The 57,671-nt window shown below is 34.5% G+C and carries 51 protein-coding genes (2 of these 51 cut by a window edge); 19 read left to right on the forward strand and 32 right to left on the reverse strand.

The features are described from left to right. On the reverse strand, positions 1–1,331 hold the 5' portion of the coding sequence (locus A9D35_RS09970) for an aminotransferase-like domain-containing protein (protein ID WP_066222390.1). 181 nt of this gene lie to the left of the window's left edge; only the first 1,331 of its 1,512 coding nucleotides appear in the window; its start codon is at positions 1,329–1,331; its stop codon lies beyond the left edge, outside the window. A 69-nt stretch (positions 1,332–1,400) separates the two neighbouring features. Between A9D35_RS09970 and A9D35_RS09975 the strand changes: the two genes are divergently transcribed. The 4 genes from A9D35_RS09975 to A9D35_RS09990 all read left to right on the forward strand — a co-directional run bounded on the left by A9D35_RS09975 (position 1,401) and on the right by A9D35_RS09990 (position 5,863). Then, the gene (locus A9D35_RS09975) at positions 1,401–3,221 is read left to right on the forward strand and encodes a TonB-dependent receptor plug domain-containing protein (protein ID WP_066222395.1); all 1,821 of its coding nucleotides are present in this window, start codon (positions 1,401–1,403) and stop codon (positions 3,219–3,221) included. Between the two features lie 41 nt (positions 3,222–3,262). Beyond that, a complete protein-coding gene (gene bioB, locus A9D35_RS09980; protein WP_066222398.1) occupies positions 3,263–4,351 on the forward strand; it encodes a biotin synthase BioB in 1,089 nt (362 codons plus the stop codon). A gap of 111 nt (positions 4,352–4,462) precedes the next feature. Beyond that, on the forward strand, positions 4,463–5,326 hold the full coding sequence (locus A9D35_RS09985; protein ID WP_066222401.1) for a cupin-like domain-containing protein: 864 nt from the start codon (positions 4,463–4,465) through the stop codon (positions 5,324–5,326). Positions 5,327–5,371: 45 nt separating this feature from the next. Beyond that, entirely contained in the window at positions 5,372–5,863 is a 492-nt protein-coding gene (locus tag A9D35_RS09990; protein WP_066222405.1) for a DUF6646 family protein, read from the forward strand. A gap of 159 nt (positions 5,864–6,022) precedes the next feature. On the opposite strand, the gene A9D35_RS09995 is transcribed toward A9D35_RS09990, so the two are convergent. Then, complete coding sequence (locus A9D35_RS09995; RefSeq protein WP_066225995.1) at positions 6,023–6,496, reverse strand: regulatory protein RecX; 474 nt, start codon at positions 6,494–6,496, stop codon at positions 6,023–6,025. Positions 6,497–6,593: 97 nt separating this feature from the next. Between A9D35_RS09995 and A9D35_RS10000 the strand changes: the two genes are divergently transcribed. Next, complete coding sequence (locus A9D35_RS10000) at positions 6,594–10,595, forward strand: RemA C-terminal-like gliding motility protein (RefSeq protein WP_066222408.1); 4,002 nt, start codon at positions 6,594–6,596, stop codon at positions 10,593–10,595. A 13-nt stretch (positions 10,596–10,608) separates the two neighbouring features. Here A9D35_RS10000 and A9D35_RS10005 read toward each other — a convergent pair whose 3' ends face one another. The 9 genes from A9D35_RS10005 to A9D35_RS10045 all read right to left on the reverse strand — a co-directional run bounded on the left by A9D35_RS10005 (position 10,609) and on the right by A9D35_RS10045 (position 23,666). Beyond that, positions 10,609–13,020 (reverse strand): TonB-dependent receptor, encoded by a 2,412-nt coding sequence (locus tag A9D35_RS10005; RefSeq protein ID WP_066222410.1) that lies wholly within the window; start codon positions 13,018–13,020, stop codon positions 10,609–10,611. A gap of 20 nt (positions 13,021–13,040) precedes the next feature. Beyond that, entirely contained in the window at positions 13,041–13,760 is a 720-nt protein-coding gene (gene recO, locus A9D35_RS10010; protein WP_066222415.1) for a DNA repair protein RecO, read from the reverse strand. Continuing rightward, entirely contained in the window at positions 13,760–16,090 is a 2,331-nt protein-coding gene (gene porZ, locus A9D35_RS10015) for a type IX secretion system anionic LPS delivery protein PorZ (RefSeq protein ID WP_066222417.1), read from the reverse strand. The genes recO and porZ overlap by 1 nt, the downstream gene beginning before the upstream one ends. A 134-nt stretch (positions 16,091–16,224) precedes the next feature. Further along, on the reverse strand, positions 16,225–18,693 hold the full coding sequence (locus A9D35_RS10020) for a TonB-dependent receptor (protein ID WP_066222419.1): 2,469 nt from the start codon (positions 18,691–18,693) through the stop codon (positions 16,225–16,227). A 120-nt stretch (positions 18,694–18,813) separates the two neighbouring features. After that, entirely contained in the window at positions 18,814–19,155 is a 342-nt protein-coding gene (gene arsC / locus A9D35_RS10025; protein ID WP_066222422.1) for an arsenate reductase (glutaredoxin), read from the reverse strand. 11 nt (positions 19,156–19,166) lie between these two features. Next, positions 19,167–20,277, reverse strand: a protein-coding gene (gene prfB, locus A9D35_RS10030; RefSeq protein ID WP_141675510.1) for a peptide chain release factor 2 whose coding sequence is annotated in 2 segments (ribosomal slippage) — positions 19,167–20,213 and positions 20,215–20,277 — 1,110 coding nt in all. Because the reading frame shifts where the segments join, the coding sequence is not laid out codon by codon here. A gap of 60 nt (positions 20,278–20,337) precedes the next feature. Further along, positions 20,338–21,186 (reverse strand): transglutaminase-like domain-containing protein, encoded by an 849-nt coding sequence (locus A9D35_RS10035; protein WP_066222428.1) that lies wholly within the window; start codon positions 21,184–21,186, stop codon positions 20,338–20,340. A gap of 58 nt (positions 21,187–21,244) precedes the next feature. Further along, complete coding sequence (locus A9D35_RS10040; RefSeq protein ID WP_066222431.1) at positions 21,245–22,192, reverse strand: alpha-E domain-containing protein; 948 nt, start codon at positions 22,190–22,192, stop codon at positions 21,245–21,247. 7 nt (positions 22,193–22,199) lie between these two features. Next, on the reverse strand, positions 22,200–23,666 hold the full coding sequence (locus A9D35_RS10045) for a circularly permuted type 2 ATP-grasp protein (RefSeq protein ID WP_066222434.1): 1,467 nt from the start codon (positions 23,664–23,666) through the stop codon (positions 22,200–22,202). A 215-nt stretch (positions 23,667–23,881) separates the two neighbouring features. On the opposite strand from A9D35_RS10045, the gene A9D35_RS10050 reads away from it, so the two are divergent. After that, entirely contained in the window at positions 23,882–24,907 is a 1,026-nt protein-coding gene (locus A9D35_RS10050) for a threonine aldolase family protein (RefSeq protein WP_066222437.1), read from the forward strand. A 71-nt stretch (positions 24,908–24,978) separates the two neighbouring features. On the opposite strand, the gene gdhA is transcribed toward A9D35_RS10050, so the two are convergent. Beyond that, on the reverse strand, positions 24,979–26,322 hold the full coding sequence (gene gdhA / locus A9D35_RS10055) for an NADP-specific glutamate dehydrogenase (RefSeq protein ID WP_066222439.1): 1,344 nt from the start codon (positions 26,320–26,322) through the stop codon (positions 24,979–24,981). A gap of 223 nt (positions 26,323–26,545) precedes the next feature. On the opposite strand from gdhA, the gene A9D35_RS10060 reads away from it, so the two are divergent. Continuing rightward, on the forward strand, positions 26,546–27,289 hold the full coding sequence (locus A9D35_RS10060) for a THC0290_0291 family protein (RefSeq protein ID WP_066222442.1): 744 nt from the start codon (positions 26,546–26,548) through the stop codon (positions 27,287–27,289). Between the two features lie 108 nt (positions 27,290–27,397). Next, positions 27,398–28,120, forward strand: a complete 723-nt coding sequence (locus tag A9D35_RS10065) for a DUF3298 and DUF4163 domain-containing protein (protein ID WP_066222448.1) — start codon at positions 27,398–27,400, stop codon at positions 28,118–28,120. Here A9D35_RS10065 and A9D35_RS10070 read toward each other — a convergent pair. Continuing rightward, the gene (locus A9D35_RS10070) at positions 28,100–28,564 is read right to left on the reverse strand and encodes a DinB family protein (RefSeq protein WP_066222451.1); all 465 of its coding nucleotides are present in this window, start codon (positions 28,562–28,564) and stop codon (positions 28,100–28,102) included. The genes A9D35_RS10065 and A9D35_RS10070 overlap by 21 nt on opposite strands. Before the next feature lie 73 nt (positions 28,565–28,637). Between A9D35_RS10070 and A9D35_RS10075 the strand changes: the two genes are divergently transcribed. Both A9D35_RS10075 and A9D35_RS10080 read left to right on the forward strand, forming a co-directional pair. Then, the gene (locus A9D35_RS10075; RefSeq protein ID WP_066226000.1) at positions 28,638–28,991 is read left to right on the forward strand and encodes an arsenate reductase family protein; all 354 of its coding nucleotides are present in this window, start codon (positions 28,638–28,640) and stop codon (positions 28,989–28,991) included. Continuing rightward, positions 28,984–29,880, forward strand: coding sequence for a DMT family transporter (locus A9D35_RS10080; RefSeq protein WP_066222454.1), 897 nt, complete (start codon positions 28,984–28,986; stop codon positions 29,878–29,880). Before A9D35_RS10075 ends, A9D35_RS10080 begins: the two co-directional genes overlap by 8 nt. On the opposite strand, the gene A9D35_RS10085 is transcribed toward A9D35_RS10080, so the two are convergent. Continuing rightward, on the reverse strand, positions 29,877–30,356 hold the full coding sequence (locus A9D35_RS10085) for an acyl-CoA thioesterase (protein WP_066226003.1): 480 nt from the start codon (positions 30,354–30,356) through the stop codon (positions 29,877–29,879). The genes A9D35_RS10080 and A9D35_RS10085 overlap by 4 nt on opposite strands. 115 nt (positions 30,357–30,471) lie before the next feature. Here A9D35_RS10085 and A9D35_RS10090 point away from each other — a divergent pair, with 115 nt between their 5' ends. The 3 genes from A9D35_RS10090 to nadD are packed head-to-tail and all read left to right on the forward strand — an operon-like array spanning position 30,472 to position 32,491. After that, entirely contained in the window at positions 30,472–31,329 is an 858-nt protein-coding gene (locus A9D35_RS10090; RefSeq protein ID WP_066222457.1) for a YicC/YloC family endoribonuclease, read from the forward strand. Between the two features lies 1 nt (position 31,330). Continuing rightward, positions 31,331–31,906: a guanylate kinase gene (gene gmk / locus A9D35_RS10095; protein ID WP_066222459.1), complete on the forward strand. Its 576-nt coding sequence runs from the start codon at positions 31,331–31,333 to the stop codon at positions 31,904–31,906. Positions 31,907–31,912: 6 nt separating this feature from the next. Beyond that, a complete protein-coding gene (gene nadD / locus A9D35_RS10100; protein WP_066222462.1) occupies positions 31,913–32,491 on the forward strand; it encodes a nicotinate (nicotinamide) nucleotide adenylyltransferase in 579 nt (192 codons plus the stop codon). Positions 32,492–32,638: 147 nt separating this feature from the next. Here nadD and lysM read toward each other — a convergent pair whose 3' ends face one another. After that, positions 32,639–33,136 carry a peptidoglycan-binding protein LysM gene (gene lysM, locus A9D35_RS10105; protein ID WP_066222465.1) on the reverse strand — a complete coding sequence of 166 codons (498 nt, stop codon included), beginning with the start codon at positions 33,134–33,136 and terminating at the stop codon, positions 32,639–32,641. Positions 33,137–33,688: 552 nt separating this feature from the next. On the opposite strand from lysM, the gene A9D35_RS10110 reads away from it, so the two are divergent. The 3 genes from A9D35_RS10110 (at position 33,689) to A9D35_RS10120 (ending at position 36,417) form a co-directional block, all read left to right on the forward strand. Continuing rightward, complete coding sequence (locus tag A9D35_RS10110) at positions 33,689–34,993, forward strand: voltage-gated chloride channel family protein (protein WP_066222468.1); 1,305 nt, start codon at positions 33,689–33,691, stop codon at positions 34,991–34,993. Beyond that, positions 34,990–35,331, forward strand: coding sequence for a hypothetical protein (locus A9D35_RS10115; protein ID WP_066222471.1), 342 nt, complete (start codon positions 34,990–34,992; stop codon positions 35,329–35,331). Before A9D35_RS10110 ends, A9D35_RS10115 begins: the two co-directional genes overlap by 4 nt. Before the next feature lie 84 nt (positions 35,332–35,415). Then, the gene (locus tag A9D35_RS10120) at positions 35,416–36,417 is read left to right on the forward strand and encodes an NAD(P)H-dependent glycerol-3-phosphate dehydrogenase (RefSeq protein ID WP_066222473.1); all 1,002 of its coding nucleotides are present in this window, start codon (positions 35,416–35,418) and stop codon (positions 36,415–36,417) included. A gap of 11 nt (positions 36,418–36,428) precedes the next feature. Here the strand turns inward: A9D35_RS10120 and A9D35_RS10125 are convergent, their stop codons facing one another. Genes A9D35_RS10125 through A9D35_RS10135 form a run of 3 tightly spaced genes read right to left on the reverse strand, consistent with a single transcriptional unit; the run spans position 36,429 to position 38,242 of the window. Then, positions 36,429–36,824, reverse strand: coding sequence for a hypothetical protein (locus A9D35_RS10125; RefSeq protein WP_066222476.1), 396 nt, complete (start codon positions 36,822–36,824; stop codon positions 36,429–36,431). 4 nt (positions 36,825–36,828) lie between these two features. Continuing rightward, positions 36,829–37,848: a phenylalanine--tRNA ligase subunit alpha gene (gene pheS / locus A9D35_RS10130; protein ID WP_066222479.1), complete on the reverse strand. Its 1,020-nt coding sequence runs from the start codon at positions 37,846–37,848 to the stop codon at positions 36,829–36,831. 37 nt (positions 37,849–37,885) lie between these two features. After that, positions 37,886–38,242: a hypothetical protein gene (locus A9D35_RS10135; RefSeq protein WP_066222485.1), complete on the reverse strand. Its 357-nt coding sequence runs from the start codon at positions 38,240–38,242 to the stop codon at positions 37,886–37,888. A 127-nt stretch (positions 38,243–38,369) separates the two neighbouring features. On the opposite strand from A9D35_RS10135, the gene A9D35_RS10140 reads away from it, so the two are divergent. Next, positions 38,370–38,888 carry a CvpA family protein gene (locus tag A9D35_RS10140; protein WP_066222488.1) on the forward strand — a complete coding sequence of 173 codons (519 nt, stop codon included), beginning with the start codon at positions 38,370–38,372 and terminating at the stop codon, positions 38,886–38,888. On the opposite strand, the gene A9D35_RS10145 is transcribed toward A9D35_RS10140, so the two are convergent. The 4 genes from A9D35_RS10145 to A9D35_RS10160 are packed head-to-tail and all read right to left on the reverse strand — an operon-like array spanning position 38,885 to position 44,018. Further along, the gene (locus A9D35_RS10145) at positions 38,885–41,089 is read right to left on the reverse strand and encodes a PepSY domain-containing protein (protein WP_066222491.1); all 2,205 of its coding nucleotides are present in this window, start codon (positions 41,087–41,089) and stop codon (positions 38,885–38,887) included. The genes A9D35_RS10140 and A9D35_RS10145 overlap by 4 nt on opposite strands. A gap of 11 nt (positions 41,090–41,100) precedes the next feature. Then, on the reverse strand, positions 41,101–41,595 hold the full coding sequence (locus A9D35_RS10150) for a DUF2271 domain-containing protein (RefSeq protein WP_066222493.1): 495 nt from the start codon (positions 41,593–41,595) through the stop codon (positions 41,101–41,103). A gap of 3 nt (positions 41,596–41,598) precedes the next feature. Beyond that, the gene (locus tag A9D35_RS10155; RefSeq protein ID WP_066222495.1) at positions 41,599–43,104 is read right to left on the reverse strand and encodes an ankyrin repeat domain-containing protein; all 1,506 of its coding nucleotides are present in this window, start codon (positions 43,102–43,104) and stop codon (positions 41,599–41,601) included. 2 nt (positions 43,105–43,106) lie between these two features. Beyond that, positions 43,107–44,018: a DUF6607 family protein gene (locus A9D35_RS10160; RefSeq protein ID WP_066222500.1), complete on the reverse strand. Its 912-nt coding sequence runs from the start codon at positions 44,016–44,018 to the stop codon at positions 43,107–43,109. A 97-nt stretch (positions 44,019–44,115) separates the two neighbouring features. Between A9D35_RS10160 and A9D35_RS10165 the strand changes: the two genes are divergently transcribed. Both A9D35_RS10165 and A9D35_RS10170 read left to right on the forward strand, forming a co-directional pair. Further along, positions 44,116–46,200: a TonB-dependent receptor plug domain-containing protein gene (locus A9D35_RS10165; protein WP_066222501.1), complete on the forward strand. Its 2,085-nt coding sequence runs from the start codon at positions 44,116–44,118 to the stop codon at positions 46,198–46,200. Between the two features lie 18 nt (positions 46,201–46,218). After that, the gene (locus A9D35_RS10170; protein ID WP_066222504.1) at positions 46,219–46,848 is read left to right on the forward strand and encodes an HmuY family protein; all 630 of its coding nucleotides are present in this window, start codon (positions 46,219–46,221) and stop codon (positions 46,846–46,848) included. A gap of 78 nt (positions 46,849–46,926) precedes the next feature. Here the strand turns inward: A9D35_RS10170 and A9D35_RS10175 are convergent, their stop codons facing one another. The 10 genes from A9D35_RS10175 to A9D35_RS10220 form a co-directional block, all read right to left on the reverse strand. Continuing rightward, complete coding sequence (locus tag A9D35_RS10175; RefSeq protein WP_066222507.1) at positions 46,927–47,562, reverse strand: carbonic anhydrase family protein; 636 nt, start codon at positions 47,560–47,562, stop codon at positions 46,927–46,929. 21 nt (positions 47,563–47,583) lie between these two features. After that, positions 47,584–49,437 carry a SulP family inorganic anion transporter gene (locus A9D35_RS10180; RefSeq protein ID WP_066222511.1) on the reverse strand — a complete coding sequence of 618 codons (1,854 nt, stop codon included), beginning with the start codon at positions 49,435–49,437 and terminating at the stop codon, positions 47,584–47,586. Between the two features lie 156 nt (positions 49,438–49,593). Continuing rightward, positions 49,594–49,890 carry a hypothetical protein gene (locus tag A9D35_RS10185; protein WP_141675511.1) on the reverse strand — a complete coding sequence of 99 codons (297 nt, stop codon included), beginning with the start codon at positions 49,888–49,890 and terminating at the stop codon, positions 49,594–49,596. 44 nt (positions 49,891–49,934) lie between these two features. Next, entirely contained in the window at positions 49,935–50,684 is a 750-nt protein-coding gene (locus tag A9D35_RS10190; RefSeq protein ID WP_066222517.1) for a tetratricopeptide repeat protein, read from the reverse strand. Position 50,685: 1 nt separating this feature from the next. Further along, the gene (locus A9D35_RS10195; RefSeq protein ID WP_066226006.1) at positions 50,686–52,458 is read right to left on the reverse strand and encodes a BatD family protein; all 1,773 of its coding nucleotides are present in this window, start codon (positions 52,456–52,458) and stop codon (positions 50,686–50,688) included. A 24-nt stretch (positions 52,459–52,482) separates the two neighbouring features. Further along, the gene (locus A9D35_RS10200) at positions 52,483–53,412 is read right to left on the reverse strand and encodes a tetratricopeptide repeat protein (protein ID WP_235817887.1); all 930 of its coding nucleotides are present in this window, start codon (positions 53,410–53,412) and stop codon (positions 52,483–52,485) included. Further along, positions 53,409–54,446 carry a vWA domain-containing protein gene (locus tag A9D35_RS10205; protein ID WP_066222519.1) on the reverse strand — a complete coding sequence of 346 codons (1,038 nt, stop codon included), beginning with the start codon at positions 54,444–54,446 and terminating at the stop codon, positions 53,409–53,411. Before A9D35_RS10205 ends, A9D35_RS10200 begins: the two co-directional genes overlap by 4 nt. A gap of 3 nt (positions 54,447–54,449) precedes the next feature. After that, positions 54,450–55,454 carry a vWA domain-containing protein gene (locus tag A9D35_RS10210; RefSeq protein WP_066222522.1) on the reverse strand — a complete coding sequence of 335 codons (1,005 nt, stop codon included), beginning with the start codon at positions 55,452–55,454 and terminating at the stop codon, positions 54,450–54,452. Beyond that, on the reverse strand, positions 55,454–57,133 hold the full coding sequence (locus A9D35_RS10215) for a hypothetical protein (protein WP_066222525.1): 1,680 nt from the start codon (positions 57,131–57,133) through the stop codon (positions 55,454–55,456). Before A9D35_RS10215 ends, A9D35_RS10210 begins: the two co-directional genes overlap by 1 nt. A gap of 16 nt (positions 57,134–57,149) precedes the next feature. Beyond that, positions 57,150–57,671 carry the 3' portion of a DUF58 domain-containing protein gene (locus A9D35_RS10220; protein WP_066222532.1) on the reverse strand. 342 nt of this gene lie beyond the right edge of the window, so only the last 522 of its 864 coding nucleotides appear in the window; its start codon lies beyond the right edge, outside the window — the gene reads right to left on this strand; its stop codon occupies positions 57,150–57,152.

Here is a 57,671-nt window from a genome sequence, read left to right on the forward strand (position 1 = left end):
AACTTCACCAACGAAATTTCCGATGTAAATTGTAGCCATATTGCCAATCCTCCAGAAGGCATTTCCCATTCTAATAGATCTCCAAAAAACAATGTTAGATAATTACACAAACAATCTCGGCGTTGTTTATAAATTAAAATATTCTTTTTTATAAGCCGATGTATTTCACCCTCGTAAATTAATTCTGAAAGCATTTGTTCCTGAATTAAATCGCCTTGCTGATCTAACAATTGCAAGTAATTTTTGGCCTCGGAAATTAAATTTTCGGGAGCAATTACAAACCCTGTTTGAAAACTAGGAAACAACGATTGACCTAATTTTCCCAGATAAATAACATGCCCATTCGCATCGGAACTCGCCATGGGTAACATCGCCGAGCCCTCGTATTGAAAATCGTAATCAAAATCATCTTCAATAATCGCAAACCCATAGGCCTTGGCTAATTGTAGTAGTTTTAATCGACGGTTAGCACTTAAGGTTTTAGTGGTAGGATAATCTCTTTGGGCGCAAACATATACACACCTAATGCTGCGTTTTACAAAATGTGTTTTTATATAATCGACATCTAAACCTTCGTAGTCTACGGGAACCGTTTTAATGTTCGCCCCTACTTGCTGAAAAATCATATTTGCCGAATAATTACTAAACCGACCAACCAAAACCACATCCTTTTGTTTTAAAAGCAATTGCGACACGATATACAAACTCATTTCTGTACTTCGCGTACTCAGAATATTATTTGGTTTTATATGAAATCCGCGGGTGGCATTTAAATAATTACACAGCTGGGTTTCGAACATAGAATACGAAACCTCGTCGGTACGATTCCATTTTTTTAGTAGAGGCTTACGCTTCATTGCCGCACTATACCATCTAGAAAATTGATGTGTAGGATGTAAACGCAAATCGGGTTTCCCTTCGTTAATCGCATATTTTGCCTTGGTAACCTGCCCAGTGGAAGCCAAATGCAACGATTCCTGAAATGAAAATCCCGTAGTTTTAGAATAATTATTCGCCTGATTTAAAGGGTGTGTTGTGGCCTTAATTTTAGCAGTAGCTTGCTGCGGAAGCAAAACAAATGTTCCTTTATTTGGCACTATTTCTACCCAGCCTTGAGAGGCTAATTCGTCGTAAATAGCCACAGCCGTGTTACGGTGTATTTTTAAAGATTGACTTAAAACACGCGTTCCCGGTAAGGTGGTGCCATGCAAAATATAGCCCCGTTGTATTAAATTTATAATTTGCTGCGACACTTGAATATACACGGGCTTTGAATCCGATTTATCGAAAACAATCAATTTTTTGAAAAGGGTATTAACCGGACTATTCATGGTTTTAAAACTGGACTAGTGTAATAGTCCGTAAAGTTACGACTTTTGCATCGTTTTTAAATAACAACTATGAAATCGACTAAACTCATTACCCTATTAAGTATTTTAACCACGGCCATCGGATTTGCCCAAGACCCAGTTGCCGAAGAACAATTAGACGAAATTATTGTTACATCTAGTAGAATTGAACTCCCTTTCTCAAAAAATTCCCGATCTATAAATATTATAACTTCCGAAGATATTCAGGCTTCTGCAGCAACTAATGTAGCCGATTTATTGCAGCAAGTTGCTGGTGTAGACATTCGTAGACGTGGAACAGCCGGAATGCAAGCCGATTTATACATTCGTGGTGGTAGTTTCGATCAAACATTACTCCTTATAGACGGAATTAAGGTCGACGATGCACAAACCGGTCACCATACCATGAATATGGCCTTACCCATAGAAGTTATCGAACGTATTGAAATTATTTCTGGACCTGCAGCTCGTGTATTTGGTCAGAATGCCTTTACGGGAGCCGTAAATATTGTTACTAAAAAGAGTACAGAAAACTTGTTGACTTTAGATACGCAAGTAGGCTCGTTTAACACATTAAATGCTGCGGTTACTGGAGGTGTAAATTTAGACAACTCATCGCACGTGGTGCACATGTCTAAAAACACATCGGGAGGATATAGACATAATACAGATTACGATAATCAGAATTACTTCATAAAAAGTACCTTTAATAAAAACAAACTCCCTATAAATTTTTTAGCAGCGCTTTCTGAACGTGATTTTGGTGCCAATGGGTTTTACTCTACCCCTTCTGCAACCGAACAATACGAAGAAACCCAAACAAGCTTAATTGGTATTTCAACAAAAATTAAGAACAACGATTGGATAATAAAACCTCAGTTATACTGGAGACGTAATCAAGATATGTATTTATACGATCGTAACAACCCAACAGGATATAGAAACCTACACATTACCAATAAAATTGGAGCCGAAGTTAATGCCTCTTACACTTCTAATTTAGGAATTACAGGCTTTGGAGTAGATGTGGCACAAGTATTTTTGGCAAGTAATAATTTAGGAGATAGAGACCGCTTAATGACAACTTTGTTTTTAGAACATCAATTTAAATTTTTCAACGACAAATTAGATGTTACTCCAGGAATTGCAGTAACTTATTATTCCGACTTTAAGTTTCATGCCTTCCCAGGAATGGATCTAGGTTACGAATTAAGCGACAACTTTAAAATTTATGGAAATGTAGGTTACACTTACAGAATACCTACTTATACCGATCTGTATTATAGCGACCCAACAACACTAGGAAACCCGGATTTGGATCCTGAAGAAGCCATTGCCGAAGAAATTGGATTAAAATTTAACAAAGCAAATTTTACAGCATCGGTTGCCTTTTTCAATAGAGATTCTAGAGATTTGATTGATTATGTTAAAGATAACGAAGAAGACCTTTGGCAAGCTACTAATATAGCAGAAGTTAATACTAAGGGTATAGATGTTTACGCCAATTACGGATTTACAATTGGAGCTTATATGCAAAGCCTTAATGCATCTTATACGTATATAGATGATGAAGTTAAAGATTTAGATGTAAATTATTCAAAATACGCCATTAACTCATTAAAGCATCATTTTGTAACCCGTTTTACCTCTCAATTTTTTCAAAATTTATCGCAATCTATTATTTATAAATACGCAGAGCGCACCTCTGGCGAAACCTATTCTGTAGTAGATGCTAGTTTGAATTATAATTTTAAAGCCTTTGAATTTTCTGTAATTGCAAATAACATTTTCAATACAGAATATACCGAAACCAACTTAGTACCTATGCCAAAAGGAAACTTAATTTTCGGATTAAAATACATGTTTAAATAAAATTTACACGCCTAAAAACCGATTACCAAAACCACTTGACCATGAGTAGCATTAGACATAATTGGACCACAGAAGAAATTATAAATATTTATAACAAACCTTTTATGGAGCTACTCTATGAAGCTGCCACGGTACATCGTCTACATCATGACCCGAATACGGTTCAGGTTTCAACTTTATTGTCTATTAAAACTGGAGGATGCTCAGAAGATTGTGGGTATTGTCCGCAGGCCGCCCGTTACCATACCAATATAGAAGGTAACGATTTAATGACCGTACAACAAGTTAAAGCGCAGGCCCTACGTGCTAAATCTACCGGAAGCTCGAGAGTGTGTATGGGTGCTGCATGGCGAAATGTGAAAGATGGCGAAGAATTCGATCAAGTGCTAGAAATGGTGAGAACCATAAATAAACTGGATATGGAAGTGTGCTGTACCTTAGGTATGGTTACCGAAAATCAGGCCAAACGTCTTGCCGAAGCAGGTTTATACGCGTATAACCACAATTTAGATTCTTCTGAAGAATATTACAAAGAAGTAATTTCTACCCGAGGTTATCAAGACCGGTTAGATACTATAGATAACGTTCGAAAAACCAATGTTACAGTATGTTCTGGAGGTATAATTGGCATGGGCGAAACCATAGTAGACAGAGCAGATATGTTAGTGGCATTATCAACTTTAAGTCCGCAACCAGAGTCTACCCCCATAAATGCTTTAGTTGCTGTTGAAGGCACACCTTTAGAAAATGAAAAACCCGTAGAGATTTGGGACATGATTAGAATGGTTGCTACCACGCGAATAGTAATGCCCGAAACTCAAGTGCGATTAAGTGCTGGAAGAACCCAAATGTCTCGCGAAGGTCAAGCCATGTGTTTTTTCGCCGGTGCTAACTCTATTTTCGCTGGAGATAAATTACTAACAACTCCAAATCCTGATGTAAACGAAGACCTTAAAATGTTTGAATTACTCGGATTAAACCCACAAAAACCATTCACAAAAAAAGTCCAACCCCAAACTACCGAGGCTCAAGACTCTCAATTTCAATCCTTAGGAGAAAAGCCAAAATGGACACGTCCAGAACATAAAATTGAACGAAATGAAGCCGCAAAATTGAAATCTAAAAAATAAAAATTGATATATTTCTAAGCTATATTTTGAAAAAATTATAGCCGATTTACTACTTTTTAAATATCATATTCATTACAATTTATTAACTTGCAGTTTTAATTATTTTAACTTTTGAAATTAAATCTTCAAGACATTCCTCGAGTAAAAACCATTACTAAAGAGGCGTTTATAGAGCAGTATTTTAAACCACAAAAACCTGTGGTAATAGAGCATTTTATAGACGACTGGCCAGCGTATTCTAAGTGGAATTTAGACTATATGAAAGAGATTGCAGGAGACAAAACTGTTCCGCTTTACGACGACCGCCCGGTAGACTATAAAGATGGTTTTAATGAGCCGCATGCCAAAATGAAAATGAGCGATTACGTCAATTTGCTTAAACGCGAACCGACAAAATTCAGAATTTTCCTTTGGAATATTTTAAAAGAAGTCCCTCAATTACAAAAGGATTTTAGTTATCCAGATTTTGGCTTACGCTTAATGAAAGGCTTACCCATGCTATTCTTTGGAGGGAAAGATTCGTATACCTTTATGCATTACGATATCGATTTGGCAAATATTTTTCACTTTCATTTTGAAGGTAAAAAAGAAATTATTTTGTTCGATCAAGATCAAAACAAATACTTGTACCAAGTGCCACACGCTTTAATTACAAGGGAAGATATCGATTTTCATAATCCAGATTTAGACAAGTGGCCTGCCTTAAAAAAAGCAAAAGGTTATAAAACCGAATTAAATCATGGTGAGGTCTTGTATATGCCCGAAGGGTATTGGCATTATATGCGCTACATTACTCCTGGTTTTTCAATGAGTCTGAGAGCAATTGCTAGGCATCCTAAAAACTTAAGTAAAGCCATCTACAATGTCTTTATCATGAGAAATTACGACAATCTTATGCGCCGTTTAAAAGGACAGCGTTGGATTGATTGGAAGAACGAACAAGCCGTTATTAGAACTACAAAATATAATTCTTAAGGTTTAACTATTAAAGTTATATTTGTCCCAAAAATTAAAAAACCTATGAAAAATATATTAGTCATCGCGTTGTTATGCGTCGTTTCTTTTGCCAATGCTCAAGCTTTTGATGGTAAAGGAGATATGAAATTTCAAATCGGGCCAAGTTTTCAAAATAATGGAACTGGTATAAATGGAACCTACGATTTTGGTGTTGGCGATAATATTTCGTTCGGAATTGCTTCAACCTATGTACTAGGTGTAAACGATGATATTGACGCTAATTTTAACGATCGTTTCGATATTAAAGCCCGTTTCAACGCTAACCTTTCTAATGTTATTGGCATTGGTAGCCAATTTGATTTATATCCAGGCTTAAGTTTTAGTTTAAGGAATTTTGGAGGTCATGTAGGAGCAAGATATTTCTTTACTGACGGATTTGGAATTTATACAGAAGCAGGGTTTCCAATTGCAAAATACGATACCGGACATTTAACGCCTGCCGAAAAATTAAACAATCAGTTTGTGTTTAATTTTGGAGCCTCTTTTAATTTATAAAAGTTAACTGTATTCCTTAAAAAAGGCTATCTAAATAGTTAAATTGTCGTCAACCTGAATAAGGATTCAGGCTCTTACATATTTAGTTATAAATATGATGAGTTTCTGAAATAAATTCAGAATGACGAGTTTTTATGCTTTTTGGATAGCCTCATTTATTTATGAAATTAAGGCATTCACTTTCTCGTAAACCAAGGGCGATTCCCAACCACGATACAATAAATAGTCGGCTAATTTCTTCTTCTTTTTATACGGATTAGATTCTTTAATCAACTCACATTTACGTTCAGCCAAAGCATCAAATGTGCCATAATAATCTAAATCATCCAGTTCTTTAAGTCCCGTTTGTATATTAAACTTACTGATTTGCCTGCGTTTCAATTCGGCCGTTAATCGGTTTCTTCCCCAATTCTTATATTTAAATTTTCCTCGTACATAAGCCTTTGCAAAACGTTCTTCATTTAAAAAATCGTGTTGTAACAAATGCACAATAACCACATCAATAGCATCAGGAATCATATGCATACTTTTCAGCTTGTCTAGCACTTCTTTATGGCAACGTTCTTGGTATACGCAATACCGTTCTAATGCGCGTTTCGCCTCTTCTACCGTAAAAGTTTTATGCTGATTCACGTATAATTTTAAATATTTGTTTTTAAACACTTGATTTTCAGTGTTTTTTATTTTAACTTTAATGTTCTCCCCGAGATTTATAAATTAATTTACACCGATGAAATTAAAATATACTATTGCAATAGTATTATTTTTATCCGTAATTACTTTAAATTTCTCCCAATGTTTATCGGATAATTTTGATACCAACTATGGAAATTGGACAGATTCAGGGACTTACCGAACTCCTTTGCCTGCCACAAGCGGAAATGGTGTAGGTTTTAATGATTTACACGATTATATTGTAACCAAAAGTGCACTTACCAATCCTAAAAGCATAAAATTTCAATTAGCAAAATCGGTCGCTACAACTACTAGATCTCTAAGCATTCAATACAGTACAACAGGTTCTGGTTCATGGAATGATGTTGAAACCATAACAGCTGAAACAACTAGTACAACACACCAAGAATTCAACATTAATTTAAACTTAACGGGCCTTTATTTTATTCGGATAATTATGTCTCATCGTGAAGGCGGCTCTTTTTATTTAGATGATGTAAGTATTTCGTGTGAAAACATAAATGCCCCAGAATTACAGATTTTGGATGCATTAAATAACCCTCAAAATTGTGGTTTTACTAGTAGTTTTGAAGACACGTATATCGGTGAAACCAAACAAATAACACTAACATTAAAGAATACAGGCGATGTCGATTTGGAAATTTCTGAAATCACAACCACAAACAACTTTACAACAACTGAAATACCGGTACCCGTAACCATTCTTCCTAATGAAAATCTACAACTCACCATTATATTCCATCCCGATGTTACAGGACCAATAAATGGGAGTCTGAACATTATAAACACCGATACGAATGAAGGGAATTGCAACATTATTTTATTAGGAACCGGTATTGAATCTGGCCCAGAAATAGATATAGAGCGTAACACAGAAGCCTCCATTCCATCGGGAGCAGAAGCCAACATAGGTTACAACACCATTTTTGCATCAACACAAGTTGGAGAAACTGCGAATAGCAAATCCTATTATATTCATAACGAAGGGAATTTAGATTTAACCATTTATGACGTTACATCTTCAAACGCTTCAGAATTTAAGATCCTTTCGAATCCTGAATTCAGTACCATTTCAAGTGAAACTAAAATACCCTTTCAAATAGAATTCACCCCTTCAACATCTGGCATACGCACTTCGATAATCAACATAGGGAACAATGACAGTAACGAAAACCCCTATACGTTCGAGGTTCAAGGTACAGGAATTTGCTCGTCCTCAACACTTATGGCACTCCCTTCAAGTGGCCCAGTAGGAACCGTTGTAACTATTACCGACTCTGATTTTGGCACAGAAACTACGGCAAACCTCAACGGGGTTTCTGCTTTAGTTACACCTATTTCGGAAACAGAAATAGAAGTTACTATTCCAGAAAACGCGACATCTGGAAATCTCACTATTACAAACGATTTAGGATGTAGTAGCGAGACTAACTTTAACCTGATTACAACCACATTACGTGACTGCGATGGTGCCCCAGAATATACGCCTACAGATTTGTTTATTAGTGAAATTACCGATCATCCTACTGGTTCGCATTCTTATATAGAAATTTTTAACGGCACAGGAACGGCTGTAAATTTAGCGGATTACACTATCGAGATACATTATAATGCCACAACCATTCGGTCAATTCCGCTAGAACATGTTGTTTTAAAAAATAGGGACGTTTATGTTATTGCTTTTGGTGCTAAAGCTACGGAATACCCCAATTCAACATACGGTTTCGATCAACTAAGTACTTATTTTGGTATAAATGGAAACGACCATATTCGACTTTATAAAAATGAGAATTGGATTGATGTTTGGGGAACTACAACGGGTGAGCCGTTTACCATGACTCCAAAAGGATATACGTACAGACGAAAAAACAACCTAGCTAACCTACCAGGTACTACCTGGGATACAAACGATTGGAATGTTTTTAGTACCGAAGACTATACCGATATTGGACACTATGATTTCGTTACAGGAAGTGCCCCAACTATAAGCGCACAGCCTAGTAATACTACTGCCAATTGTAGTTTAAGCGTCTTACTTAACACCACTGCACAAGAAGGATTTAGCGGACAAAAGTCGTTAACCTACCAATGGCTTTACAACCAACCTGGAGATGATATGTGGCACTTGGTTAGCAACGACGACAATCACGATGGTGCACAAACTTCTACCCTACACATTCTAAACACGGTTAATGTTAATGGGAATCAGTATTTCTGTCGTGTTCAGGAGGATTCTGAATTATGTTTTACAGCGACTCACAGTACTAAAATTGCATTAGACAAAAGTGTTTGGAATGGTTCTGCTTGGGAAGATAATCGCGAACCAACTCTTAGTTCATTCACCATACTTAATAACAATTTCACTACCGCTTTACACGGAAATATTACGACTTGCGGTTTGTATATTCCGATAGATAACACCTTAACAATAGATGCAAATACTTTTGTAAAAGTTGACCGAAATTTAATAGTAGAAGGTAATGTAATTGTAAAAAACCAAGGCTCCTTTGTGCAAGTTGAAGATACACCAAACACTAATTCTGGAACTATTACTGTTGAAAAAGAAACTGCCATTTTAAAAGATTGGCTAGAGTACACCTATTGGAGTACTCCCGTTTCCAACGCTAGCTTTGAAGATGTGTTTGCCCATTCTAAACGATTATATTGGTTTAAAGCTGCAAATTTTGTAGATATTTATAAAGAAGAAAACAACAATAATGCTCAAGAATTAGGACAAGATGATGTAGATGACGATGCGAACGATTGGCAAGCCATTAGTGAATTAGAAAGCATTAAAAGAACAGATAAATTACAAGCCGGCGTAGGGTATGCTGCTACACATTCGAGTACTAATTTTACTTCAGGACTTACTTATACCTATAGCTTTACAGGCGATTTTAATAACGGAACAATTTTAACACCTATTGAACGTAATGATGTCTCGACACTAGATAGCAATTGGAATTTAATAGGCAATCCGTATCCCTCTGCCATAGATGTAGATGCTTTTTTTGATGCCAATGTACATGTTAAAAATCCTGCAGGCCCCTTAGAAGGTGTAATTTATTTATGGTCTCATGATACGCCCCCTTCTAAAGATTTTAACGGTAACCATCTTTATAATTTTAGCCCGTCCGATTATGCTATAATTAACGGTTCGGGATCTATAGCCGCACAACAAGGCACAGGGACTAAACCCGATAATTACATACCCTCTTGTCAAGGATTCTTTGTGAAATTTTCAGATGATTTTCCTAATGCTTACGCCAATGTGGAGTTTAATAATAGTATGCGTGTAACCGATAAAAACACGCAATTTTTTAGAGCTTCAAATACTAATAAAATTTGGCTGAATTTAACATCGAACAATGGTGTTTTTAGTCAGACTTTAATAAGTTATACCTCTGGAGCTACAGACGATTATGATGGCAGTTATTTCGATTTAGAAACTCATATTTCAAAAGATATTTCTGCAAAATTATATTCTACATTACATCAATCTGACAAAAAATTAGTGATTCAGGGGAAAGCATCACAAAGTATTTCAATTGATGAAGACATCAATTTAGGATTTTATACATCGATTAAAGTCCCTACCATATTCACTATAGCAATAGACGATTTTGAAGGCTCTTTTTTAACTGAAAACCCACTCTTTTTAGAAGATCGGCTTTTAAATACATTTCACGACTTAAAAGAATCTGGATATAAATTTACTTCAGAAACTGGAGTATTTAATAATCGGTTTTATATTTCATTTAAAGCTCCTGCTTTGCATACTGACGATTTAGAACATCATTCTAAATTAAGTATCATTCAACACGATGAGAATCAATGGCTTTTTAAATTAGATTCAAATCAATTACAGATGGAGTCTATCAAAATTCACAATACTTTAGGTCAAGAAATGCATCAAATTAAAACAAACGAAAATCGTGTAACTTGTAATTTACCTAACTTAAAATCTGGTATGTATTTGCTTAGTGCCTATTGCACGAACGGCACTATTTTGAATAGAAAGTTTATTGCAGACTAAATAAAACACATGCTTAAATACTATATCTCACAGCCAGAATTAAATTTCTTCCTGCACCAGAAATCCCTGAAGAATAAGGTCTGTAACGTTGGTCTGTAATATTTTCTAAACTTGCGGTAAATGTAAAGGCCGGTGAGAATTGATATTGTGTACGCAAATTTAATGTGTACCAAGAAGGCGTGTACGGATTTCCGTTTTCATCTTTAGCATACATATAATCCTTACTTTGCTCTGATGGTGCCAAATCATCATAAGACATTTCATCATTATACATAGCATAAGCATCGATAGAAAATTTATTGCTTTCCCAAATAATATGGGTGTTTCCAAAATCGGGAGCAGCATGTCTTAAAGGCAATTTTTCATCATCTTCCATTTCAAACCCACTAATAATATTGTATTGAGAAGTAAGTTTTAAAGCTTCAGAAAAATGAATTTGGACTCCAACTTCGAATCCATAAATTCGGGCTTCTGCAGCATTCTGAATGGCTTGAACACGACTTTCTTCCCCATTATAATCTATCATACTATCGCCATTCAATTCAAAATCTCTTCGCACCAAGGCATCTTCTAAATACGTATAATAAGTAGCCGCATCTAGCACAACTTTATTGTCGAAATTTAAACGCACCCCAAGATCTCCTGTATATGCATATTCGGGTTTAATATCGTTATTAGGAACAACAACAGCACCAGGTTCTGAATCGAAAACCTTACCTAAATCATCTATATTTGGCGCTCTAAAAGCGGTTGAAAAATTTAATTTCCACTGAATAATTTCTGCAGGATTCCAACTAATTCCAGCTGTCCCTGTAAGTGCTCCGGTATTAACTTCTGAAGTTTCGAATGGAAGATTTAAAAAAACATTATTCTCTTGAAAATTTGCATGGGCTAACACATAATTATACCGTAAACCGGTTTGTAAAACAAAATACTTACTCGGTTTATACTTTAAGCTTGTATAGGCCGACATAGAAGCCCAATCTGATCCGTTTGGATACCTAGAAATTGCCGCTATAGTAGTGTTGTCCTCGATATTTTCTTGCTCCCCGTAAGAATGAATTTTATTATAAACGTACTCTAAACCATAAAACAACTGACTCTTTAAACTGAGTTGTTTTTCAAAATCGATATTCGCAGAAATAGCATCTACATGTTCCTCTGTAGAATTTCTAATCGGAGATTGATAATCGCGATCTACACGACTTTCTTGAAAATTTTGATATGCAATATTTGCTTGAAATTTATCGAAAAAAGCTGAATGACTACTTAATTTAGTGATTTGAAAATTAGACATAAACCAACGTTGCGGACCATAATACCACTCGGCAGAACGTAAATCGTCTCCTTTATAACGCAATAATCTATCGTATCTAGAGTAGTCTGTAGTTGTTGAATAATACAACCCTAAATTAAAATTTAAGTTATTTTTAGGCTCAAAACGTACCTTTTGCATAAGGTTTATTTGGCTGTATCCTGTTGGAACTTGAACTTTAGGGTTTGGATTTTGAACAATTTTATCTTCCCCATTTTCGGTGACTACATATTCTGGTCTTAAATAGTCGTCTGGACCGTGGCTTCCCATTCTTAAATCATCAAAATCGGTATAACTGACACTACTTAAAAAAGCCCACTTTTCTAATCCGATATTAAAATCTATATGTCCCGTTTTTTCTGTATTTGCAGAGGCAAATCGTAAGGTAGAATTCGCACTAAACTCTGTATCTTCGCTATACGACAATTGGGGCTTTTTAGTATAAAAACTCATAACCCCACCTATAGCATCGCTACCATAAACTACAGAACCAGCCCCTAAAATGACTTCGGTATTTTGAATACTAAACGGATCTATAGATATTACATTTTGCACATTTCCGTCCCTAAAAATAGCATTGTTCATACGCACACCGTCTACAGTAAGTAACAACCTGTTGGTAGACAACCCACGAATCATAGGGCTTCCGCCTCCTAATTGACTTTTTTGAATATATACATTCCCAGTATCTTCTAGAAGGTCGGCACTAGTTTGAGGGTTATCAAACGCTATAGCTTCAGAAGTTATCGACACTATTTTTTGGGGAATATCACGTTTAATCTGCTCAAATTTTGATGCCGAAATTACGACCTCATCCAACCCTTCAGTATTGGGTTCTAACAGAATAATTAGAGACGTGTTTAATTTTGATTTTTCTATTACGAAATCTTGAAATCCTAAATGCTTAAAAAAAATGGTTTCGTTGGTTTGAAAATTTTGAAGAGACACCATACCCTCAAAATCTGAAATTTCACTTTTAGTTTTGTCCGCATTAAATACCGCAACACCAGGTATAGGTGTATTAGTATTACTATTTAAAATGGTAATATTTTGAGCCTGAATTGTTACACAGAAAAATAAAAGAAGTACTGTAAGTAGTTTTATATGCATACACAACATTTAAGTGCCGTTTAACTAAACACCTGACTAAAAACGGCTAAGGATCTTGGTTTTTTAAAATGCCCGAGATGGAGTTCGTAATATAAAAGCAACATCTCTAAAAAGGATTGTCGCTGTTTAGAACTCATTTTCATCTCTGATAAATCATCAAATAGTATGCCTAAAGAAAGTTTTAAAAACTTTAAATTATCACCAGTAATAGAATATATGCTTTTCGATTGTGTTTCGAATTGTCCAGAGCTTAAATTGAAGTAATTAAAATGGCTGTTTGAGGTATCTGGAGAAAACCCTAAATACTTGGTTAATTGCGCTAAAAACACCAAATGGAAGTTGGATGACTCTGTTGTTTCATCCAAAATATTTAAACTGTTTTCAATATACTCGAACAACTCTGTATTGGCTTCTTCTTCCTTTAAAACCATAGCTAAAACATCGGCCAAAAACATAACTATAGAACTCTTAAGTACCTCGGTATGTAAGGTTCTATAAAGCACATTAATTTTAACATCTTTAAGCGTTTGTAAGGTTCTGTTTTGTTTTATATCGGCATCAATCTGGATTTGAGATAACAATTGGAAATATGCTGCTTTTGTATGCCCTTTTTTACTCTTTAAAACACCACGAAGCAAAAAACTTATTAGCCCAACTTCTTTGGTGTAACAACTTACTATAAGGTCATTATCGCGATACTTTATTTTAGATAATACAATAGCTTGTGTAGAGAGAAACATTATCTAATAATCATTAATTTTAGCACTTTAGTTTCAAAAGTTCTAGTGTCGGACAGCATGATGAGATACACCCCCGAACGCACCACCCGATTGGCTAAATTTTTACCATTCCAAAAGGCGGTTCCGCCATCAATTTCTAGATTATACCCCTTATACCTTGTGTTATTATTAGATTGTGCCTCGGCAACCAAATTCCCTTCAACATCGGTAATTTTAATATTTACATTTTCGGTAATACCTTTAATTTTCACCATATCTTCGGTAATATTAAATGTAGGTCGTACCGGATTTGGGTAAACAAACGCCTTATCGTAATTATCTTCTGGTTGAGAACTCCCCGATTTAAAAGCAACCAAGCCTTTATCTGTCGCTATAAAAACCTTTCCGTTCGTGCTATCAATACTAACATCAATAATATTATTCGAAGGTAACGGCGAATTATCTATAGTAAAATGGTAAATTGTTTCTTGCCCATCAGACGAAAAATAGAATATACCAGAGCCTATGGTTCCTATCCATTTATTATTAGAACCATCAACTTCGATACTCGTTATATATTCTTGGTATAATAATTCTTTAGGAATCCCATCATCTAAAATCACAATCTCACTGACCTGAGCATTAGTGTCTGTAAACGCACTTGAAGGGTTATACAGCACCCTAAGTCCGTTATAAGTTCCAATCCAAATTTGATTACTTCTGTCTATTGCAATAGAATTTACTGCAGAAGATGGCATATTCTGACTCTCCTCGCTAAAACTAATTATTTTTGAAGTCCCTGCCTTATAGTCGTAACCCACTAATCCAGTTTGATAGCCTCCAGTCCAAACCACTCCAGAATTATCTATTGCAATGTCCGAAAATCCCCATTCGCCTCGTAACCCATCGGTATATAAGCCTTCAAAGCTATAAGATTTCCACTGATTTGATTTTGGGTCGTAAGATTTAAGCGGGCTTAAAACACGGCCAGTTAAGGACCATAACAAGCCTTCATCATCGAATGTGGACGCGCTTACACGAATACTTGTGGTATTTTCTATTGGTTCTAGGCCACTATTATCTTCATTATATAAAACTGTTGGCACATCGTCATTGACCTCTAAAATTCCGTTTTGAAATGAACTTATAAAAACCTGATTTATCTTATTAGGATTAATACTTATCACATTTAAATTTGTTGCATTTAGCACGCTATCCTTAGGAATATTATGCCATTCTCCATTTTTTAGATGACTGATTCCGCTACTTTTTAATGGTGAAGGATTATACGTCTGGGTATAATCGCCATAGGTTACCCACAAATTATTATACGCAGCCTGAACCGAGAATGCCGAATTCATTAAGGGACCGTCTGGTAGAATAGGTTCAAAAAAAGAGGTATTGGTTATAGGCGCTTTTAAAACACCAAAGCTATCTGAGCCAATAAAAAAGTCGTCGATAGTTGTTATAGACGATGTATAATTTGTATTATAGGCATCATTAGCAAAAACTTCAGAAATTAATCTAAAATCACTTGAATATAAATACACATGATTTGCAGTGGTTACAATAAGCTCGTTATTTGACGATTTTACATCAACAGGTACTTCCTGAAAAGTTTTTAATGATGTTAAATTATTCTCTACTCTAAAGATTGTTCCATTAGTATTTAGGGCATAAACAGAATTCCCCACCGCTTGTACTGCTAAAAAATTTCCGGCAGATATTTTAGTCCATTGTTTGTAATCTATTAAATTACTATTATTAATTTCGGCACGCTTAAGTCCTGTTGCGTTCTCGCATGCAGCAAAAATAAAACCGTTAGAAACTGTTGTTTGGGTAACTATAGTTTGTACTCCCGAATCTCCTATGAAATACGTATCTCCAAACTCTAATCGATTTAAATCGTAAACCGATACGCCGTAATTTGTTGAAATATAAAGGACACCTTCATATTCATTTATATGATTAATTCGCTTACTATTTGGCGGAATTGTAGGTTTTTCAACAATATCGACAACTCTTATTACTTTAGATTCTTCTTCTAAAATAATTTCCATTAAACCATTTTCATAACCAATAACCAAATCTCCAAACTCGACACTATAATAGATAGTAGAAATAGCCTCTCCCGCAAGTCCGTGAATTGTAGAAAGGGTTTGAATTTCTTGGGTAACTAAATCGTAAGTAAAAACAGCATTCTCTGAGGCAGCATAAATTTTAGTCTCGCTTGCCGCAACGTCCTTGATATTGTAATATGAAAAATAACCCTCCCAACGATCGGAATAATCTTGAGCTATGCCTATAATAGAAGTTAATAGCAATAAAGTGGCAAGAAGTCTTTTAAACATAAATGATTTTTAATGTTTCAAATATATTTATAAGTAACGAGTTTTACCTTAAAAAAATATAGAATACCTATTAAACATTAAAATCTAATAGGTATTTAAGAAAAAAGCTTCCTTTACAGAAAGCTTTTAAGTTTTTAACCATCAAAATCCATATCACCACCATCATCGCCACCACGTTCTCTGCGTTCCTGACGTTTCTTCTGCTGATTGAATCTGTAAGTAAATGCTAAATTAAACGAACGTTGTCTAAATTGAAATTCGCTATCGCTGATATACGTATCTGTTGTAGATACTGTTGCACGTTTTCTTGAATTGAACAAGTCGCTAATATTAAAAGTAAGAGATGCGTTTTTGTTGAAAATATCTTTACTGAAAGCTAAATCTGCCGAGAATATACCTTCAGATTTGTTTTGAGCATCTTCATTAGGTCCCATATACATTAAACGCGTTTGCCATTCTACTTCTCCTGGCAAAGTGTACTTATTATTAAATCTAATAAACCAACTTAAGTTATCGGCATCAAAATTAATTCCTTTGTAATCACCACGGGTAATGGAATTAAAAAAGTTGAAATTTGCATTCATATTCCACTTTTTTGTCGGCTTATAAGTAGTTGTAAACTCTACACCATAACGGTCGTTTGTCGCTAAATTTATAGGTGTTCTTTTAATTACAGGAACTTCTGTTCCTCCCACAATTACAGTTTCTCCAGTGGCTTCGGTAATAAACGTAAACACATCTGTTGAATGTTGGTAATACACAGAAGAATTTAAAGTTAACTTACCAAAATCGTTTAAATATCCTAAATCGATGGCATCAGAATAACTCGGATCTAGATCTGGGTTTCCTTGAAATAAGTTAGTGGCACTACTTCTTGAAGGGAAAGGGTTAATGTAACGAGATCGCGGTCTACGAATACGACGGTTATACCCTAACATGATACTTTGATTCTCAGTAAACTCGTAGCCTAAATTTATGGTTGGAAACCATCCTATATAGTTTTTCTTTTCGTAGTCGTTACTTGTTTCTTGGTCTATGGTAATATTTGTAGATTCCATACGTAAACCCAATAAATACGAAAACTTCTCTTTAACCTTGTTTCCAAATTGGGTATAAAGCGCATTAATATGCTCGGTATAAATTAAATTATTACTAACATCTGTATCGATAACAAACTCACCATCTTCGTAAAATGCCAACGTATAATCGGTATCGAGTTTATTAAAATCGCCACGATATCCAAATTCAAACTGCCCATTTTCTTTAATTGGCAACACATAGTCTGATTGAATTAAAATATTATCTTGATTCTCTAAGGTTCTCACCTTTTCTGTATTTAGACCATTTTCTGTAATCTGAGAATTTTCATCTTCTTGAGAGTTTTCTAATTGAAAATCGAAAGTTAATTTGTGTCCTGGCTTGTCTGCAAATTGCTTATCGAAATTAATAGAATATTGAATGGTTTTATCATCTTCTGTCTCTGGGTCAAACCTTAAGGTATTATTGATAAGGTTTCCTAAGTCATCTATTTCATCAATATTATTGGTCGTGTTGGTTTCATTATTGCTATCCTTATAAAACACCGCAGCAGTTAACGAGGTATTATCGTTAATATACCACTCCACTCCTAGATTGGTGTTTAAACCTTTTCTAATTCTGTCAAACTCACGATATTCGTTTAAGTAGGTATCCGGAAGATCGCCTATAATATTCCCCTCATCATCAAACTCTTCATTAAAATATTGTGTTTTTGTGGTTGCATTCCCTGGAGATTCACGGTAAGAATACCCCGTAGTATTAAAGAAATTAAAATTACCTGTTCTGTAATTAATATTTCCAGAAACTCCGGCTGTAGCCGGATACCCTCCGTTTGCTGTTATAGAACCATTTAAACCTTGAAGTTTACTTCGTCTTAAAATAATATTTAAAATACCTCCCGTTCCTTCCGCATCATATCGCGCTGAAGGCGATGTAATGACCTCTACACGTTCTATGGCGTCTGCAGGAAGTTGTCTTAAAGCTTCTGTAGAATCTAACCCTACTAAACCTGAAGGTTTACCGTTTATTAAAATGGTAACATTATCGTTTCCTCTTAAGGCTACATTACCTTCTACATCTACAGAAACAGAAGGGACATTATCTAAAACATCGCTTACTGTACCACCGCTAACCGTTAAATCTTGACCAACGTTATATATCTTTTTATCTAGCTTTATATCTACCGTCGTTTTTTCTGCAATAATTTCAACCTCATCTAAAGCTGCCATATCCATCACCAAAAAGATCGTCCCTAAATTGGTGTTTTTTGTAAAATTTTGACTTCGAAGTGTTTGTTTTTTAAATGAAATATATTCGAAAGACACATTATAGGTTCCTTCTGGCACGGAAATATTAAATTTTCCGCTAGTATCGGTTATACCACCGGTTACTATACTATCATCGGCACTATTTTTAAAGGCTACAGTGGCATATTCTAAAGGTTCATTGGTGTCCTTATCAATTACAACTCCAGATATTTTGACCTCTTTTCCGGATTGTGCTTGAATGCTAAAGCAAGAAATTAAAAAAAGTAGGCTGAGAACTACTTGTTTTATAAAATTCATGAGTTTATCGTTTTAATTAAATAAGACCGCAAGAAACGCATTTGGTTTAATTGCTCTTAGTTAAAAGATTGTTAAATCAAAAAACCTCTAATTTATGAGTTGAATTAGAGGTTTTTAGCATTATAATATTTTAGTAATATCTTGTGGGGGCCTACCAATAGCAGCCTTATCTCCATTAACAACTATGGGGCGCTCAATAAGTTTTGGATGCTCTAACATTACATCAATTATAGCTTCATCGGTAAGATTTTCGTCTTTATACTTATCTCGCCAAATCTCTTCATTTTTACGAACTAAATCTATTGGCATAATATCGAGTAATTCGATAATATGTTTTAATTCTTCTTTTGTTGGAACATCTTCTAAATATTTCACAACATTGAAAGATTTCCCTGAAGCTTCAAGAATTTGAAGGGCTTCACGTGATTTACTACATCTGTTATTATGGTATATCGTAATCATATTAATTGTGATTATAGGTTATTTGTATCTTCTGTTTTTTGCCCCATCATCATGAGATAGGCTTTTAAAAAGGCATCAATATTGCCATCCATTACGGCATCTACATTTCCTGTTTCGTGCCCTGTTCTAACATCCTTCACCAATTTATAAGGATGCATAACATAGTTTCTAATTTGGCTACCCCATTCAATTTTCATTTTCCCAGCCTCTATATCTTCGCGTTGCGCCAATTGTTTTTGCAATTCAATTTCGTACAATTGCGATTTTAACATTTGCAAGGCTCTCGACCTGTTATCGTGCTGCGAGCGTGTTTCTGAACAAGAAATTTGTATCCCCGTAGGTTTATGGGTAAGCTGTACTTTGGTTTCTACTTTATTTACATTTTGTCCACCAGCACCACTCGATCGCGCTGTAGTAATTTCTATATCTGCCGGATTTATTTCAATCTCGATCGTATCATCTACTAACGGATAAACGTATACTGAAGCAAAACTGGTATGTCGCTTAGCATTACTATCAAAAGGAGAAATTCGCACCAAACGGTGTACTCCATTTTCACCTTTTAGCCAACCAAAAGCAAAATCGCCTTCAATTTCTAAAGTCACGGTTTTAATACCTGCAACATCGCCTTCTTGATAGTTAAGTTCTTTAACTTTTAAGTTATTTTTTTCGGCATACATTAAATACATACGCATAAGCATACTCGCCCAATCGCAACTTTCTGTCCCCCCTGCACCGGCTGTAATTTGTAAAACAGCACTTAAACTATCACCTTCTTCAGACAACATATTTTTAAACTCGATGTCTTCTAAGAGGTTTTGTGCTTTCTCGAATTGCTCGGTAACTTCCTGCATGGTAGAATCGCCTTCTTTGTAGAATTCGTATAAAACTTCTAAATCGCCAACTAGTGTTGTGGCGGTATTAAAGTCTTCTACCCATTTCTTTTTTACACGAAGCGATTTCATTATTACTTCTGCAGCTTTAGAATCGTTCCAAAAATCTGGATCGAAGGTCTTTTCCTCCTCGTTTTGTATTTCAATTAGTTTGACATCTATGTCAAAGATATTGCCTTAGCTCTGTAAGGCGGCGTGAAAGATCTTTAATTTGATCTGCTGTTATCATAATCATTAAATTTTACTCAAAAGTACTACACTTTTTTTCAAAAATAAATCTGTTAACAGTTTATTGTTGATAGGTAACTTCTACCTCATATTTGGTTTGATTCTCTCCAGTAGAATACAACACACCCTTTAAAGGAGCACAATCGTTATAATCTTTGCCGTGTGAAACTTTTATATGATTATGATCGGTAAGTATATTATTTGTCGGGTCGAAGCCAATCCAGCCCATATGAGGCACAAAAACTTCAACCCAAGCATGCATTTGCGAATCGCCGAAAAAACCATTCCCTTGGTGTAAATACCCCGACACGTATCGTGCAGGCACTTTATTTTTGCGGGCAATGGCACAAAACAAGTGTGTAAAATCTTGACACACACCATGTCGTTTTTCAATAATCTCGGCTAAACTTGTATCTACAGCTGTAACCTCCGTTTTATAATACAAATGTGTATAGACCCAAGCGTTTAATAGCTTTACATTTTCTATAACAGATTTTGTTGTATCAAAGAGGTATATACCCGAATACTGTTCTGGAAGGGTTGTAAGTGACGTACCGTTTAAATAAGAATAAAAATCGATTTTAAAATCCAGATCGTTTAATGCTTTAAAATCGTCTTCATCATTTAAATTTTCAATGTTTTTAAGGGGAGCGGCCTCAGTTTTTACGACTTTAAAAACAGCTTCAAATTGTATAGACTCGAACGGTTTTTTACAATGAATTCTAGCCGTTTCAAAATTGTATCCATTTATAGATTTTTCAATCCTACTATCGACAGATGTTTTAAACTCACTCGAAATTAACTGTTGCGTTTCGTTGTTTAAAGGAATTACTAAATATTGCCAAAATGCCTCGAAAACAGGATTCTCGTACGTGTTTTCGACAGTGTATTTTATATTATAATTAAACATGCTACATTAAAAATTGAATTCGTCAAATTAAAACAAATAAAACCTACAATTCTATACTTTAATGATAAAAATATTCCTCTTCAAGTTTTTCGCTAATTTCAACTAAACTATCTAAAGTATAAGTAATAAATTCTTTTACATTATCCTGAAATTCTTCAGCCGTTTTATAATGATACTCGCACTTCATTTTTCCTATAATAAAAGCTGCTGTATTTTTTTCATGAGCTTTTAAAGGGTCTAACAACGTGATATGCATTTGTATTTGATTTAAGCAATATAAAACTGTTCGCGGACTGTTTGGGTTTAAAATTAAAAATTCTAAAGCCGTAAATTTTGTTGGAGGTTTTTTATATAAACGACGGTTAATATCAAAAGAATCTACACATTTTAGCAGCGTTGTCCATTCGAAACTCTTTTTCAATCGTTTAGGTTTTTCTGAAGTTACCATTTCGGCATCGCTGTACTTTATTTGTATAATTCTAGTAATTTGAGTGGCTCTTTCAATATTTACACCTAGTTTTATTAAAGCATAAATCTCGTCGTGCAACATAGTCCCTCTAATTTTTCCTTTTAAAATACTGCATTGATGTATAATATGACTAGTAAAATCGTGCAACCCACGAGTTACAAAATGCGATTTCGAGTAATTAACAACCGAATGATAAAAGGTATTTATAGCTTCATAAAATTCATTCGAAATTAAATCTCTAGAACTATTTGCGTTTTCTCGAGCATAGGTAATACATTGTAATATTGAGTAATGTTTTTCTGGATTTAAGGCCACATTATAAAGCACTTCTTCTTCTACTAAAACAGCATCTTTTTCAAAATCTTCTTCTCCAACCATCTCGTAAAGTGATTTAAGAACAAATTGACGATCTCTAGATAATTTATTTGGCGCATCTAACGATGAAAAATAATTTACATTTGTAAAGCGTGCTGTATGTTCTGCTCGCTCTATATAACGCCCCATCCAAAATAGGTTATTGGCTATTCTTGCTAACATATATTTATTATTTTTTTAAAACCCACGTGTCTTTTGATCCTCCTCCTTGCGAAGAGTTTACTATTAAATTTCCCTTTTGTAATGCTACACGAGTTAATCCTCCTTTTAATACAAATTCTTTGTCTCGACCAAGTAAGGTAAATGTTCTTAAATCTACATGTCGCTGTTCGAAAGACTGGCACTCGTCTATATACGTGGCATGCACAGAAAGTGACATAATAGGCTGTGCAATGTATTTTCTAGGGTTTTCAAGAATTACTTTCTTTACCGCTTCTACTTCTGCCTTGGTTAGTTTATTTCCGATAGAAATACCGTAACCACCAGCTTCATCTACAGGTTTTACAACTAAATTCGGAATATTTTCTAATACGTATTTTAAATCGGTTGGTCTACTACAATGATAAGTATGCACATTATTTAATATGGGTTTTTCGCCTAAATAAAACTTTATAATTTCGGGCATATAGGTATAAATAGCCTTATCGTCTGCGACCCCTGTTCCTGGAGCATTTACTAGGGTTACATTTCCTTTTTTGTAAGCGGCAAACAATCCGGGCACACCAATAGCTGAATCTTTTCTAAACTCTAAAGGATCGAGAAAGCCATCATCAATTCGTCTATAAATTACATCTACTTTTTTAAGTCCGTTTATGGTTTTCATATAAACAAAGTCATTTTCAACAAGTAAATCACGACCTTCAACCAACTCAATACCCATAGTTTTGGCTAAAAATGAATGCTCGTAATAAGCCGAATTAAAAACGCCTGGAGTGATAATAACACATGTTGGAACATCGACTCCCTTCGGTTTAACCGATTCCATCATTTCTAACAAATTTTCTGAATAATCTACTACAGGCTGAATCTCATAATGATTGAATACTCCAAACAAAGAGCGCTTTAAAGCATTCCGGTTGTAAATAACATAACTTACTCCCGACGGACATCTTATATTATCTTCTAACACATAATATTTACCATCTGAATGTTTAATTAGGTCTGTTCCAGATATATGGTTATATATCCCTGCCACAGGATCTAAATCGACCATTTGTGTTAAATAATTGGCCGAAGAACCAATTAATTCCATAGGTACTAAACCGGCCTTAATGATATTCTTATCGTGATAAATATCGTGAATAAAAGCATTAAGAGCCTTGCAACGCTGAAGCACACCTCGTTCTATTGTTTTCCATTCTTCAGCATCAATTATTCGAGGAAATAAATCGAAGGGAAATATTTTCTCTTTAGGTTTGGTATCATTATAGACTTGGAACGTGATACCTTGATTAAAAAAGAAGGTTTTTGCTTTATTGTTTAAATTCACAAAATCGTCGATAGAATGACCGTTATATAACTCGAATATTTTCTTGTAAACTTGTCTAACATTTTGATCCTTATCGAAGATCTCATCAAACAAATTTTCATTACTATCGTACGAAGAAAAAAGATGCTTAAAATTTGTTGGCTCCATACATTTTACGTTTTTCCTAAATTAATCAATATTTTACATGTTTTTGGTGTTAAAAAAATATTAATTTACTTTTTTACATCAAAACTTAATAAAAAAACAACAATATAATTATCAATAATTCAACAGTGTTAAAACTAAATTAAACTGATATTAAACAAAGTTTTTCAGACAGAATCTCTTAACTTTCTCCTTTTAATACATACACAAATAAATATATGATTATTGATTTAAGAAGCGATACTGTCACCAAGCCAACACCCGAAATGCTAGACGCCATGGTGTCTGCGAAGGTTGGTGATGATGTTTTTAAAGAAGATGAAACCATAAACCTTTTAGAAGAAAAAATTGCCAAAATGTTTGGCAAACCACAAGCTTTATTTTTCCCTAGTGGCACCATGGCGAACCAAACAGCCATTAAATTACACACAAATCCTGGCGACCAAGTCATTTGCGATAAATATGCACATATTTACAATTACGAAGGTGGCGGTGCATCTTTTAACAGTGGCGTGTCCTGCAAATTAATAGATGGAAATCAAGGTATGTTTACAGCAAAAGACGTTATTAATGCTATAAATCCACCCGAGTTTTACCACAGTCCTTTAACTACTTTGGTTGAAGTTGAAAACACTACAAATAAGGGTGGTGGGGCCTGTTGGGATTTTAAAGAACTTGAAGCTATCAAATCGGTTTGCAACAAACATAACTTAGGCTATCATTTAGACGGTGCACGCTTATGGAATGCTATAGTTGCCAAAAACGAAACGACTAAACAATACGGCGAAATTTTCGACACCATTTCTGTTTGCCTTAGCAAAGGGTTGGGTTGCCCTATAGGTTCTGTTTTGGTAGGTGATTCTAAATTTATGGACCGCGCTTTACGCATTAGAAAAATTCTTGGAGGTGGTATGCGTCAAGGTGGTTTTTTAGCCGCTGCCGGACTTTATGCTCTAGACAATAACATATCTCGCTTAATTGAAGACCATAAAAAAGCAAAAGAATTAGGAGAATTATTACAAACCTTAACTGTTGTAAAACAGGTTGAACCTTCAGAAACTAATATTGTCATTTTTGAATTACAACCAGATGCAGACAGCAATACTTTTATTGAAAAACTTAAAGCCCACAACATATTAATTATCGACATGGGACAAGGTAAGCTACGGATGGTCACGCATTTAGATTATACCAACGATATGCACTCCAAAGTTTTAGAAACCTTAAAACATTTAAGTTTTTAAGATTAATACGGTATAAAAAAAGCCTTCAAAATTATTTTTTGAAGGCTTTTTAATTTTACTTTATTTAAAGGTTATACCACCCCTTGTGCTAGCATAGCATCGGCAATTTTAACAAATCCCGCAATATTAGCTCCTTTTACATAATCTACATAACCATCTTCTTGAGTACCGTAAACAACACAAGACGCATGAATATTATTCATGATTTGGTGTAATTTAGCATCCACTTCTTCGCGTGTCCAATTCATACGTAAAGAGTTCTGGCTCATTTCTAACCCAGAAGTTGCTACTCCTCCTGCATTTGAGGCTTTTCCTGGCGAGAACAACACTTTTGCTTGCTGAATAATAGCTATAGCTTCCGGTGTACAAGGCATATTAGCACCTTCTGCTACCGCTATAACATGATTAGCGACTAGTGTTTTTGCATCATTTACGTCTAACTCATTTTGAGTTGCACAAGGCATGGCTACATCACAATTTACAGACCATGGGCGTTCTCCTGCATGAAAAGTCGCAGAAGGATACGCTTGTACATATTCACCTATTCTGCCACGTTTAACATTTTTAAGCTCCATTATAAAAGCTAATTTTTCAGGATCAATGCCGTCTGCATCATGTATATACCCTGAAGAATCTGAAAGCGTTACAACCTTAGCACCAAATTGAGTTGCTTTTTCGCAAGCATATTGTGCCACGTTACCTGATCCAGAAATCACAACCGTTTTCCCTTCAAAGGATTCCTTTCGTGTATCTAACATATTTTTCGCAAAATAAACTGCTCCGTAACCTGTGGCTTCTGGTCTAATTAAAGAACCTCCATACTCAATCCCTTTTCCTGTTAGTACCCCAGTAAATTCATTACGCAGTCTTTTATACTGACCAAATAAATAGCCTATTTCACGTCCGCCAACACCTATATCTCCCGCAGGAACATCGGTATTAGGACCGATATGTCGACATAATTCCGACATGAATGATTGGCAAAAACGCATAACTTCGTTATCGCTCTTTCCTTTCGGATCGAAATCACTACCTCCTTTTCCGCCCCCCATAGGCAAGGTTGTTAAGGAGTTTTTAAATACTTGCTCGAATCCTAAAAATTTCAATATACTTAAGTTTACGGAAGGATGGAAACGCAGACCTCCTTTGTACGGGCCAATAGCAGAATTAAACTCTATTCTAAATCCTCTATTTACTTGAGTCTGACCTTTATCATCTATCCAAGGGACTCTAAATATGATGGTACGTTCTGGTTCTACCATACGCTCCAATAACATTTTTCCTTTATATTTTGGATTATTTTCAATAAACGGAATTACAGTTTCTGCAACTTCGTGTACAGCTTGTAAGAATTCTGGTTCATGACCATTTTTTTGTGTAACAAGCTCTAAAAAAGCATTAATTTGGTTTTTCATTTTTAGAAAATTATGATACCGTTAAGCAATCGTTAGTTTTGAAGTGCAAAGATACATTATCTTTAAAAATTACTCTATTATTTTTATAATTTCATAATCATTATGCTGTTAAATATATCTTAAGGACTAATTTTCAACTTTTGTTTGATTGGCAATAATCATTTTATATATTTGTTGATGCTATTATCCATACTAACTGCATCTATTTTTTGATTTAAATAACATGCTAAACAACCTTAAACCACTGGTATTACTACTTTTATTAAGTGTTAATACTTCAATTTTTGCACAGACCGGTTATGAACTGGGTGTGCTTGTTGGACCTGTCCAAATGCGATCTGATTTTGGATTGCGTGGTGATAAGGATACAAACCTAGGAAATATTGGATTTGGAGCTGGAATTATGCTCGACATTAATCCAATGGACTGGGGTAGCAGAAGAGATTATGTTTACGACCATTTTAAGCTGCGATTTGATTTATCCTTCAACAAAACTACGCTTAAACACTATGGGAAATATGTCGACTCAGACAGTAATAGTGATGATGCCAACAAGTTAAGAGCTCAACGTGGAGAGGCAAAAAACACAAGTGCTGGTGTTGCCTTAGAGTATTACCCTCTTAGTTTAAGAAATTTTTTCTACCACTTTTTTGATTTTTCTCCATACCTGATTCTTGGAGTTCAGTATACATTTGCTCAACCTGGAGCAAACACAACCGACCCTGATTTAATTTATAGCCCTTGGGCTCCTGGTTCCGTGAAAACCGAATCATTTTACACAAGTGCAATTAATACTGGTATTGGTGTTCGTTATAAGGTTAGTGATTATTCAGATTTTCTATTCGAAGCTCAATTTCAGTTTTTTAATAGTGATTGGGTAGATGGCTTAAATCATCAACTAGAATACAACAAAAAGAACGACTCCTTAATTTGGTTTAACTTTGGGTATGTTTACTATTTAAATTAAACGTGTATAGCTTTATGCTTAAAACCCTTTCGGTCCATAAACATTAATTTTAGCTTCCATTATCAAATTGCAATATGTACCTTTATTATTGAATAATAAAGCTGTAATATGTCCCTTAAATATTGTAAACTCCTTATCGTTTGTTCACTTTTAATTCTGACTTCTTGTAACGAAAAAAAAGAAATTACGTTTTCTGAACAATCCATATCCACTCCCTCCAACGTTATTGTTGATATAAATATTCCGAAAGCAGAAGGGGATAGCGACATCGCTAAAAACATTAACACTACACTATTAAATCATGTGTCGTCTGCTATTCAATTTAATCAGGAAGAACAACTAATAAATCCATTAGAAGACAACATAAACAGCTTTAATACAGAATACACCAATTTTAAAAACCAATTTCCTGAAAGTGCCCAAGAATGGGAAGCACAAATAGACGGAGAAGTTATGTTTAAATCTCCAGACCTTATAAGCATCTCATTAACTTCTTATACAAATACTGGGGGCGCACATGGTATTCTTGTTATTAGTTTTTTAAATTTTGATGGGAAAACAGGAGCACTTATTGAAAACGAACACCTTTTTAAAGACCAAAATCAATTCAAAGAATTTGCCAAACCTTATTTCGATAATGAAATTGCCGACAAAAAGGATATGTATTTCGATTCTGAAACCTTTTCCTTACCACAAAACATAGGATATAGTGCAGATGGGCTCATTTTACTCTACAACACATACGAGGTAGCCCCTTATGCTACAGGAATTACAGAGTTTGTTATTCCGTTTAGCAAGGCTAATTCTTATTTAAAGTTTAATGGCTTTTAATAACGACATTACAACACCTAAATGAAGGCCTTCATGAAATAATGCAAACTCTAAAGCTTCCTCCACATTAAAAAGTGTATTTCCTGTCGTTCCTAGAGTATACTCCTGAAAATTCACAAACTTTTTATTATTGCAATCTGTTTTTGTTTTATCGATGGTTTCTAAGAGTAAATGGTTAAGGATTTCAACATCTTCTTGAGTGGCTTGACGTTCTGGTTTTGTCCCTTTCTTGTAAACATTAATCAAATCCTCCGAAACTAAAGTTGGGAGACCCGATAATTTATAAACCAAGATTTGCTGGGTCACAACACAATGACCAATATTCCAGATAATATTATTGTTAAACCCCGCGGGGATTTTATTTAAATCTTCAAGATTAATTTGTTCTAAATAGCTTGCAAAAAATCCTCTCGTTTTTTCAAATACAGAAAACGTAAAATCCATAATGTTCAATTTTCGAATAAATATACCCAAAACTGGTATAAAACTCTTTATTTTGCATGAAAAGCCAATCGTTATGAAAAAGTTATATTACCTAAAAACATGTAATACCTGTATGCGTATTATTAAAGAATTAGACCTCCCTTCTGATGTTACTCTTCAAGACATAAAAGAAACTCCAATTACTGTAGTTCAACTTGAAGAAATGCATAAATTATCTCAAAGTTATGAAGCACTTTTTAGCAAGCGTGCTAAATTGTATAAAGAAATGGATTTAAAAAATCAGCATTTAGAGGAAGCCGATTTTAAACATTACATTTTAGACCACTATACATTTTTAAGTCGACCTGTTTTAATTTATAACAATCAAATTTTTATAGGAAACAGTAAAAAAATGGTTGCTGCAGCCAAAGAAGCCATACATGAATAAACGTATTCTGGCTTTAATAGCAGCTTTTTTAGTTCAAGTTTTTTACGGTTTAAACTTCACCTTTGCCAACGATGTAATTGACGGAGGTTATATTAAACCTTTCGGGTTTATACTATTAAGGCTAATCGGGACAACCTTCCTATTTTGGATATTCGATTTTTTAGTTCCAAAACAAAAAATAGCGAAGAAAGATTTCTTATTGTTTCTAGCAGCCTCTGTTTTTGGAATGTGTATTAATATGCTTTCCTTTTTTAAAGGACTGGAGTACACTACACCTATTCACGCTTCGGTAATAATGACGATTACACCTATTATGGTTTTAATTCTATCGTCTATGTATTTGAAAGAAAAAATATCTAAAACCAATGTCCTTGGAGTTTTTATAGGTCTTGCCGGAGCTATAATTTTAAGTGTTTATGGTAAGTCCACAAATCCGGGCGATAATATTTTACTCGGAAATTTGCTCATCATTATAAACGCAGTTTCTTTTAGTATTTATCTTATTATCATTAAAAAACTTACAGAAAAATATCATCCTTTCACTTTTTTAAAATGGCTGTTTTTGTTTGGTTTAATACTTACTACTCCTTTTGGGTATAAAGAAGTACTAGCTGTAGAATGGCACACTTTCCCTAATTACATATGGTTTGCTTTTAGTTTTGTAATTGTATTTGCTACGTATGGCACCTATGTTTTAAATCCGTTAGCACTTACGCAATTACGCGCATCTACAGTAAGCACCTTTGTATATATCCAACCCGTTATTGCAGCAATTTTTGCGCTTATTTTAGGATCAGATCATTTAAATTTGGTAAAAGTAATAGCAGCAATTTTAATCTTTTTAGGCGTATATTTAGTAACCAAAAAACCGAAGCCTATTACCACCTAAACCCGTAATGGCCTTGGTATTTTTCCTCCTTGCCTTGTATCTGCCTTAGTTAATATTTTAAAGTTTTCAGATTTAGGAAATACATCGGCTAAACTTAATAATTCTTCTGGTAAAGCCGTAAGTTTTCTAGTTTTTAGATCCATCCAAGCTCCAAGCATTTCGCAGTTCGCTATATTTTCCCCTTTATGATTATAGAAATTATGTTCAAATTTAAAAAACATTCCATCTTCACTTAAACCAGAAACTTCCAAGCCCACTTGTATGGGTTGCCCTAAAAAGGCTTCTTTAAAATAATACATATGCTCGTAAAACACTACGGGACCAAGATTATAGTGTGCGAGTTCCTTTGCAGAGAATCCCTTCTCGATTAAAAACGCCATCCTGGTATGACTCATAAAATTAGTATAAGCAGAATTAGCTAAATGTCTATTAGCATCTATATCACTCCAACGTATTTCAAATTGTTTTATATACATAACACATTTCATTTGTATTCAAATTTAGAAAATAATACTGTGCATGCATAATATTATTTAGAATTTTCTAAACGCTTAAGTTTAATTATCTTTGTGCAACTTTTAATTATAGTTTATGATATATTCAATGACGGGTTACGGTAAATCTGTAATACAATTACCGACCAAAAAAATTTCAATAGAAGTAAAATCACTAAACAGTAAAAACCTAGATTTGAATACGCGAATGCCATCTTTTTATAGAGAAAAAGAATTGACTTTACGTAAACTAATTGCCGACAAGCTAGAACGAGGAAAAATAGACTTTTCGATCTTTGTTGAAATGACTGGTGAAGAAACTTCTACACAAATTAACAAACCAGTTGTAAAAGAATATTTAAAACAATTGAAAGATATTGTTGATGGAGATGCTACCGAACTCCTAAAAATGGCGGTTCGTTTTCCAGATGCTTTAAATACCGAACGTCACGATATAGATGAAGACGAATGGGCTACAGTATTAAACGAAATTCATGCCGCATTACAACATATAAACGAATATCGTTTAGATGAAGGAAAAGTATTAGAACAGGATTTTAAAAATAGAATTGCCTCTATAGAAGCGCTTTTAGAAAATGTTATTGCCATAGACCCAGAACGTATCGAGGCTGTTAGAGAACGCTTACGTAAGGGAGTAGAAGATTTGAAGGAAAAAGTTGACGAAAATCGCTTTGAACAAGAATTGGTATACTACATTGAAAAATACGATATCACCGAAGAAAAAGTACGTTTGAAAAATCATTTAGAGTACTTTATCACTGCCTTGAATTCCACCGATTCTAACGGAAAAAAATTAGGATTCATTTCTCAAGAAATCGGACGCGAAATTAATACTATTGGCTCTAAGAGTAACTATGCTCCTATGCAACAATTAGTTGTGCAAATGAAGGACGAATTAGAAAAAATTAAAGAACAACTTTTAAACGTATTATAACATGTCGAAAGGGAAACTTATCGTTTTTTCTGCGCCTTCAGGCTCTGGAAAAACAACCATAGTAAGACACCTACTTGGTATTGAAGCTTTAAATTTAGAATTTTCTATTTCGGCTACATCACGAGAAAAACGAGGTACAGAAGAACACGCTAAAGACTACTATTTCTTGTCTTTAGAAGACTTTAAATCTAACATTAAAAACGATAATTTCTTAGAATGGGAAGAAGTATATCGCGATAACTTTTACGGCACACTAAAAAGTGAAGTCGAGCGTATTTGGGCTTTAGGAAAACATGTTATTTTCGATATCGATGTTTCTGGCGGATTACGAATTAAACGTAAATTTCCAGAAGAGACCCTTTCTATATTTGTAAAACCACCAAGTATAGATGAATTAAAAATTCGTTTAAAAAAGCGTAAAACAGAAACAGAAGACAAAATAAATATGCGCGTTGCAAAAGCTTCTGCAGAATTGGCAACCGCACCTTTATTCGATTGTATTATAGAAAATGACACCTTAGAACATGCCCTTGCCGAGGCCGAAAAAGTTGTTTCAGAATTTATAAGCAAACCTTAATTTTTCATGAAAATCGGTCTTTATTTTGGCACCTTCAATCCTATACACATAGGACATTTAGCCATTGCCAATCACTTGGCAGAATACAGTGATTTAGATCAGGTTTGGATGGTTGTTACCCCCCATAACCCGTTTAAAAAGAAAAGTACACTTTTAGATAACCATCATCGTCTAGAAATGGTGTATCAAGCGACAAAAGATTACGATAAGATTATGGCAAGTAATATAGAGTTTAATTTACCTCAGCCTAATTACACCATCAATACACTTACGTATCTTAATGAAAAGCACCCAAATTATGAGTTTTCTCTTATTATGGGTGAAGACAATTTAAAAGGATTTCATAAATGGAAAAACCATGATCTTATTTTGGATCAACACCATATTTATGTGTATCCCAGAATTTCTGAAGGTAGAGTTGAAACCCAGTTTAATTCTCATGATAAAATACATCGTATTGATGCCCCGATTATGGAAATTTCTTCAACCTTTATACGACAAGCGGTTAGTAATGGAAAGAACTGCAAACCTTTGCTCCCCATAAATGTATGGAAATACATAGACGAAATGAATTTTTACAAATAAAAAAGAGACTATCTAATAAGTTGTATTTTCATCAACCTGACGGTTTTTACAACGCTTTGGACAGCCTCTTTTTTTAATATCGCTTTATGCGAAAATTTTAATACCTAAACTAGTGGGTTACAACATACCATTGTAACCTCAATTCCTTTAATCCTCTAAAGCAGGAATACGCAATACTTGTCCTGGATAAATTTTATTCGGATCCTTTAACATGGGTTTATTAGCCTCAAAAATCTCTGGATACTTCATAGCATTTCCATAATATTTCTTAGCTATCTTGCTTAAAGAATCTCCGCTTTCAACCGTGTGAAATTGTGCTTCTGGTTCGGCATGCTCTACAGTCATTTCATCATCTACAGTAGCAATACCACTAGAATTACCAACGACTAAAACAACTTTTTCTTTTGTAGTTTGGTCGTATGCCATTCCCGTTACAGTTGCTTTATCTCCTGCTATTACAACATTTAAATCGCTAACCTTTAAATTTAAATCTGATATTGTTTCCTTAAGTTTTGAAGCGGCAGCAGTTTCGGCAGCTAAGGTTGCAGCAGCGGCAGCCGCAGCATCTGATGCTTCATTCGTGCTACTTTTTCCTTTTCCGAAAATATTAGCCCCAGCATCTTTAATAAATGAAAATAATCCCATAATATATTTTTTTAATCGTTATTGGTTATGTTATGGTAAAGTTTGTAAAATCTTTATTGAAATGCAACTTAAACGTCACAATTAAATGTTATAAAAACATAAAAAAACTGCTAATGGTATGAACCAAAAGCAGTTTAGCAACATATATTTTAACAATCTCTATAAATCTTTATAAATACCGTAGAAGTATTATGTATCAACTATCAAGCACCTTTTGTATTATTTTACATAAAAACAAAGCGGTACTTGATAGGGATATATAATGTAATCTTAGCAAGGATATAACGTTAAAAATTGTGCCAGAATTATAAAGCCAATCACAATATAATGTTAAATGTCTGAAAAACAATTTATTACAATATCTATGGATTTAATATGCTATATAACTTCAAACCATCAAAGAAAGTGTAAAACGGTTTGTTATTATAAATATTCTTTTAATTTTGTATACCTTTCGATAATGAGGTCTACCAAAACCCTTCGTAAAAAAACGAATGACATCTACTTTAATAATAGTTTAAGACTAAAAGGTGTTATGTATATTAGGTCATTATGAAATTTGAACATCTTAAACAAAAACTAGCCTCATTCGAACAAATCCCTTCCTTATATTACCTAATTAAATGGCTTATAATTTGCACATTTCTAGGGATTGTAGCTGGGGGAATCTCTGCTTTTTTTCTAAAGGCTTTAGAATGGGCCACTGCATATAGAGAATCTAATTTATGGATTATTGCCCTTTTACCTATAGGGGGTTTTATAATAGGAACCACCTATCACCTCTTCGGAAACAGTGTTGTAAAAGGAAACAATTTACTCCTAGAAGAATTCCACTCGCCTAAGAAAATTATTCCGTTTAAAATGGCGCCATTGGTATTATTCGGAACCATAGTTACCCATTTATTTGGAGGTTCTGCTGGCCGTGAAGGTACTGCCGTACAAATAGGAGGAGCAGTGGCCGATCAGTTTACAAAAATATTTAAACTCTCTAATCGCGACAGAAAAATTGTATTAATTGCGGGTATAAGCGCCGGTTTTGCTTCGGTTTTCGGAACTCCTTTAGCTGGTGGTATTTTTGCCTTAGAGGTTTTAATTCTTGGAAGGATTCGTTTAGACGCTATTGTTCCTAGCTTTTTGGCAGCTGTTTTAGCGAATTATTTTTGTGAAATTTGGGATATTCATCATACCCATTATCAAATTGCTAGCGTTGCAGAAATGAATCCCATAAATTTACTTTGGGCCATTCTAGCAGGGATTATTTTTGGGTTGGTTGCCATGTTATTTTCTAAAACCACTCATTTTTGGGGAAATCAGTTTAAAAAATTCATTAAATATCCACCGTTACGACCAACAATTGGTGGTATCATTTTAGCCATAACAATCTATAGTATTGGTACAACAAAATATATTGGTTTAGGAGTGCCAACCATAGTAGAAGCCTTTAATTCGCCTTTAAACTCTTACGACTTTTTAGCCAAATTATTATTTACCTCGTTTACTCTTGGTGCTGGTTTTAAAGGTGGCGAGGTTACACCTTTATTTTATATTGGAGCGACCTTAGGTAATGTTCTCATTTGGTTTATTCCGTTGCCAATGGGTTTACTTGCAGGCATGGGATTTGTCGCTGTATTTGCAGGAGCAACAAACACCCCTATTGCGTGCACTGTTATGGGCATAGAATTATTTGGTATAGAAGCAGGTGTATTTATTGCTATTGCCTGCAGCGTGTCTTATTTGTTCTCTGGACACACTGGTGTTTACACCTCACAAATTATTGGAAGTCCGAAAAACACTAGTGTATTTAGAGAAAAAGGACTTTCTTTATCTGAAATTGACGACAAAAGACATCATAAATGAAAACGTTAACCACTATTAGAATCTATTTTGAATACGGTAAAAAACGTAAAGATGTTCCGTTCTGGAAAACACTACACGCCTCAGATTTTGCGACTTTGGTAATAAAACGTGCCAAAGCCTCAAACCTACGTCAGGCTTTACATTTTAACGTCTCGAAAGGTTATTTTGATAGTAAAAAAATTAATTGGGGACTTGGTGATGTGCAACATTATAAACATCCTCAAATTATTGAAATTACAGATTCACTAGATAAAATTGAGACCTTTCTTGAACAAGAAAAGTTAATTTTTGAAGACACTTTCATTCATATCGTTCAAAATGAAATCCTTTTGAAATAAACCAAATCAAATTTTATAACTTGTCAAAAAACCAATAAAACTAGTTTTTTACGTACTTTTGAACCTTATAATTATAATGCTTTTATGAGTAAAGAATTAAAATATGCCGTATTTGGTGCGGGTAGTTGGGCCACTGCTATTGTAAAAATACTTTGCGAAAATCTTGACGAAGTAGGTTGGTATATGCGTAGTGTTTACACAAAAGAACATTTATTAAAAGAACAACACAACCCTAATTATTTAAGCTCGGTAGAATTTAAAACCGAAAATCTTATACTAAGCAATAATATTAATGAAATTGCCACCTATGCCGATGTTTTAATTTTTGCCATTCCTTCTGCTTTTATGCAAAGTGAATTAGAGAAATTAACAGTAGATATTTCTAATAAAACCGTAGTTTCTGCCGTAAAAGGAATTATTCCCGAATCTGGATTATTAGTAGGAGAACATTTTCATGAAGTTTATAATATTCCGTTTAATAACATTGCAGTAATTGCTGGTCCTTGCCATGCAGAGGAGGTTGCTTTAGAGCGCTTATCGTATCTTACGATCTCTTGTGCCGATTCTAAAAAAGCGAAAGCCATAGCCGAAAATTTTTCAAGTAATTATATAAAAACAAAAATTAGCGACGATGTTATTGGCACAGAATACGCAGTAATGCTTAAAAACATTTATGCTATTGCAGCCGGAATTGCACATGGCTTAGGGTACGGAGACAATTTCCAGAGTGTACTTATGAGTAACGCGATTCGCGAAATGAAACGTTTTATAAAGAAGATGCACAAAATGAAACGTAACATTAATAATTCGGCTTATTTAGGCGATTTATTAGTAACTGGGTATTCTGTATTTTCTAGAAACAGAATGTTCGGAAACATGATTGGCAAAGGCTATACCGTGAAATCTGCACAGATGGAAATGAGTATGGTTGCCGAGGGGTATTACGCTACAAAAAGTGCGCATTTATTAAACGACAAGAATAAGAAAAAAACCAAATTGCCTATTATTGATGCCGTTTACGAAATTTTGTATGAAGGTAAAGATCCTAAAGCAACCTTTGCAAAACTTACCAACAAATTAGATTAACTAATCCTGAATTATTTCGTTAAAACTCCCGGAACTCCAATAACAGGAACGGGTTGCATAGCCTTATCGTTTATAGCGTTTTCTTTAAATGTAAAGGTTTTATCAAACATTTTATTGTCTTCAAAAAAGGATACTTTAAAGGTGTTTTTTAAGGCTAGAACATCGTCTTGCAGATACTCTATTTTCGCATAACTTTTAGCAGGTAATTTGTCTATTTTATGACGCATTAAAGTCGTTTTCTTATCTTTGGAAAAGCCTTGAGCTACAATTAAAACGAGTTCTAAATCTACATCTTTATCATTTATAATATAGGCATTCCATTCGTCTCTTTTAAATTCCTTTTGAAACACTTTTACGGCAGCAATATATACGCCTTCAACTACTGGAATATCGATATCTTTCTTCATACAATTAAATTGTAGACTTAAACTGCTCTAAGAAACGCACATCGTTTTCACTTAATAATCTGATGTCGTTAATTTGGTGTAATAACATCGCAATTCGGTCTATACCCACACCAAAAGCAAATCCTGAATAGGCTTTAGAATCAATTTTACAATTCTCTAATACATTAGGATCTACCATACCACAACCACCAATTTCTAACCAACCGGTTCCTTTGGTAATACGGTAATCAGATTCTGTTTCTAAACCCCAATACACATCAATTTCTGCACTAGGTTCTGTAAACGGGAAGTATGACGGACGTAGACGGATTTTAGATTTCCCGAACATTTCGGTAGTAAAATATTGTAGTGTTTGCTTTAAATCTGCAAAGCTTACATCTTTATCTATATACAAGCCTTCAACTTGGTGAAAGAAACAGTGAGAACGTGCCGAAATAGCTTCGTTTCTATACACACGCCCAGGAGAAATAGTACGAATTGGAGGTGCATTATTTTCCATATAACGGACTTGTACAGAACTTGTATGGGTTCTTAATAATACATCGGGATTGGTTTGAATAAAAAACGTATCCTGCATATCGCGAGCCGGATGATATTCTGGCAAGTTTAATGCTGTAAAGTTGTGCCAGTCGTCTTCGATTTCTGGACCTTCACTAACATTAAATCCAATGCGTGAAAAAATATCGATAATTTGATTTTTTACAATAGAAATAGGATGACGTGCACCTATAGAAATAGGTTCTCCCGGACGAGATAAATCGCCATAAATTCCCTTTGCTTCTTCATTGCCTTCCAATTCAGCTTTTAAAGCCTCTACACGCTCTTGTGCCGTATTTTTAAGCTGATTAATGACTTGGCCAAACTCTTTTTTTTGTTCGTTAGCCACATTTTTAAACTCAGCAAAATACTCGTTTAACAATCCTTTTTTACCTAAGTATTTAATACGGAATGCTTCAACTTCTTCTTTAGACTGTGCTTTAAATCCTTCTGCTTCAGCAATAAGTTCTTTTATTTTATCAATCATGATATTCCTTCAAAAATGAATGCAAATTTAATAATTCTTACTGTATATATTCGGTTTCAATGAAATAGTTTACAATAGCTTCTTTCATTAAAATACTTTGTTCTCCGGCTTTTAACGGTGGTAACTGCTCTTTTATAGAATAATGTGGCCAACCTTCTTCGTCTACGTAATCAAATTCATAATACCCATAAGGCACTAATAATTTACAGATAGCAATGTGCATTAAGTCTAATTTTTGATCTTTCTTAAACGTCCGATCTAATTGCCCCAACTCTTGTAATCCTATTAAATAAATAATAGCATCGAGTTCTAAGGTATCCCCATCGGCAAATTGATTAGATAATTTTGTTACAACCTCGTTCCATCGCGATTTTAATTCTTCGTCTCTTGACATATCATTTATATTACGCTTAAAATGCGAGCTACAAAGTTAAAAAATAGCACTTCATTTCACCTAAACATATCATAAAATATGGCAGATTCATTTTAAATATTATATTTGATAAAACAACCAATTCATTATGACTTTATTAGATATTATTCTTGCAGTAATACTCCTTTTTGGCTTAGTTCGCGGATTCATGAACGGCCTTTTTGTAGAAATCGCATCTTTACTTGCTTTGATTATTGGAATTTATGGGGCCATCCATTTTAGTGCTTTTACTGCAACTCTTTTTCAAGATAAAGTAGATTGGGATGAAAACTATATTAGTATAGTGGCTTTTGCGGTTACCTTCGTTGTTATAGTATTGGTTATAGGTTTGGCAGGAAAAGCTCTAACAAAACTCGCTAATTTTGCATTTTTAGGTATCGTAAATAAAATTTTAGGAGGCATTTTTGGCATGTTAAAAATAGGTTTAATTGCAAGTATAGCTCTAAATATTTTTGCCAATTTAAACGATACCATTCCTTTTATGGAGAAAAAAGACCTTGAAAAATCTATACTTTACGAACCTGTAATTGCCATTTCTACAAAACTCTATCCTGCTATTAAGGAAAAGGTAGACGAAAAGAAAAAAGACATCTTATCTGGCAATTAATAGCAATCTAGTTTAAGCTGCCCTCGGTTTTTATAAATACTTAACGGATGTTCTAAATGTTGCTCACAAATGTGTTCTAGAGTTGCTAAAACTCCTTGCTGCATGGTTATAGAACCGCAAATCATTATTACTCCTTTCTGTTTTAAAACTTCGGCCACTTGCTTGGCATCGCGTTCTAAAAGATTTTGCACATACACTTTAGTCTCGTATTGTTGCGAATACGCTAGCTCGAATTTTTGAAGCTTGTTTGCCTTTAAACTATCATCAATCAGCGCCTTATAAATACCGAAAGAGGCTTCTGTTCTCCCTCCCCAATACAATTGCATATTTTGCCCAGAGGTATTCTGGTTTATCATTCCTAAAAATGGAGCAATTCCAGTACCATTGGCTATCATTAGCACCTGTTTTATTCGGTTGGGAAGTCGGAATTCTTTGTTCTTTACCAATCTAGCCTTTATAGAATTACCAGACTTTAAATCGTTTAAATAATTAGAACACAAACCAAGTTCTTGACGCTTTACACTTAAGAAAATGGTATTATTCACTTTACCCACAGAATATAAGCGCTCGATACTATCTGCTTTTGGCTGAATGGCTAACAAATCGCCAGATTGAAACCTTACCAATCCTAGTTTAGGTTTTAATGCCATGGTAAACGTATCATCTGGATTATCTTTTGCAAAAGTTTTATCTAAAACTGTAAAATATCGTTTTCTTTTTTTACGTTCAACTAAATCATCTCCCGGCAATTTAATTTGCAATCCTACTTTTTTCGACCAAGAATTAATCCATTGTGTATAGGCCTCAAAAGATTTGTTATGAATACTAAAAGGCTCTAAAAGCTGAACGGCATTAGGGTCTTTTTGAAACAAGGCATCTACATCTAAAGCATATTTACAAAAATCGGGATAGGCCAAAGACCCAAAACCAACTACGGCATAACTGTAAGCATGATCTGATTGGATTTCTTTAAATTTTTCGGCAAATCGGTTGGCATTTTCTGGAGCTTCTCCTTGCCCGTAAGTTGCCGTAATAACGACTAGATGCTTGCAACTTTTATAAGTAGAAACGTTATTTAATTCTGCTATAAAACTGGATTCTCCTATTTTTAAGAGTTGCTTATGAAGCATATTCGCATATTGTAAGGTGCTTCCGTTTTCCGACCCAATTAAGATAACATATTTACTAGCATCTTTTTTAAAGGTATTTTTAAGCTGAACACGACGACGCTTTAAAGTCATTACAAAACCAGAATACACAAAAAACAGAATGTTAATACAGGCAATTGCTAAAATTAAGGCCCATATAATACTCCCATTTCCTGTATGTAAATTAATACTTAATCGAGAAGCCAGGGCTATTAATGGGTAATTTACCTCGCTTAAAATATCGCCAGTAAATTGATTTACCAAAACTTCGCGATCTTTAAGTTTTATAGTAAAATAATCTTCTACATCTTCAGAAAACGGAAATTCTATTTGACGAACATCTGATAGTTTTGTATCACGAAAAAATGGTTGATCTTGGATACTGAGTTTTGGAGACTCCTTTATCTCCTCGTAATTTACGTTATGTGTAAGGGTTTCCTTCGGTAATAAATCGAAACGATATAAGGATAAATATACACCTGTAAGTGTAATAATAAGTATAGGAATTAAAGACAAACGCCCTAAAACCACATGATAATACTGCGAAAAATTCTCGTTAACAATCTTATTAAAAAAGCGTTTAACACTGCGCTGTCTTTTAATAATTAAAACGGTTCCAGAAATTGCGATTAGGAATAATAAAAAGGAGGCAATACCTACAAAAATACGCCCAATGGATTTTAAAAATAGGGATCTATGAAAATTTGTTGCCCATTTAAAGAGCGGCGCTTTTTCTATAATATCTCCAATTTTTTCACCTGTTTTGGGGTTGATATAAAAGGTTTCAGAATCACCCGCATCTGTTATTACCGATGCTGAAACAAAATCATTTTCATCTATATCTACATTTAAAATTTCAACATAATTTGTTTTTAAATGCTGTATGGTTTCGGCCAGAGTAACCGTATTAAAATCGTCAACTTTATAGGGTTGAATTTGATTAGAAATAGGTTCGAATGCCAAAATAACTCCAGTTACAGAGGCTAATACTATAAAAACAAAAGAAGATACAGCCAGCGCAAGGTGGCTATATCTCCAAATTGAAATTGTCATGCTTATATTATTTAGTTAGGCATTATACGCACGTAACGTATAAATCCTGTGCCTTCTACTTTACTTTTTACGCTCTCTGATGTTAATTTAAACTCGACATCTTTTTCGTAATATTCTTGATCTTCTACAGCAGATTCAAAACGGATACTATAACCTGCATCTATTTTAGAATCTTCAATTTCTACAACGTTAATGGTACGTTGTCCTCCTGCTACAGTTGCTCCAGTAATAGCGTCGATATTGTTTCGCTTTTTACCATAAAACGCCCACCAAGAGGTTAAATCGTTATACCACTCATCATCATCACCTTGCATATACAGCGTTTTTTCGTATTCGCCTTGCGGATTAATTAACGAGATTACTACATAAGCACCTTCCCCCGTGTAATTGGTTAATTGCACCATGCATTTGTATTTCGTTGATGCCTCTACAGCTTTAAATGAATATAAACTAAACACTACAAGAGCAAGAACACCAAGTGTTTTAAGTATAGATAATTTACGCATAAGTTATTTTAAAAAATTAATATTTACGTTGTTTGCTTTTAAAAGTTCATTTTCTTGAGCTAAATCGTAAGCCGTTTCATCGAACTCTGTTTTAATGCTTTTATCGGCACCATTGTCTAATAAAAACTTTAAAACTTTATCGTCTTTAGACGACATCGCAGATTTTAATAAAGGTGTAATCCCTTCATTATTTTCTGCATTTATATCTACTTTATTTTGTTTTGCAAGATTAAGCAATTCAAATTGATTTTGATCTAATGCTAGGTGAAATAAGGTATTTCCGTTAGCTTGAGGTTTAGAAATATCTAACCCTTTTGCCGTTAATAGTGCTAATTTAGCATTGAATTCTGCTTCTTTTTTAGGCGAAAATGATTTTATTAAATACGCTGTTAGGTTATTTCCGCTAGCATCTACAACCTGAACATCTGCACCTTTTTCAATCAAGAAACTTACTACATCTGTTGTGTTTCCTTGCACCGCTAAAGCTAAAGCCGACTCTCCTTTTTTATTGGTTAAGTTAACGTCTTTTACATGCTTTTGTAACAAAGTAACAATCTCTAAATTATTTCTAGAAGCAGCGTTTAAAAATGGAGTATTTCCATTCTGGTCGGCTTGATTTACATCGACACCTTTATCAAGAAAATAGTTTATAACAGCTATATCTTTACTTCCTGATGCCAAACCATGTAAAGGCGTTAAACCTTTGGTTGTTTTTACATTGGCTTTTATTCCTTTACTTTCTAAAAATTTAAAAACGTCTAAACCATTTGTATTCCCTCTACGACCGCCAGCACTTGCAAAAATCATGGCATTTCCGCCTTCATTATTTAATGTTTTATAATCTACACCTTTTTCAATAAGCTGATTTAACATTTTTATATTTCCAGATTTAGCTACATAATTAAAAATTCCATTACCATCGGCATCTTTACTATTTAAATCCAATCCTTTAGATGTAAAATAGTTGATTAAGCTAAAATCGGTATCGCGTTGCGAAGCTAGTAATAAAGCGTTTGCTCCATGATGATCTAAATCTGTTTTTAAATTAGCGCCGTTGGCTAAACACAAATCGTAAACTTTAGTGTTTTTCTGACCTCCAGCAGCAGCAAAGTTTAAAATAGAATATCCGTGGTTATCTAAAATATCTGTTTTTGCCCCATGCTTTAAAAGGTATTCCATGATTTCTATATTACCCTTACTGGCGGCCCAAAAAATGTAAGTGCGACCATCGTGAGTTAACTTATTAACATCGTTACCTTTTATGCCTAACAAATGCTTTATAGTTGCATTTGGAGCCTCTTGTAAAATAGCATAAGCTACCGGATCGAAACTACTCCCATTGAGTTGAGTAGGATCGTTACCTTCTTTAATTTTTAAATCTACTGTTTCAACCGAAGGCTTTGCCCCCCAGAATTCACGGTTTAAAAACGCGTTATTTTCTTGTGCTTGTACAAGTGTTCCAAGCGCTAAAAACGCTCCTAAAATTCCATTTCTTAATACTTTTTTCATGTTTATTTTTTTACAAAAGATTCTATAATTGCACTTATATCAGCCTCATTTTGGTAGTCTTCTTCAGAAAACAAATATTTATATAACTGCTTATTATCTACTTTTTCTTCTAAAGATAAGTTTTTGTCTCTCGCAAAAACCTCATCCCATTTATGGCGTACCAAAGCCCATTTTGCGCTAGTCTTTTTCCAATAATCTTGTGCCGCAACACATTTGCTATCGTCGACTTTAACATAAGTATTGTACCCTTTTTCTTGAGCTATAACCACATCTTTCTTTCCCGCTTCACGCAGTACCTTATCATTGTCCTGATCGTGAATCCAGCCGTCCTTTGTAATTTCCTGACGATTTCTTCTTAAGGTTATATTGTAATCGCTGCGTTTGGTGTATTCTCTTCTTGGTAAAGGGGCGGTTGTTGTATTTTCCCAATAACTTTTGCCATCTACATGTACCCATGACGATGAGCCTTCGTAACGCGGACTATCATCTACTTGAAATACTTTTTGAGTCCACTGGCCTTTAACTTCATTCTTCGGAAGACTAACATAAGTCCATTCGTTATCTCCATTATAGGTATACAAATCTGTATTTTCGTATTCCCAGTCTTGTCGCCAATGTTTTACAATATGAGGGCTTGAAGGATCTCCAACAATTAACAAATGTTGTAAAGCAATTTTATTCTTAGAATCTTCTACCAATTCCACCCATTCTAAACCTTTATCGTGTTTTACTTCTGAAGGCATATACGTTGAATCGTTTGTATAGTTAAAGGTTTCAGCAAAATTAAAATTCACTTCGTAGCAACCACACATACTTTTTATGGCTTCTTGATCTTCTTTTTTATGCTTTTGAGCTGTTGCAATATTAACAACAAATGTAGCGGTACATAGCGTTAATAGTAAAATTCTTTTCATAATTATTGGTTAGTTGTTAATTTTTTTAACAAAATATTTAATCTTATTTAGACTCAATTAAAATAAGATTTTATATTTGTCACAAATTTAAAGAAGAATGAGTCTAAATAAAAATAATATTTTACTTTTTTTTATTATTTGTACGAGCCAGTTTTTAATGGCTCAAGATGCTATTACACTAGCATTAGACTCTACTAAAACTCAAGGCTTATCTGAAGTTATAATTACTGCAACCCGAACCGAACGTCAACTATCTTCTTTACCTCTACCTGCTCAAATCATTTCAAAAAAAGAAATTCAGAAAGTAAATGCCTTACGCTTAAGCGATATATTAAATGAACAAACTGGATTAATTACGATACCCGATTTTGGGGGAGGAGAAGGCATACAACTTCAAGGCCTAGATTCGCAATACACCTTAGTGCTTATAAACGGAGTTCCCCTTATTGGACGTGCTGCAGGAACCCTAGACATTAGCAGAGTTGCCGTGGGTAATATTAAACAAATAGAAATTGTAAAAGGGGCATCGTCTAGCCTTTATGGAAGCGAAGCCCTAGCTGGTGTTATTAATATAATTACAGACGACCCTAAGGAGGGATTTAAAGGCACTGCAAATTATAGACTAGGAACATTTAATACTCACGACGGGAGTTTAGAGTTAGGATATAAAAAAGAAAAATTTGCTATGACGTCGTTTATAAACCGATACAGCAGCGATGGTTATAACCTAAATAACGACAATGTATTAAATACAGTAGAGCCCTTTAAAAACTATACTTTTAATTTAAAATCTACTTACGATTTTACTGAAAACACAGACCTTTTTATTTCTGGCCGATATTATACTCAAAACCAAGATTATGTTGCTTCGGAAACATTAAAAGGGGAAAGTGATATTCGGGAATGGAATGCACATTTAAAACTGAGCCATAAGTATAATGAAAAATGGAATAGTTATTTTGAATTTTACGCCACCAGATATAAAGCCGAAGAATATTTAAATAATCCGGACAATTCCAATTTCAGTTTAAGCGATTTTAACCACTTATTAATACGACCAGAAATTAGAGGAAGCTTTATGCCAAGTGCCAAAAGTACATTTATTGGTGGTCTTGGTTTTAGTTATGAAACTCTAGTACGGACAGATTTTTCGATAAATCCAGAATTTAATTCGCCTTATGCCTATTTGCAATATGACACCAACCCAAACGACAAAATTAATATCATTTTAGGCGCCCGTTTTGACGACCATAGCGCTTACAAGTCTCAATTTAGTCCGAAGGCTGCCATACGTTACGAAATCACAAAAACACTTGCTGTAAAAGGTTCTGTGGGTTATGGTTTTAAAGCTCCGGATTTTAGACAGCTGTATTTCGATTTTACCAACTCTACCGTGGGTTACACCGTTTTAGGCTATAATGCTGTGAGCACTAAAATACCAGAATTAGAAGCTGAAGGGCAACTGGCCAACATCGTGGTATCTGCATCAGAATTTGAAACCGATTTAAAACCTGAAAGCTCGGTAAGTTTTAATCTCGGATTCGATTTTAATCCTACATCCACTTTAACTTTTAATGCAAATATCTTCAGAAATAATATTGACAACCTTATTGACACCCAAGTAATAGCAAATAAAAAAAATGGTCAAAATGTATTTAGTTATTACAATGTAAATGAAGTTTACACCGAAGGCTTAGAACTTAATGCCACTTGGAAACCCACATACAAAATCAGAATAATGGCTGGATATCAGTTATTATATGCTAAAGATAAAAATGCAGAAGAGGCGTTTAACAAAGGAGAAGTGTATGCCAGAGATTCACAAAGTAACGCTTCCTTTTCTCTGGAAGAATCAGATTACTTCGGGTTATTCAATCGCTCAAGACACATGGCTAACTTTAAAGTCTTTTATAAACTTGAAAAATGGAATGCAGATATTAACCTACGCGGAACCTATAGAAGCAAATATGGCTTATACGATACCAACGGAAACACTTATTTAGACCGCTACGACGACTTTGTAGATGGGTATAGCGTGTGGGATATTGCTCTAAACAAAACTATTTTTAAACATTACACTTTAAGCCTTGGCGTAGACAACCTTTTCGGGTTTACAGATACCCAAAACATCAGCAATATTCCGGGCAGAATTATTTACGGAAAACTTAATATTCAATTTTAACCAATTAAATTAATCACTATGAAAATTTTAAAAACTATTACCCTATTAACACTTTTTATTGGTTTCGCATCTTGCAGCAATGATGACGACGATAACACAAACCCTACATTAGAGTTAGAAGCAGAAACCGTTTCTAATATTAAAGCTACTCAAAGTGCCGATTACACTACTAATCCGCCAACAATAACGGGAGATTACATTAAATTCTCTTTTGTTACTGGAGAAACAACGACTGGAGACGATTGGGATATTGCTTTTAGAGGGTCTACAATTCTTGTAAACGGAGGAGAAAAAACGGCGGACGACCAACCTTCAAGGACAGCAAGTGCGGGGACCTACATTACATCTGGAACTTTAGCGAGTGTTATAAAAACAGATGCTTCATTATTTAAGGAAGACAGCACTACAGACGGTTTAGCAATTACTACTGGTTCTGGGAATGGTTGGTATAATTACAACCCGGAAAACCATTTAATATCTCCAATACCAGGTAAAATTGTTGTTGTAAAAACGCACAATGGGCACTATGCTAAAATGGAAATCTTAAGTTATTACGAAAACGAAGAACCTAATGAAGACTTAACGAATTCTCAATATTATACATTTAATTACGTGTATCAACCAAACGAAGGTGTCACTACTTTCTAAATTTCAATTTGAATTAGTCCAAAAAAAGCCACTCAAATTGAGTGGCTTTTTAGTTTTTAGTAAACGTGATTTATTTTTTTAAATCAGTTCTACTTTTCCTGTGCTTAATTTATAAACACCACCAACGATAGAAATTTCACCATTGTCCTCCATTTCTTTTAAAATAGGGCTTTTTTCTCTAATTCTATCAATGGTTAAGGCTACATTATTTTCTACTGTTTTAGCAACAAAATCTTTATTTGTTGAGTTAGATTCACCTTCAAGTTCATTTACAGATTGTTTAACCGCAGGAATAATATTACTCAATAAGGCTGTAATATTTCCTAATTCTACACCGTCGCAAGCCGCTTTAACAGCTCCACAACTTTCGTGTCCAAGAACAAATACTAATTTACTTCCTGCTACTTTACAAGAATATTCCATACTCCCTAAAATATCAACATTTTCAAAATTTCCAGCAACTCTAGCTACAAACACGTCGCCTAAAGCTTGATCGAAAACCAATTCTACTGGTACACGAGAATCTATACATGATAGAATAACTGCTTTAGGATATTGTCCGCCAACGGTTTGTTGAACCAACGCTTGGTTATCTACTGTATTTACCTTGTTCTCGGTAAATCTTTTATTCCCTTCCATTAAATCTTCTAACACGCTTTTTGGTGTTAATGCATCTTGAGCTACTTTGTTTAATGCTGTTGCAATGTGTGCCATAATAATTTAAAATTTATTTTTTTATACATTATTTTTTATCCAACCTAAACAAGATTTGATATTATCAAATACATGTTCTTTAGGTATTAAATCGGGAACGATACCTATGCGTTCCATCATATATTTTGGTTGTTTTAACAACCCTACTAATAGTACTTGCTTGCCTTCGTGTTTTAAATCGACTAAAGTGTCTTCTAATGCATATAACCCCGACTGATCTAGATATTGCATACGCCCGAATCTAAAAATCACAACTTTAGCTTCATCGGGTATAGATTTTGCTAAACGCTGAAAATCGCTCGTAGAACCAAAAAACAACGGCCCTTTTACGTGTTTAATAAACACATTATTTTTAAATTTTTCTGAAATTTCTAACTCATCATCCCAGAATTTTTCCTTTCCTAGAGATTTAACGTTAGAGCGTTCGGCTGTTAAATCTCCTATTTTTTTCATGAACATTAATGAAGCAATAACCAAACCAATTCCTACTGCATACACTAAATTCCAAAACGTTGAAAGTAATAAAACAATCAACATTATTAATACTTCTGAACTGAATTTTAATGGCCCTAATTTTACATCTTTTGGTAAAACAGGAATGGCCTTTAACCCTTTATAATCCATTACACCAATACCTACGGTAACTAAGATTCCTGCCAAAACGGCTGCCGGAATTCGCGATGCTATTGGTCCTAATGCCAAAAGTATAAACAGTAGCATAATACCTGCAATCATTCCAGAAAGTCTTGTTTTTCCTCCAGAATTAATATTTACAACGGTACGTATAGTTGCACCCGCCCCAGGAATACCACCAAACAAACCTCCTATACTGTTTCCTATTCCTTGTCCTATTAATTCCTTATTTGGGTTATGTTTGGTCTTCGTCATATTATCGGCCACCACACTGGTTAATAAAGAATCTATGGCTCCTAATAATGCTAAAGTGATGGAAGCAAAAATATAAGGCGCAATATTCCCGATTTTAAATCCTGTAAACACCTCGAAATGCGGGATAGGCAAACCTGACGGAATTTCCTCTATCGCTCTATAGTCTAAACCAAAACCTACAGCTATTCCAGACATCACAACTAAGGCCACCAAAGTACTGGGTACAGCCGTCGTAATGCGTTTAAATCCATAAATAATAAAAATTGTTCCCAAAGCCAACATAACTTCTAGCCAGTTAATATGTTGAATGGCTTTTGGTAGCACTTTTATAGCGCCTATAACCCCTGAAGCTTCATTGCCAGCTAATGTTTTAGATTCTTTTAAAATATCGTCTTGGGTCACATGTTGTGCACGATTAATGGTTTCTTTGAAATCTTCTAGAACAAGAATGCCTTCGCCAGATTCTTCTTTTAAAATATTTTCTAAAATAAGCTCTTCGGCATGTGGCTTAAACTGATTCACATAAGCCATATCTTCCTTTGGATAATAGCCCAATACAGGAAGGATTTGAGTAATTAATATAATTAAACCAATAGCTGTCATAAACCCTGATACAACGGGATATGGAATATATTTTATATACATTCCCAGTCCGAGAAAACCCAATCCAATTTGAATTAAACCTGCAAAAATAAAAACAGTAAGTATAACGGGTAATGCTTTTACAACATCGCCATCGTTGGCGGCAATTAAACCAGCTATCACTACCATACTTACGGCTGTCATTGGAGCTGTCGGACCAGAAATTTGTGTATTTGTTCCGCCAAAAAGTGCCGCAAAAAAACTTAAAAAAATTGCTCCATACAACCCTGCGCTTGGGCCCAATCCAGAGGACACCCCAAAAGCTAAAGCTAATGGAAGCGCAACTACGCCTGCGGTAATTCCACCGAAGGCATCACCCTTAAGATGTGAAAAGAATTTTTTCATTATCGTGTTTTTATTTCGTTTTCTAAGTTAAATATAATTTTTCATCCAAATTGAATATAAGTAAATTCTTATTAAATCAAATTAGTGAAAATCACAGATTTAAATCTATTTCAACAAGAAAATGGGGCCTTTTACTTGGAGCAAAGACGGGGACGATTATGAGTTTAATTCGGGAGGTGGGGAAACATGCTCTAAAATAGATTGTGTATACATGTTTAAGTAACAATTGAATACTTTTTTAGATTCTAATAATCCAAATGCCACGATTTGATCTTGACAATTTTTAAAGTCTATTTCTATGACTTGAAAAGGTTCGTGCGTATTTTCTTCTTCTGCAAAACTATAAAACATAGAAATATCTGTACCTTTATCAAGTACAGATAACAACGTTGGCGCGGCTAATAAAAGCACAAACAACATGGAGAATATTATAGAAATTACATTTTTAGACATCTGATTTTAAGAATGTACTTAAATTTACGGCACAAAATTGAGAATTACAACACTTTTATATCTGCACTAGATACCCAACCCGTTTTTCCATCTGTTAATTTAATTTTTTTCCAATTATTAACAGTGTCTAATACTTGTACTTTAGTGCCTTCGTGTAACTTAAATACTTCTTGGCTACTTAAATTAGGTTCGCTCTTAATTTGAGTTTCTTGAGCAAAAATTATAGCCGGATGATCTTTATTTGCCAGATTGTAATCGTGAAATGCAAAAAATAAGGTGATAAAACCTAAACCTAAAACAACCAAACTACTTGTAAAGGCTATACGTTTTCTGTTGGTATACTCGGCAAAATAATAGGTTATAAACAAAATTACAAATAGAATAAATAACACCACGGTGGTTATGGCCCAACCATCAAAAGTCATCACATTTGTAAGGTTATTTACAATTTTTGAAATACCGACTTCTGGAATCACTTCTATAGCATCTATAGTCATGTTTCTGGCATAGGCAATGTTGTTTTTTATATCCTTGTCATTAGGGGCCAACTGCAAGGCTTTTTCGTAAAAATATACGCTTGGCGCTACATTATTTAATTTATAATTGGCATTACCTAAATTAAAATACAATTCGCTTGAATGCATGCCGCTATCTAAAATAGCCTGGTATTTATCTATAGCTTCAGCATATTTACCATCATTATACAAAGCATTTCCTTGCTCGAAAAGAGATTCATCTTGAGCAAAAGAGACACTGCTTAACAAAACCATTAGTATGTATAAAATTGCTTTCATCTTAACGTAATTGTTTATCGATTAATGAAATAGTTTTTGCTGCTTTATCTAAATCCTGCTGCATGGTTACTTGGGTGGATGGTGTATATCTTGCCAACTCGCAACTTTCTAACAAGGTTGTAAACTCTGAAACCACTTCGGATTCTACCTGCTTCGTTTTCAGTAATTCTTGAATTTTATCTTTACTTAAATCACCTGTTTCAATATTTAACTTCGCCTTTAAATAGTTATGTAATGCTTTTTCTAGAGCCACATAAAATGCTTCTTTTTGGCCTAAAGCCTTTTTAGCCTCACTTAAATATTTCTTAGCCAATTTATCGGCCTTTCTAATTTTATTTCCGGTAACGTCGGCATCTCTTACTGCTTTTTGCTTTCTGAAAACCATAGCTAACGGAATGGCTAAAAACGGTAACAACAAGGATCCCCAAAACAGTTTGGTTTTAAAGAAATGATTGGTTTTAACAGGTTTTAAATTTGCTTTCGTTTTTACAAAAGCAAAATGATCATTATTTAATACTACGGGCTGTTTGTTTTCTCCAGACACTGTAGGATTAGCTACAGCAGCAGTATTAGTTGGCCCTTGTAACACATCTACAACAATCTCATTGGAAGATATGCGCTTATAGGATTCGGTTTTTAAATCGAAGTATGAAAACGAAATACTAGGAATTGGATATTTCCCTTTAAACTGAGGTACTACCGTGTACGTATCGGAAATACGACCTTGCATTCCATCTAAATTAGTTTTTACATTTTCGTTGTGTTCTGGCTCGTATACCTCTAACGAACTCGGTAAATTTACTTTAGGTAATTCGAATAGTTTTAAGTTTCCGTTTCCAGAAACCTCAACCTTTAAATCTAAAGATTCTGAAGCTTTCAACTCCGTTTTAGACGTTGAAACATTAAAATCGAAATTCCCAACCGCTCCAGTAAAATCGTCTGGTCTACCCTTTTCAGGAAGCTGTTTTACATTAATGGTACGCTCTCCTGCAGAAACTGTTTGGTGGACTTGTGTCATTAATCGACCGCCAAAAATATCGCGTCTATTGGTTGGCACTTCTACTGTAATATCTAAACTTAGAGGTTCTATTTTAAGTTTTCCCGTTTTTTGCGGATACAATACCGTTTTACGTAAAACGACATATCTATAAGCTTCTCCTTTATACGTTCCATTTTGAACTTGCAAGCCTTTAATATCTAGATTCTGACTCCAAAAATCGCTATATTTCGGATTATCTATTTCTCGCCAATTACTCACGCCCGTATTTTGAGACACATACAGCTTATAAACTACCGTAATGGCTTCGTTTAAATACGGATTTGACTTAGAGACTTCGGCAACCAAATGAATGTTTTCTGAAGCCACATATTCGGCATTATTACCATCTTTAGGTTTAGATACCGCAGTGGTAACAGTTACTTGTATTGGGGTTGTTTTATAAACATGCCCATCTATCTCGATAGTCGCTTGGCTAATGGTAAAATTCCCCTTGCTTTTAGGGGCTAAAAAATAGGAATAGGTTTTTAAAAACTGAGACACACCATTAACCCAAGACCGGCTAACCGATTGGTTTGGCCCGCCCACCACTGTAAAATTCGAAAAGTCTGGCGGGTTAAAATTATCACCATCCTTATTCATTTCAAAATCTACACGTAAGCGTTCATTAATTCCAAGCTTTGTTTTACTTACTTTAGTTTCAAACTTTACCTGTGCAAAGGTTACGGTAGAAATTAGTAAAACTAAAACTGTACATATGTTTTTAATCCTTTTCATTTTTAAATTCATTCTCAAAACAAATTACCAATCTTTATCGGTTTGAATGCGTTCCCCTTTTTGTTTTTCGGCATTCATCTTTTCCTGAACTTTTTGTTCTTGATTGTTCATCGCTTCTAGCAAGTTTTTAATTTGCTGTGGCGACATTTGCCCTTGTTGCGGCTTAGGTTGTTGGGGTTGTTCTTTTTTATCTTGATCGCCTTCGCCCTGATCTTGTTTATCATCTTTAGGCTTACCATCTTCATTTTCCTTCTCGTCTCCTTGGTCTTTATCTTGGTCGCCTTCGTCTTTCGGCTCGTCTTTATTATCGCCTTCTTGATCTTGATCCTGATTCTCTTGATCTTTATTCTCGTCTTGGTTTTCTTGATCTTGATCCTTGTTATCTTGATTCTGATCTTTGTTATCGTCCTGGTCGTCTTGGTTATTTTTGTTTTCCTCTTCTTGCTGCTTAGCACACTCTTTTGCTAACCCAAAATTATAACGTGTTTCTTCGTCTGATGGGTCGTTACGCAATGCATTTTTATAAGCCTCGACCGCTTCTTTACATTGTTTATTCTGCATTAAAATATTTCCAATATTATGAAATGCCTTATGCTTTTCTGCTCTATCTGTTGCTTTATTTGCAGCTTGTTGTAAACGATATAAGGACTCTTCAAAGTTTCCCTTTTTGTAATATGAAGTTCCTAAATTATAAATTCCCGAAATATTTGTTTGCTCTTCAGAGATGGCTTTTCTGTAATCCATTTCGGCAGTAATGTAATCATCATTTTTAATGTTCTCATTACCTTCATAAACGAAGTTATTAGACGCTCTTTTCGCCTTTAAAATCGCTTCATTTTCCTCTTGAGCAATTGCAGAAAAGGTACTTAATGTAATAATTATTAATACGATACTTTTCATAATACAAACTCCAAAATCACCGAATATTACTATTTTTTTAGCGGTTTCTATCATAAGTTTTCGTTAAATAAATTTAACTTCTTCAACCAGCCCGTTTTACGATCTAGCAAGAATATGTCTATAAATAAGAAGAAAATGGCAAGGGCTAAAAACCATTGAAACTGGTCTTTAAATTCGGCAAATTGTTTAGCTTCAAACTCGGTTTTATCCATTCCGTTTAAAATCTCTCCAATCTCATCGACAACAGTTTTTGTATGTCTTCCATTTATGTAAACCCCATTTGCTTCGCTGGCAATATTTTTAAGGGTTTCTTCATTTAAACGTGTAATAACGGTCTCGCCATTGCTATCTTTTTTATAATTCATAACAATGCCATTACGCTTTTCTGGAATTGGTCCTCCTTTAACATCTCCTACCCCAATAGTAAAAATTCTAATACCTTCTTCTGCCGCCTCTTCGGCTACTTTTGCAGCTACTTCGCTATGGTCTTCACCATCAGAAATAATTATGAGTACGCGGTTTGTTTGCTCGGCATCGTCATAATATGTTTTGGCTAGATTTATGGCTTCGTTTATAGCGGTTCCTTGCGAAGACATCATGTCTGTATTCATGTTTTGAAGGAACATTTTTGCCGAAGCATAATCGGTAGTAATTGGCAATTGCGGAAACGCTTTTCCAGCATAGGCGATAATTCCGACACGATCGCTAGCTAAATTATTAATGATTTGAGTAACCAACTGCTTCGCTTTTTCAAGGCGATTTGGTGCAATATCTTCGGCCAACATACTTTTAGAAACATCGACAGCAAACACAATGTCTACTCCCTCTCGTTTCACGGTTTCTAATTTAGTTCCTACTTTAGGATTTACTAAGGCAATGGCTAAACTGGCAAAAGCCAAGCAAATAACAACTAGTTTTAATATTGATTTAAACAGTGAACGATTCGGACTTAAACGCTTTAAGAGCGCCTTATCTGCGAATTTTTTTTGGGTATGGCGTTTCCATAATTGCAGCACCAAAAAGATGACAATAATCACCGGAATGACACACAAGGCCCAAAACCATATTTTTTCTTCTAATTGAAACATCTATTATATAAAACTTTTAAATACTGTAGAGCGAAGTAAAATCTCGATTAATAATAACAATCCTGCCAACCACACTAATGGGCGAAATTTTTCTTCGTAATTATAAAATTTAAACTCTTCTACGTCTGTTTTTTCTAGTTTATTAATTTCTTCGTAAATCTCTTCAAGCTTCTTATTATCGGTTGCTCTAAAATATTTCCCGCCGGTTACCTCTGCTATATCCTTTAAAAGAGCTTCATCGATTTCTACTTGAACACGGCCATATTGAAAACTTCCGTTTGGCAATATTCCTATAGGTGATAAGGCCATACCGTTAGACCCCAAACCAATAGTGTACGTTTTTATACCGAATTCTACTGCCATTTCACTCGCAATTTTAGGATCTATAAAACCCGAATTGTTAACCCCATCTGTTAGTAAAATAATTACTTTACTTTTCGCTTTACTATCTTTTAAACGGTTTACTGCAGTTGCTAAACCCATTCCAATGGCCGTTCCGCCTTCAATAATGTTATTATATCTAATATCGTTTAACGATCGTATAACAATGCCTTTATCACTGGTAATTGGTGTTCTGGTATAGCTTTCTCCAGCATATTCTACTAAACCAATTCTATCGTTAGGACGCTCTTTAATAAAATCGGCCGCTACTTCTTTTAAAGCTTCTAATCGGTTTGGTTTTAAATCTTTTGCCAACATACTTGCAGATACATCTATGGCCATAACAATATCGATACCTTTTGTTGTTTTGGTTCTAGACGACACATCTACAGTTCTTGGTCTTGCCAATGCCGTAATTAATAAAGCCAATGCTAATAATCGCAGTGCGAATAATAGATGCTTTAATTTTGGCAACCACGAATTGGTAACTTTAAAACCTTTTATGCTCGACATTTTTAATTCGGCATTCTGTTTATTTTGCTTAAAAAGATACCATACTATTGCTAGCGGTAGCAATAAGAGCAACCAGAATACTTCCTTGTTTAAAAATTCTATACCCTCAAACATTATTCTGTTTTATTTAGTTCTATGGAGTTTAAAATGCGATCTGCCATGTCTTCGGCATATACATCATCATTTTTCCATGTAATTATAATTTCTTGCAACACATTTGGTGCCGTAAAATGCAACATGATATAGTGCCCTGCAACATAGTTTTTGGTATTGGCTACAGGTATGTGTCCGTTACCATAAGTTTTTAAACCTTCGGCTCCGTTTGGAGTTGTAAATTTTTCTCGCTTAACAGTGATATCTGTTACATTATTAAGTTCAAACTGTTTGATAGCACGTTCCGAGGCTTCATTTAAATCTATTTCTGCCGGTTTAGCTTGTTGACCACCTTGCTGTCCTTGCGGATTCTCTGGCGTAGTTTTTACGGTAGAAACCGATACGCTAAACATGTCTAAAATAGAACCGAAACCAAATTTTGTGGTTTGAACTTTATCTTTTAATTCATCTGGTACTGGGCTTTCTAATCGTGCTAAAACTTCGGGAGTTGTAATAGTAATTGGCGGAAAACCATAAGAACTAGTAACCCATTGCCCTTCTAACAACTGTTTGGTATCGTGTCCTAAAATCGTGTCTTTTGTATAATTAAAACCATACTTGATAGCAAAACCAGTAAAAATTAAAGCAATAAGTCCGATCCCTGCCAAGACTGAAATCACGATCTTTTTACGTTTCTTTTTACGTGCTTGTTCTTCTTTGTATGCGAGGTCTAATAACTTCTCTTCTTCATCTGGCTCTGGAAGCACTTCTTTTACATGATCTATCTCTGAAGCGATAGTACTTTTATCCATTTCTGCCAGAGCAATATCTGGAGCAGATTTAGCAAATTTCACTAAATCGGCACGTTTTAAAATACTTTCAATATTTTTAATTGTGTCTTTACTAAAATCTATTTGATTTCCTTCTTTTAATAATTGTAAACGGCTTACCAATTGTGCTGTAGTACTCTCTAAAGCTTTGTCGTAAACTTTTTCATTTAAATAATTACGGAGTACAAAAGTTAACTCTGAGTAGTATTCTTTAATTCCAGAATGCTCTAATAAATGACTTTCGTCTAATTTCTGTAAAGCCAATTTAGCGCGTTCATACGGTGGCAATAGTGCTATTTCTTCGGCTTCGGTAAGTGGTTTTTTACGCCAAACAAACCAGTATAAAATACCTCCTAAAACAATTAATCCTAAAAGAATATAAAGCGGTAAACGCCACCAATTATCGTTTGTTTTTTCGACTTCTATTAGCGGCTTAATATCGTATAGCCCTTGTTTTGTAGAATCGACAACAATATCACGGATTTCAACTTTTAACGAATCTGTTTGAAACGTTTTATCTCCAATTACTATTTTTTGCGATGGAATAGTATAGTGTCCAGAATCGAATTGTGTTAAGCCATATTTTTTGATTAAGTTGAATTTAGCATCCTGTTTTGTAGTATCTACAGGATACGATTGTATAACTTCTAAAGGCACAAAGGTTTGCCCCTCTGGAAATACCACAAGGTTTATAGAATCGGTTTCAACTTCAATTTTATAAGTAATTTGGGCCCCTACTTTTACCGAAGTAGAATCGATTCCAGAACTTATATTTTGGGCATACGAAACGCTTGAAAATAGACCAAACACCATGAGGAAGGTGAGGCCTTTTTTAAGACGATTCAATATTGGGAATTTAAAAATTTTCATAGGTTATTTAAGATTATCATCTGCGTTTAAAATAGCCAAGTAATTTTTTTACATAACTTTCGTCTACACGACAATCTATAGTTCCAGCTCCAGATTTAGCGAAGCTGTCTTTATAATAGTTTACTTTATCTTGATAATATTTACTGTAATTTTTTCGCACTGTTTTAGACGATGTATTTACCAACATTAATTCGTCGGTTTCTTCGTCTTGCATTTGTACCACTCCTAAATTCGGGATACTTTCCTCGCGTTTATCATACACTCGAATTCCTGTTACATCGTGTCGTTTGGCGGCAATTTTTAAAGTCTGCTTATAATCGTCTGCAATAAAATCAGAAAGCACAAAAACAATTGCGCGTTTCTTGGTTACACTAGACAAAAACTTAAAAGCTTCATCGATATTTGTTTCCTTACTTTTAGGTTTAAACTCTATAAGTTCACGAATTATTCTAAGTACGTGTGAACGGCTTTTTTTAGGCGGAATATAAAGTTCTACTGCATCTGAAAACAATATAAGTCCGATTTTATCGTTATTCTG

It is taken from the genome of Formosa haliotis (genome assembly GCF_001685485.1).
Taxonomy (GTDB): domain Bacteria; phylum Bacteroidota; class Bacteroidia; order Flavobacteriales; family Flavobacteriaceae; genus Formosa; species Formosa haliotis.

Bases quoted from the DNA above. Each gene is read 5' to 3' on its own strand.
- A9D35_RS09975 (WP_066222395.1), top strand. From the start codon at position 1,401: ATGAAATCGACTAAACTCATTACCCTATTAAGTATTTTAACCACGGCC.
- bioB (WP_066222398.1), top strand. From the start codon at position 3,263: ATGAGTAGCATTAGACATAATTGGACCACAGAAGAAATTATAAATATT.
- A9D35_RS09990 (WP_066222405.1), top strand. From the start codon at position 5,372: ATGAAAAATATATTAGTCATCGCGTTGTTATGCGTCGTTTCTTTTGCC.
- A9D35_RS10000 (WP_066222408.1), top strand. From the start codon at position 6,594: ATGAAATTAAAATATACTATTGCAATAGTATTATTTTTATCCGTAATT.
- A9D35_RS10005 (WP_066222410.1), bottom strand. From the start codon at position 13,020: ATGCATATAAAACTACTTACAGTACTTCTTTTATTTTTCTGTGTAACA.
- recO (WP_066222415.1), bottom strand. From the start codon at position 13,760: ATGTTTCTCTCTACACAAGCTATTGTATTATCTAAAATAAAGTATCGC.
- porZ (WP_066222417.1), bottom strand. From the start codon at position 16,090: ATGTTTAAAAGACTTCTTGCCACTTTATTGCTATTAACTTCTATTATA.
- A9D35_RS10020 (WP_066222419.1), bottom strand. From the start codon at position 18,693: ATGAATTTTATAAAACAAGTAGTTCTCAGCCTACTTTTTTTAATTTCT.
- arsC (WP_066222422.1), bottom strand. From the start codon at position 19,155: ATGATTACGATATACCATAATAACAGATGTAGTAAATCACGTGAAGCC.
- A9D35_RS10035 (WP_066222428.1), bottom strand. From the start codon at position 21,186: ATGTTTAATTATAATATAAAATACACTGTCGAAAACACGTACGAGAAT.
- A9D35_RS10040 (WP_066222431.1), bottom strand. From the start codon at position 22,192: ATGTTAGCAAGAATAGCCAATAACCTATTTTGGATGGGGCGTTATATA.
- A9D35_RS10045 (WP_066222434.1), bottom strand. From the start codon at position 23,666: ATGGAGCCAACAAATTTTAAGCATCTTTTTTCTTCGTACGATAGTAAT.
- A9D35_RS10050 (WP_066222437.1), top strand. From the start codon at position 23,882: ATGATTATTGATTTAAGAAGCGATACTGTCACCAAGCCAACACCCGAA.
- gdhA (WP_066222439.1), bottom strand. From the start codon at position 26,322: ATGAAAAACCAAATTAATGCTTTTTTAGAGCTTGTTACACAAAAAAAT.
- A9D35_RS10060 (WP_066222442.1), top strand. From the start codon at position 26,546: ATGCTAAACAACCTTAAACCACTGGTATTACTACTTTTATTAAGTGTT.
- A9D35_RS10065 (WP_066222448.1), top strand. From the start codon at position 27,398: ATGTCCCTTAAATATTGTAAACTCCTTATCGTTTGTTCACTTTTAATT.
- A9D35_RS10070 (WP_066222451.1), bottom strand. From the start codon at position 28,564: ATGGATTTTACGTTTTCTGTATTTGAAAAAACGAGAGGATTTTTTGCA.
- A9D35_RS10075 (WP_066226000.1), top strand. From the start codon at position 28,638: ATGAAAAAGTTATATTACCTAAAAACATGTAATACCTGTATGCGTATT.
- A9D35_RS10080 (WP_066222454.1), top strand. From the start codon at position 28,984: ATGAATAAACGTATTCTGGCTTTAATAGCAGCTTTTTTAGTTCAAGTT.
- A9D35_RS10085 (WP_066226003.1), bottom strand. From the start codon at position 30,356: ATGTATATAAAACAATTTGAAATACGTTGGAGTGATATAGATGCTAAT.
- A9D35_RS10090 (WP_066222457.1), top strand. From the start codon at position 30,472: ATGATATATTCAATGACGGGTTACGGTAAATCTGTAATACAATTACCG.
- gmk (WP_066222459.1), top strand. From the start codon at position 31,331: ATGTCGAAAGGGAAACTTATCGTTTTTTCTGCGCCTTCAGGCTCTGGA.
- nadD (WP_066222462.1), top strand. From the start codon at position 31,913: ATGAAAATCGGTCTTTATTTTGGCACCTTCAATCCTATACACATAGGA.
- lysM (WP_066222465.1), bottom strand. From the start codon at position 33,136: ATGGGATTATTTTCATTTATTAAAGATGCTGGGGCTAATATTTTCGGA.
- A9D35_RS10110 (WP_066222468.1), top strand. From the start codon at position 33,689: ATGAAATTTGAACATCTTAAACAAAAACTAGCCTCATTCGAACAAATC.
- A9D35_RS10115 (WP_066222471.1), top strand. From the start codon at position 34,990: ATGAAAACGTTAACCACTATTAGAATCTATTTTGAATACGGTAAAAAA.
- A9D35_RS10120 (WP_066222473.1), top strand. From the start codon at position 35,416: ATGAGTAAAGAATTAAAATATGCCGTATTTGGTGCGGGTAGTTGGGCC.
- A9D35_RS10125 (WP_066222476.1), bottom strand. From the start codon at position 36,824: ATGAAGAAAGATATCGATATTCCAGTAGTTGAAGGCGTATATATTGCT.
- pheS (WP_066222479.1), bottom strand. From the start codon at position 37,848: ATGATTGATAAAATAAAAGAACTTATTGCTGAAGCAGAAGGATTTAAA.
- A9D35_RS10135 (WP_066222485.1), bottom strand. From the start codon at position 38,242: ATGTCAAGAGACGAAGAATTAAAATCGCGATGGAACGAGGTTGTAACA.
- A9D35_RS10140 (WP_066222488.1), top strand. From the start codon at position 38,370: ATGACTTTATTAGATATTATTCTTGCAGTAATACTCCTTTTTGGCTTA.
- A9D35_RS10145 (WP_066222491.1), bottom strand. From the start codon at position 41,089: ATGACAATTTCAATTTGGAGATATAGCCACCTTGCGCTGGCTGTATCT.
- A9D35_RS10150 (WP_066222493.1), bottom strand. From the start codon at position 41,595: ATGCGTAAATTATCTATACTTAAAACACTTGGTGTTCTTGCTCTTGTA.
- A9D35_RS10155 (WP_066222495.1), bottom strand. From the start codon at position 43,104: ATGAAAAAAGTATTAAGAAATGGAATTTTAGGAGCGTTTTTAGCGCTT.
- A9D35_RS10160 (WP_066222500.1), bottom strand. From the start codon at position 44,018: ATGAAAAGAATTTTACTATTAACGCTATGTACCGCTACATTTGTTGTT.
- A9D35_RS10165 (WP_066222501.1), top strand. From the start codon at position 44,116: ATGAGTCTAAATAAAAATAATATTTTACTTTTTTTTATTATTTGTACG.
- A9D35_RS10170 (WP_066222504.1), top strand. From the start codon at position 46,219: ATGAAAATTTTAAAAACTATTACCCTATTAACACTTTTTATTGGTTTC.
- A9D35_RS10175 (WP_066222507.1), bottom strand. From the start codon at position 47,562: ATGGCACACATTGCAACAGCATTAAACAAAGTAGCTCAAGATGCATTA.
- A9D35_RS10180 (WP_066222511.1), bottom strand. From the start codon at position 49,437: ATGAAAAAATTCTTTTCACATCTTAAGGGTGATGCCTTCGGTGGAATT.
- A9D35_RS10185 (WP_141675511.1), bottom strand. From the start codon at position 49,890: ATGTCTAAAAATGTAATTTCTATAATATTCTCCATGTTGTTTGTGCTT.
- A9D35_RS10190 (WP_066222517.1), bottom strand. From the start codon at position 50,684: ATGAAAGCAATTTTATACATACTAATGGTTTTGTTAAGCAGTGTCTCT.
- A9D35_RS10195 (WP_066226006.1), bottom strand. From the start codon at position 52,458: ATGAAAAGGATTAAAAACATATGTACAGTTTTAGTTTTACTAATTTCT.
- A9D35_RS10200 (WP_235817887.1), bottom strand. From the start codon at position 53,412: ATGATAGAAACCGCTAAAAAAATAGTAATATTCGGTGATTTTGGAGTT.
- A9D35_RS10205 (WP_066222519.1), bottom strand. From the start codon at position 54,446: ATGTTTCAATTAGAAGAAAAAATATGGTTTTGGGCCTTGTGTGTCATT.
- A9D35_RS10210 (WP_066222522.1), bottom strand. From the start codon at position 55,454: ATGTTTGAGGGTATAGAATTTTTAAACAAGGAAGTATTCTGGTTGCTC.
- A9D35_RS10215 (WP_066222525.1), bottom strand. From the start codon at position 57,133: ATGAAAATTTTTAAATTCCCAATATTGAATCGTCTTAAAAAAGGCCTC.